At 68.8% G+C, this 56,654-nt stretch carries 54 protein-coding genes and 1 rRNA gene; 32 read left to right on the forward strand and 23 right to left on the reverse strand.

Going from position 1 to position 56,654, the window contains the following annotated elements; genetic code table 11:
• Positions 1–5: 5 nt before the first annotated feature.
• Positions 6–122 (forward strand): 5S ribosomal RNA (gene rrf, locus PUT80_RS37025).
• Positions 123–249: 127 nt separating this feature from the next.
• Here rrf and PUT80_RS37030 read toward each other — a convergent pair.
• Positions 250–687 carry an Lrp/AsnC family transcriptional regulator gene (locus tag PUT80_RS37030; RefSeq protein ID WP_043834514.1) on the reverse strand — a complete coding sequence of 146 codons (438 nt, stop codon included), beginning with the start codon at positions 685–687 and terminating at the stop codon, positions 250–252.
• A gap of 124 nt (positions 688–811) precedes the next feature.
• On the opposite strand from PUT80_RS37030, the gene PUT80_RS37035 reads away from it, so the two are divergent.
• The 5 genes from PUT80_RS37035 (at position 812) to PUT80_RS37055 (ending at position 6,644) form a co-directional block, all read left to right on the forward strand.
• The gene (locus PUT80_RS37035; RefSeq protein WP_275294902.1) at positions 812–1,228 is read left to right on the forward strand and encodes a rhodanese-like domain-containing protein; all 417 of its coding nucleotides are present in this window, start codon (positions 812–814) and stop codon (positions 1,226–1,228) included.
• Positions 1,225–1,974, forward strand: a complete 750-nt coding sequence (locus PUT80_RS37040) for a type 1 glutamine amidotransferase (RefSeq protein WP_134669759.1) — start codon at positions 1,225–1,227, stop codon at positions 1,972–1,974. Before PUT80_RS37035 ends, PUT80_RS37040 begins: the two co-directional genes overlap by 4 nt.
• A 94-nt stretch (positions 1,975–2,068) precedes the next feature.
• A complete protein-coding gene (locus PUT80_RS37045) occupies positions 2,069–3,199 on the forward strand; it encodes an inorganic phosphate transporter (RefSeq protein WP_037818247.1) in 1,131 nt (376 codons plus the stop codon).
• A 30-nt stretch (positions 3,200–3,229) separates the two neighbouring features.
• A complete protein-coding gene (locus PUT80_RS37050) occupies positions 3,230–6,205 on the forward strand; it encodes a bifunctional [glutamine synthetase] adenylyltransferase/[glutamine synthetase]-adenylyl-L-tyrosine phosphorylase (protein WP_275294903.1) in 2,976 nt (991 codons plus the stop codon).
• A gap of 10 nt (positions 6,206–6,215) precedes the next feature.
• Positions 6,216–6,644 carry an acyl-CoA thioesterase gene (locus tag PUT80_RS37055; protein WP_134669755.1) on the forward strand — a complete coding sequence of 143 codons (429 nt, stop codon included), beginning with the start codon at positions 6,216–6,218 and terminating at the stop codon, positions 6,642–6,644.
• A 191-nt stretch (positions 6,645–6,835) separates the two neighbouring features.
• Here the strand turns inward: PUT80_RS37055 and PUT80_RS37060 are convergent, their stop codons facing one another.
• Positions 6,836–7,387 carry a TetR/AcrR family transcriptional regulator gene (locus PUT80_RS37060; protein WP_275294904.1) on the reverse strand — a complete coding sequence of 184 codons (552 nt, stop codon included), beginning with the start codon at positions 7,385–7,387 and terminating at the stop codon, positions 6,836–6,838.
• Positions 7,388–7,619: 232 nt separating this feature from the next.
• Between PUT80_RS37060 and PUT80_RS37065 the strand changes: the two genes are divergently transcribed.
• From PUT80_RS37065 to PUT80_RS37075, 3 genes are read left to right on the forward strand one after another with little or no spacing between them, the layout of a single operon-like run.
• Positions 7,620–8,072, forward strand: a complete 453-nt coding sequence (locus PUT80_RS37065; RefSeq protein ID WP_043834505.1) for a (2Fe-2S)-binding protein — start codon at positions 7,620–7,622, stop codon at positions 8,070–8,072.
• On the forward strand, positions 8,059–9,021 hold the full coding sequence (locus PUT80_RS37070; protein ID WP_134669751.1) for a xanthine dehydrogenase family protein subunit M: 963 nt from the start codon (positions 8,059–8,061) through the stop codon (positions 9,019–9,021). Before PUT80_RS37065 ends, PUT80_RS37070 begins: the two co-directional genes overlap by 14 nt.
• A complete protein-coding gene (locus tag PUT80_RS37075) occupies positions 9,018–11,189 on the forward strand; it encodes a xanthine dehydrogenase family protein molybdopterin-binding subunit (RefSeq protein WP_275294905.1) in 2,172 nt (723 codons plus the stop codon). Before PUT80_RS37070 ends, PUT80_RS37075 begins: the two co-directional genes overlap by 4 nt.
• 143 nt (positions 11,190–11,332) lie before the next feature.
• On the opposite strand, the gene PUT80_RS37080 is transcribed toward PUT80_RS37075, so the two are convergent.
• Positions 11,333–12,184, reverse strand: a complete 852-nt coding sequence (locus tag PUT80_RS37080; RefSeq protein ID WP_037818254.1) for an oxidoreductase — start codon at positions 12,182–12,184, stop codon at positions 11,333–11,335.
• Positions 12,185–12,256: 72 nt separating this feature from the next.
• Here PUT80_RS37080 and PUT80_RS37085 point away from each other — a divergent pair, with 72 nt between their 5' ends.
• Both PUT80_RS37085 and PUT80_RS37090 read left to right on the forward strand, forming a co-directional pair.
• The gene (locus PUT80_RS37085; RefSeq protein ID WP_037818407.1) at positions 12,257–12,853 is read left to right on the forward strand and encodes a TetR/AcrR family transcriptional regulator; all 597 of its coding nucleotides are present in this window, start codon (positions 12,257–12,259) and stop codon (positions 12,851–12,853) included.
• A 197-nt stretch (positions 12,854–13,050) separates the two neighbouring features.
• Complete coding sequence (locus tag PUT80_RS37090; RefSeq protein ID WP_134732840.1) at positions 13,051–13,938, forward strand: hypothetical protein; 888 nt, start codon at positions 13,051–13,053, stop codon at positions 13,936–13,938.
• Between the two features lie 47 nt (positions 13,939–13,985).
• Here the strand turns inward: PUT80_RS37090 and PUT80_RS37095 are convergent, their stop codons facing one another.
• The 8 genes from PUT80_RS37095 to PUT80_RS37130 form a co-directional block, all read right to left on the reverse strand.
• Positions 13,986–14,831 carry a hypothetical protein gene (locus PUT80_RS37095; RefSeq protein WP_275294906.1) on the reverse strand — a complete coding sequence of 282 codons (846 nt, stop codon included), beginning with the start codon at positions 14,829–14,831 and terminating at the stop codon, positions 13,986–13,988.
• Entirely contained in the window at positions 14,831–16,036 is a 1,206-nt protein-coding gene (locus PUT80_RS37100; RefSeq protein WP_275294907.1) for a sigma-70 family RNA polymerase sigma factor, read from the reverse strand. The genes PUT80_RS37095 and PUT80_RS37100 overlap by 1 nt, the downstream gene beginning before the upstream one ends.
• Complete coding sequence (locus PUT80_RS37105; RefSeq protein ID WP_037818257.1) at positions 16,033–16,395, reverse strand: YciI family protein; 363 nt, start codon at positions 16,393–16,395, stop codon at positions 16,033–16,035. Before PUT80_RS37105 ends, PUT80_RS37100 begins: the two co-directional genes overlap by 4 nt.
• Positions 16,396–16,543: 148 nt before the next feature.
• Complete coding sequence (locus PUT80_RS37110; protein ID WP_037818258.1) at positions 16,544–17,371, reverse strand: carbohydrate-binding protein; 828 nt, start codon at positions 17,369–17,371, stop codon at positions 16,544–16,546.
• A 50-nt stretch (positions 17,372–17,421) separates the two neighbouring features.
• Positions 17,422–18,357 (reverse strand): AraC family transcriptional regulator, encoded by a 936-nt coding sequence (locus PUT80_RS37115; RefSeq protein ID WP_037818259.1) that lies wholly within the window; start codon positions 18,355–18,357, stop codon positions 17,422–17,424.
• Between the two features lie 176 nt (positions 18,358–18,533).
• Positions 18,534–19,070: an XRE family transcriptional regulator gene (locus PUT80_RS37120; protein ID WP_037818260.1), complete on the reverse strand. Its 537-nt coding sequence runs from the start codon at positions 19,068–19,070 to the stop codon at positions 18,534–18,536.
• A 13-nt stretch (positions 19,071–19,083) separates the two neighbouring features.
• Positions 19,084–20,589, reverse strand: a complete 1,506-nt coding sequence (locus PUT80_RS37125) for a sodium:solute symporter family protein (RefSeq protein WP_275294908.1) — start codon at positions 20,587–20,589, stop codon at positions 19,084–19,086.
• A 4-nt stretch (positions 20,590–20,593) separates the two neighbouring features.
• Entirely contained in the window at positions 20,594–20,821 is a 228-nt protein-coding gene (locus tag PUT80_RS37130; protein WP_275294909.1) for a DUF3311 domain-containing protein, read from the reverse strand.
• Between the two features lie 173 nt (positions 20,822–20,994).
• Between PUT80_RS37130 and PUT80_RS37135 the strand changes: the two genes are divergently transcribed.
• The 4 genes from PUT80_RS37135 (at position 20,995) to PUT80_RS37150 (ending at position 25,282) form a co-directional block, all read left to right on the forward strand.
• Complete coding sequence (locus PUT80_RS37135) at positions 20,995–22,131, forward strand: aminotransferase class V-fold PLP-dependent enzyme (protein ID WP_275294910.1); 1,137 nt, start codon at positions 20,995–20,997, stop codon at positions 22,129–22,131.
• Entirely contained in the window at positions 22,128–23,366 is a 1,239-nt protein-coding gene (locus PUT80_RS37140) for an amidohydrolase family protein (RefSeq protein WP_275294911.1), read from the forward strand. Before PUT80_RS37135 ends, PUT80_RS37140 begins: the two co-directional genes overlap by 4 nt.
• Before the next feature lie 32 nt (positions 23,367–23,398).
• A complete protein-coding gene (locus tag PUT80_RS37145; RefSeq protein ID WP_275294912.1) occupies positions 23,399–24,049 on the forward strand; it encodes an HAD family phosphatase in 651 nt (216 codons plus the stop codon).
• A 90-nt stretch (positions 24,050–24,139) separates the two neighbouring features.
• Entirely contained in the window at positions 24,140–25,282 is a 1,143-nt protein-coding gene (locus PUT80_RS37150) for a TetR/AcrR family transcriptional regulator (RefSeq protein ID WP_275294913.1), read from the forward strand.
• On the opposite strand, the gene PUT80_RS37155 is transcribed toward PUT80_RS37150, so the two are convergent.
• From PUT80_RS37155 to PUT80_RS37165, 3 genes are all read right to left on the reverse strand, one after another.
• Positions 25,279–26,490, reverse strand: coding sequence for an oxygenase MpaB family protein (locus PUT80_RS37155; RefSeq protein ID WP_275294914.1), 1,212 nt, complete (start codon positions 26,488–26,490; stop codon positions 25,279–25,281). The genes PUT80_RS37150 and PUT80_RS37155 overlap by 4 nt on opposite strands.
• Before the next feature lie 290 nt (positions 26,491–26,780).
• Positions 26,781–28,781: a hypothetical protein gene (locus tag PUT80_RS37160; protein WP_275294915.1), complete on the reverse strand. Its 2,001-nt coding sequence runs from the start codon at positions 28,779–28,781 to the stop codon at positions 26,781–26,783.
• Between the two features lie 101 nt (positions 28,782–28,882).
• Positions 28,883–29,332, reverse strand: coding sequence for an ArsI/CadI family heavy metal resistance metalloenzyme (locus tag PUT80_RS37165; protein ID WP_275294916.1), 450 nt, complete (start codon positions 29,330–29,332; stop codon positions 28,883–28,885).
• Between the two features lie 80 nt (positions 29,333–29,412).
• On the opposite strand from PUT80_RS37165, the gene PUT80_RS37170 reads away from it, so the two are divergent.
• The 5 genes from PUT80_RS37170 to PUT80_RS37190 are packed head-to-tail and all read left to right on the forward strand — an operon-like array spanning position 29,413 to position 32,295.
• Positions 29,413–29,775 carry a metalloregulator ArsR/SmtB family transcription factor gene (locus PUT80_RS37170; RefSeq protein ID WP_037818267.1) on the forward strand — a complete coding sequence of 121 codons (363 nt, stop codon included), beginning with the start codon at positions 29,413–29,415 and terminating at the stop codon, positions 29,773–29,775.
• A complete protein-coding gene (gene arsB, locus PUT80_RS37175) occupies positions 29,772–30,836 on the forward strand; it encodes an ACR3 family arsenite efflux transporter (protein ID WP_037818268.1) in 1,065 nt (354 codons plus the stop codon). The genes PUT80_RS37170 and arsB overlap by 4 nt, the downstream gene beginning before the upstream one ends.
• Complete coding sequence (locus tag PUT80_RS37180) at positions 30,833–31,231, forward strand: arsenate reductase ArsC (RefSeq protein ID WP_238608440.1); 399 nt, start codon at positions 30,833–30,835, stop codon at positions 31,229–31,231. The genes arsB and PUT80_RS37180 overlap by 4 nt, the downstream gene beginning before the upstream one ends.
• Before the next feature lie 42 nt (positions 31,232–31,273).
• Positions 31,274–31,606: a metalloregulator ArsR/SmtB family transcription factor gene (locus PUT80_RS37185; RefSeq protein WP_037818270.1), complete on the forward strand. Its 333-nt coding sequence runs from the start codon at positions 31,274–31,276 to the stop codon at positions 31,604–31,606.
• Positions 31,603–32,295, forward strand: coding sequence for a methyltransferase domain-containing protein (locus PUT80_RS37190; protein WP_275294917.1), 693 nt, complete (start codon positions 31,603–31,605; stop codon positions 32,293–32,295). The genes PUT80_RS37185 and PUT80_RS37190 overlap by 4 nt, the downstream gene beginning before the upstream one ends.
• Here the strand turns inward: PUT80_RS37190 and PUT80_RS37195 are convergent.
• Positions 32,289–33,218: a LysR family transcriptional regulator gene (locus tag PUT80_RS37195; RefSeq protein ID WP_275294918.1), complete on the reverse strand. Its 930-nt coding sequence runs from the start codon at positions 33,216–33,218 to the stop codon at positions 32,289–32,291. The two genes, PUT80_RS37190 and PUT80_RS37195, sit on opposite strands and share 7 nt — an antisense overlap.
• An 87-nt stretch (positions 33,219–33,305) precedes the next feature.
• Between PUT80_RS37195 and PUT80_RS37200 the strand changes: the two genes are divergently transcribed.
• Entirely contained in the window at positions 33,306–34,139 is an 834-nt protein-coding gene (locus PUT80_RS37200; RefSeq protein WP_275294919.1) for a polysaccharide deacetylase family protein, read from the forward strand.
• A complete protein-coding gene (locus PUT80_RS37205; RefSeq protein WP_275294920.1) occupies positions 34,136–35,134 on the forward strand; it encodes an NmrA/HSCARG family protein in 999 nt (332 codons plus the stop codon). Before PUT80_RS37200 ends, PUT80_RS37205 begins: the two co-directional genes overlap by 4 nt.
• Positions 35,135–35,298: 164 nt before the next feature.
• On the opposite strand, the gene PUT80_RS37210 is transcribed toward PUT80_RS37205, so the two are convergent.
• Both PUT80_RS37210 and glnA read right to left on the reverse strand, forming a co-directional pair.
• Positions 35,299–37,152 (reverse strand): plasmid pRiA4b ORF-3 family protein, encoded by a 1,854-nt coding sequence (locus PUT80_RS37210; RefSeq protein ID WP_275294921.1) that lies wholly within the window; start codon positions 37,150–37,152, stop codon positions 35,299–35,301.
• A 173-nt stretch (positions 37,153–37,325) separates the two neighbouring features.
• The gene (gene glnA, locus PUT80_RS37215) at positions 37,326–38,750 is read right to left on the reverse strand and encodes a type I glutamate--ammonia ligase (protein ID WP_037818277.1); all 1,425 of its coding nucleotides are present in this window, start codon (positions 38,748–38,750) and stop codon (positions 37,326–37,328) included.
• Between the two features lie 172 nt (positions 38,751–38,922).
• Here glnA and PUT80_RS37220 point away from each other — a divergent pair, with 172 nt between their 5' ends.
• On the forward strand, positions 38,923–39,411 hold the full coding sequence (locus PUT80_RS37220; RefSeq protein WP_037818278.1) for an RDD family protein: 489 nt from the start codon (positions 38,923–38,925) through the stop codon (positions 39,409–39,411).
• A gap of 58 nt (positions 39,412–39,469) precedes the next feature.
• On the opposite strand, the gene PUT80_RS37225 is transcribed toward PUT80_RS37220, so the two are convergent.
• Entirely contained in the window at positions 39,470–40,198 is a 729-nt protein-coding gene (locus PUT80_RS37225; RefSeq protein WP_037818279.1) for a DUF4191 domain-containing protein, read from the reverse strand.
• Between the two features lie 64 nt (positions 40,199–40,262).
• On the opposite strand from PUT80_RS37225, the gene PUT80_RS37230 reads away from it, so the two are divergent.
• From PUT80_RS37230 to PUT80_RS37255, 6 genes are all read left to right on the forward strand, one after another.
• Entirely contained in the window at positions 40,263–42,362 is a 2,100-nt protein-coding gene (locus PUT80_RS37230) for an ATP-dependent DNA helicase UvrD2 (RefSeq protein WP_037818280.1), read from the forward strand.
• Between the two features lie 210 nt (positions 42,363–42,572).
• The gene (locus PUT80_RS37235) at positions 42,573–42,851 is read left to right on the forward strand and encodes a hypothetical protein (RefSeq protein ID WP_275294922.1); all 279 of its coding nucleotides are present in this window, start codon (positions 42,573–42,575) and stop codon (positions 42,849–42,851) included.
• A 153-nt stretch (positions 42,852–43,004) separates the two neighbouring features.
• Positions 43,005–43,352, forward strand: coding sequence for a WhiB family transcriptional regulator (locus PUT80_RS37240; protein ID WP_037818282.1), 348 nt, complete (start codon positions 43,005–43,007; stop codon positions 43,350–43,352).
• The gene (locus PUT80_RS37245; protein WP_037818283.1) at positions 43,349–43,612 is read left to right on the forward strand and encodes a hypothetical protein; all 264 of its coding nucleotides are present in this window, start codon (positions 43,349–43,351) and stop codon (positions 43,610–43,612) included. Before PUT80_RS37240 ends, PUT80_RS37245 begins: the two co-directional genes overlap by 4 nt.
• Before the next feature lie 579 nt (positions 43,613–44,191).
• A complete protein-coding gene (locus PUT80_RS37250; RefSeq protein WP_275294923.1) occupies positions 44,192–45,166 on the forward strand; it encodes a methyltransferase in 975 nt (324 codons plus the stop codon).
• Positions 45,163–45,345, forward strand: a complete 183-nt coding sequence (locus PUT80_RS37255) for a hypothetical protein (RefSeq protein WP_275294924.1) — start codon at positions 45,163–45,165, stop codon at positions 45,343–45,345. Before PUT80_RS37250 ends, PUT80_RS37255 begins: the two co-directional genes overlap by 4 nt.
• Before the next feature lie 117 nt (positions 45,346–45,462).
• Here the strand turns inward: PUT80_RS37255 and PUT80_RS37260 are convergent, their stop codons facing one another.
• The 3 genes from PUT80_RS37260 to PUT80_RS37270 all read right to left on the reverse strand — a co-directional run bounded on the left by PUT80_RS37260 (position 45,463) and on the right by PUT80_RS37270 (position 48,982).
• Positions 45,463–46,401, reverse strand: coding sequence for a hypothetical protein (locus PUT80_RS37260; RefSeq protein WP_134669701.1), 939 nt, complete (start codon positions 46,399–46,401; stop codon positions 45,463–45,465).
• A 90-nt stretch (positions 46,402–46,491) separates the two neighbouring features.
• Positions 46,492–47,835, reverse strand: coding sequence for an AarF/ABC1/UbiB kinase family protein (locus PUT80_RS37265; protein ID WP_134732809.1), 1,344 nt, complete (start codon positions 47,833–47,835; stop codon positions 46,492–46,494).
• Between the two features lie 61 nt (positions 47,836–47,896).
• The gene (locus tag PUT80_RS37270; RefSeq protein WP_275294925.1) at positions 47,897–48,982 is read right to left on the reverse strand and encodes a ThiF family adenylyltransferase; all 1,086 of its coding nucleotides are present in this window, start codon (positions 48,980–48,982) and stop codon (positions 47,897–47,899) included.
• Between the two features lie 216 nt (positions 48,983–49,198).
• Here PUT80_RS37270 and PUT80_RS37275 point away from each other — a divergent pair, with 216 nt between their 5' ends.
• On the forward strand, positions 49,199–49,708 hold the full coding sequence (locus PUT80_RS37275) for a M48 family metallopeptidase (protein ID WP_037818287.1): 510 nt from the start codon (positions 49,199–49,201) through the stop codon (positions 49,706–49,708).
• 562 nt (positions 49,709–50,270) lie between these two features.
• Here the strand turns inward: PUT80_RS37275 and PUT80_RS37280 are convergent.
• Entirely contained in the window at positions 50,271–51,683 is a 1,413-nt protein-coding gene (locus PUT80_RS37280) for a zinc-dependent metalloprotease (RefSeq protein WP_275294926.1), read from the reverse strand.
• 89 nt (positions 51,684–51,772) lie between these two features.
• Between PUT80_RS37280 and PUT80_RS37285 the strand changes: the two genes are divergently transcribed.
• Positions 51,773–52,894 (forward strand): PDZ domain-containing protein, encoded by a 1,122-nt coding sequence (locus PUT80_RS37285; protein ID WP_043832314.1) that lies wholly within the window; start codon positions 51,773–51,775, stop codon positions 52,892–52,894.
• A 61-nt stretch (positions 52,895–52,955) separates the two neighbouring features.
• Here PUT80_RS37285 and PUT80_RS37290 read toward each other — a convergent pair whose 3' ends face one another.
• Positions 52,956–53,510 carry a PPA1309 family protein gene (locus tag PUT80_RS37290; protein WP_037818414.1) on the reverse strand — a complete coding sequence of 185 codons (555 nt, stop codon included), beginning with the start codon at positions 53,508–53,510 and terminating at the stop codon, positions 52,956–52,958.
• Positions 53,511–53,677: 167 nt separating this feature from the next.
• Between PUT80_RS37290 and PUT80_RS37295 the strand changes: the two genes are divergently transcribed.
• Entirely contained in the window at positions 53,678–56,647 is a 2,970-nt protein-coding gene (locus PUT80_RS37295) for a UPF0182 family protein (protein ID WP_275294927.1), read from the forward strand.
• Positions 56,648–56,654 lie beyond the last annotated feature (7 nt).

The following is a 56,654-nucleotide window of genomic DNA, read 5'->3' on the forward strand; positions in this document are numbered from 1 at the left end:
AGTGTTTCGGTGGTTTTAGCGTCAGGGAAACGCCCGGTCCCATTCCGAACCCGGAAGCTAAGCCTGACTGCGCCGATGGTACTGCAACCGAAGGGTTGTGGGAGAGTAGGACACCGCCGAACTTAACCTGACAGTCTGGGCCCCGGTCGAGAACCCGAAATGGGTTTTCCCGGGGCCCAGACTCATTTTCACGGACAAGTACGAGGCCCGGACCCCCGCATGGGGAACCGGGCCTTCGTCATGTCCGGGTCACAGCGGCAGCCCGCGGCCTCGGACGGGAGACGAGAACACCAGCGAGGTCGTCGTCTCGCCGTAGCGCTGGGCCTGTTCCACAAAACGCTCCAGTTCGGCCGTCGTGCGGCAGTGCACGCGGAGCTGCCAGCACTCGTCACCGGTGACGTGATCGGCGTCCGTGATCTCCGGCAGCGGAAGGATCGTCTCGCGGAAGCGCGGGCCGTCCAGGCTCCGCACACGAACCCGGACGATCGCCTGGATCGGGCGGCCCAGTTTCTCCGGATCGACACGTGCTGCGTAGCCGGTGATCACCCCGCGCTGTTCCAGCCGGCGCACTCGTTCCGTCACGGCGGGGGCGGACAGCGAGACCCGGCGGCCGAGTTCCGAGAACGTCAGGCGGCCGTCGGACTGGAGCAGCTCCAGCAGGTGCCGGTCAACGTCGTCCAGGTCCATCGCGGCACCCTCTCAGAAACTCCAGGCCAACTGCCGTCCAGACCCGGAAAACCCTGGTGAGGACGGCGGAACACCTGGATCTTCCCCTGTCCCGGACCAGGACCGGAACGGGAGGATCACCAGTGTGAAACCGCGCATCCTCTCCCTTCCCCACGAAGCCGCCAACGCCGTCGAGTACTTCGGGCGTGAGCTCGCCTTCGAGGTCGACCCGGTCGACCTCGCCCAGGACCTCGCCGACGGACGCACCGACGGCTACGTCCTCGTCGAAACCCGCAGCCCGGGCGCGTACGCCGAAGCTCACCTGCCGGGCGCGATCTGCTTGCCGTACCGGGAAATGACCGAGGAAAGCACCCGTGACCTCGACCGGAACCTCGTCTACGTCTGCTACTGCGAGAGCATCTACTGCAACGCCGCCACCCAGGGTGCGTACCGGCTCGCGCAGCTCGGCTTCACCGTGAAGCGGCTCTCCGGCGGCATCACGACCTGGCTCGCCCACGGCTATCCGACGGAGGCCGGAGAGCCCGTACCCTGGACGCCGTGACTCGTCTGCTCATCATCCAGCCCGACGCCAGCGATCCCATCGGCCCGCTCGGGGAGTGGCTCACCGAGGCCGGCGCGGAACTCGACGTGCGGCTGCCGCCGGAGCAGGAGTTGCCCTCGAGCCTCGACGGGTACGACGGGTTGATCTGTCTCGGCGGCGGCATGGGCGCGCTCGACGACGCGAAGCACCCCTGGCTCGCCGACGTCCGGAAGCTGCTCGCCACCGCGGCGGGGCATGCCTTGCCGACGCTCGGGATCTGTCTCGGTTCGCAGCTGCTCGCCGTCGCGACCGGCGGGCAGGTCGCGAAGGGCGAGTCCGGTCCCGAGGTCGGGCCGGGGCTCGTGTCCAAGAAGGACGCCGCGTGGGTCGATCCGCTCTTCGCGGACATGCCCTTCCTCCCGGACGTCCTGCAGTTCCACGGCGACGTCGTCACTGTCCTGCCGCAGAGCGCCGAGCTGCTCGCGTCCACTCCGAAGTACCCGCACCAGGCGTACCGGATGAACCGTTGTGTCTACGGTGTCCAGTTCCACATCGAGACCACGCCGGACGTCGTCCGCGCCTGGGCCGAGGCGGCACCGGAAATGGCGGAACTCACCCGTCCGGGCGCGCTGGAGGAGGAGAGCCTGATCTCAGCGCACGCGGACATCGCCGAGACGTGGCGTCCGTTCGCGCACCGGTTCGTCCAGTTGGCCGCCGGTCGGCTGGAGGCGGCTCCGGAAAGTCAACGCCAGTTGCCGCTCGCTTAACGGATGACGTCGGAATCACTTACGGCGAGTTAACGGTTCACCCAAACGGTCAGGTACCTTGCGAGAGGTATTTCCGTAGGGTTCGGAGGTCGGGGTGGACCCCTCGCTGCTCGTTGTCGTCGTGATCTGCACGGCGCTGGTTTTCGATTTCACCAACGGCTTCCACGACACGGCGAACGCGATGGCGACCTCGATCGCCACCGGAGCACTCCGGCCCCGCGTCGCCGTCGCGATCTCCGCGGTGCTGAACCTGGCCGGCGCGTTCCTGTCGGTCGAGGTCGCGAAAACGATTTCCAGCGGTCTCGTCGACGAGACGAGGATCGGGCCCGCCATCGTGTTCGGCGGGCTCATCGGGGCGATCGTCTGGAACCTCTTCACCTGGTACGTCGGCCTGCCGTCGAGTTCGTCGCACGCGCTGTTCGGCGGCTTGATCGGCGCGACCTGGGTGTCCGCGGGCGCGGACTCCGTCCACTTCGGCAAGATCGTGGACAAGGTGCTCGTCCCGGCCGCGGCGTCGCCGATCATCGCGGGCGTGGCGGCGGCCGCGGTCACGTACTTCGTCTACCGGTTCCTGGTGCGCAAGCGCGGCGGCCGGGGTTTCCGGGTCGGACAGATCGTCTCCGCATCGCTGGTTTCGCTCGCGCACGGCACCAACGACGCGCAGAAGACCATGGGTGTCATCACCCTGACCCTCGTAGCGGCCGGCAGTCTCCCGGCCGGGTCCGCGCCGCCCGTCTGGGTGATCATCAGCGCGGCGTCCGCGCTCGCGCTCGGCACCTACCTCGGCGGCTGGCGCATCACCCATACCCTCGGCAAGGGCCTCACCGACATCGAAGGCCCGCAGGGCTTTTCCGCGCAGACCAGCAGCGCTGTCGTGATTCTGCTGTCCTCGCACCTCGGTTTCCCGCTGTCGACCACGCACGTCTGCTCGGGCGGCATCATCGGCTCCGGTGTGGGCCGTCGTGAGGCTCCGGTGCGCTGGCGGATGGCGGGCCGGATGGTGCTCGCGTGGCTGTTCACGCTGCCCGCGGCGGCGATCGTCGGCGCGGCGGCGGGCAAGATCGCCTCGCTCGGCGAGGCCGGGACGATCGCGGTCGGCGTCGCCGGGATTCTCTTCGCGGCCGGGATTTACCTCCTTTCCCGGCGCAAACCCGTCACCGCGCACAGCTTCCAGGTCCCCGAACCCTCCGCTGTCGACACCGAACCGGACCGCCTGGCTGCCTGAACCGCCCCGGGTCCGGCTACGGTGTGAGCAATGGCAGAGCGCGCGCGGACCACAGCTTCGGCGGCCAGGTACGGCTTCACTGACACCCGGGCCGACGGTCAACTGCGCGCCGCGGGCTGGTGGACCGAAGGCGGACCCGCCGACGGTGCCACCGACGTCCTCCTCGCTCTCTCCCGTGCCGCGGATCCGGATCTCGCGCTGGCCGGGCTCGACCGCATTCGCGAGGCCGACGAACCCGGCTGGTCTGAGCTGGACAGCACGCTCCGCGAGAACCGCACGTTCCGAGGTCGGCTACTGGGCGTGCTCGGCACCTCCACCGCGTTGGCGGATTTCCTCGTCGCCAATCCGGGTGAGTGGCGGTGTCTCGCGGACAACCGGTGCACCGACCCGGCGAAGTTCGCGGAGCGGCTGCTCGAGCGGGTCCGGCAGGACGACGGGACGTACCTCACCGGGACCGCCGCCGAATCCGAGCTGCGGGCCGGTTACCGCGGGCTGCTGCTCGGCATCGCCGCGGCTGACCTCGGCCACCTCGTCGAACCCGGGCTGGAACATCCGGAGTTCCGCGATGTAGCCAGCGAGCTGACCACTCTCGCCGAGGCTTCGTTGCAGGCCGGGCTCGTCGTCGCCGAGCAGGAGGTCGGCGCGTCCGCCGAAGGCACGCTCGCGGTGATCGCGATGGGCAAGACCGGCGGCCGCGAGCTGAACTATGTGAGCGACGTCGACGTCATCTTCGTCGGGGCCGGCGACCTCGGCGTCGCGACCCGGCTGGCCAGCACGATGATGCGGCTGGTCGGCAACGCGTGCTTCGAGGTCGACGCGGCGTTGCGGCCGGAAGGCAAGAGCGGAGCGCTGGTGCGCACGCTCGAAGGGCACACCGCGTACTACCAGAAGTGGGCGAAGACCTGGGAGTTCCAGGCTTTGCTGAAGGCGCGTCCGGTGGCGGGCGACGCCGAACTGGGCCGCCAGTACGCGGAGATGGTCGCGCCGATGGTGTGGTCGGCCGCGGACCGAGAGAACTTCGTGACCGAGGTCCAGCAGATGCGCCGGCGGGTGGAGGACCACGTCGCGTCGGAGCATCTCGAACGCGAGCTGAAGCTGGGCCGCGGCGGCCTGCGCGACGTCGAGTTCGCCGTGCAGCTGCTGCAGCTCGTGCACGGCCGGGTCGATCCCGCGCTGCGTTCTTCGTCCACTTTGGACGCATTGGCCGCGCTGGGCGACGGCGGGTACGTCGGCCGCGCGGACGCGGCGGAGATGAGCTCGTCGTACGAGTTCCTGCGCACCGTCGAGCACCGGCTGCAGTTGCGCCGGTTGCGGCGGACGCACCTGTTCCCGGCCGCGTCGGACACCGACGAGCTGCGGATTCTCGCCCGTGCCTGCGGGATTCGGCCGGTGCGCGGACGCAGTCAGGGCGAGGCGTTGCTCGCCGAGTTCCGCCGGCACGCGCAGGGGATTCGGCGGCTGCACGAGAAGGTCTTCTACCGTCCGCTGCTGCAGTCGGTGGCGAATGTGCCGACGGAAGCGTTGCGGCTCACCACGAAACAGGCTGCGAGCCGCCTCGCCGCGCTCGGGTATGCCGCGCCGGAAGGGGCGTTGCAGCACATCAAGGCGTTGACCGCCGGGGTGTCGCGGCGCGCGGCGATTCAGCAGGCGCTGCTTCCGGTGTTGCTCGATTGCCTCGCTGACACGCCGGATCCGGACGGTGGGCTGCTCTCGTATCGCAAGGTTTCCGAGGCGCTTCAGGACACGCCGTGGTACCTGCGGGTGCTGCGTGACGAGGGCACGGTCGTCGAGCGGCTCGCTTTCCTGCTCGGCACGTCGAACCTGGTTCCGGACCTGCTCGTCCGCGCGCCGGAAGTGCTGCAGCTGCTGGGAGATCCGGCTCGGTTGACCGGACGTACGCCAGCCGAAGTGGCGACGTCGCTTCGGGCCGCCGTACGCCGTCAGCCTGGGCTGAGCGCGGCGGTCACCGCTGCTCGGTCGCTGCGTCGGCATGAGTTGCTTCGCGTCGCGTGCGCGGATTTGTTGGGACTGCTGGATGTTCCGTCGGTCTGCGAAGCGCTGTCGAGCGTGTGGGTCGCGGTGCTGCAGGGAGCGCTGTCGGCGGCTTACCGGCAACGGCAGGCTGAGCTGGGGCGCACTCCGGCGACGATCGCGGTCATCGGCATGGGACGGCTCGGCGGGGCGGAACTGGGCTACGGCTCGGACGCCGACGTCCTTTTCGTCTGCGAGCCCGCGGAAGGGGTTCCGGACGCCGAAGCGCTGCGGTTCGCCTCGTCGGTCGCGGAAACGGTGCGGAAGATCCTCGGCGCCCCGAGCGCGGATCCGGCGCTGGTCGTCGACGCGGATCTCCGGCCGGAAGGACGCAGCGGGCCGCTCGTGCGGACGCTGGAGTCGTACCGCGCGTACTACCAGCGCTGGGGCGAGGTGTGGGAATCGCAGGCGTTGCTGCGGGCCCGGTTCGTCGCCGGGGACGAGGAGCTCGGCCAGCGGTTCATCGAGATGATCGACCCGTTGCGCTATCCCGAAGGCGGGCTCGACCCGACGGACGCGCGCGAAATCCGGCGGATCAAGGCGCGGGTGGAGACCGAACGGCTCCCGCGTGGCGCCGACCCGACCCGGCACACCAAACTCGGCCGCGGCGGTCTCGCCGACGTCGAGTGGACCGTCCAGCTTCTGCAGTTGCAGCACGCGCACGAGGTGCCTGGCCTGCGGACGACGTCGACCCTCGACGCGCTGACCGCCTTAGCCGAGGCAGGCCTCGCGTCGGCCGAGGCGGTGGACTCGTTGCGCGAGGCCTGGCTCCTGGCCACGCGCGTGCGCAACGCGACGATGCTGGTGCGCGGCAAGGCAGCGGACGAGGTGCCCGGCACCGGCCGCGACCTGGCCGCGGTGGCGCGCGTGTTCGGCTACTCGGTGGACGACGACCCCGGCGAGTTCCTCGACGCCTACCGCCGTGTGACGCGGCACGCGCACGCCGTGGTCGAGGAACTCTTCTACGACAACTAGCCTGGACCTCGTGACCGACCGCGAACCGTTCCGCACCCGGATCAAGGTGCGCCACTACGAACTCGACACGCTGGGCCACCTGAACCACGCCGTCTACCACTCGTACGGCGAGGTTTCGCGGCTGGAGGTCTTCGAGGCGGCAGGCGGCAACACCCTGCACGAATCGCGGCTCGCGCCGGTGCTGCTCGAATCGAACATCGTGTACCGGCGGGAACTGCGCGCCGGCGACGTGGTGGACGTGACCTGCGACGCCTCGTTCGGCGACGGCAAGGTGTTCTGGATGACCTCGCGCATCGTCAAACTGGACGGGACGCTGTCGGCCGAGATCAAGTGCACGCTGGGGCTGATGGATCTGGAGAAGCGCAAGCTGGTGCCGGATCCGCGGGGGCATTTCGAGCGGGCCGGGGTCGATCTGAAGGTGCTGTCCACTTCGGAGTGAGCGCGCCTGGCCCAGACTTTCGAGGCCGCTGGCGTGGGAGCGGTGCTCGGGCAACTTGCCGCCCTGACCGGCATGAATCCGGCCGACCGCGAGGCCGATGCCCCGGAATTCGCGGTGACGGTCCGACGGCATACCCGAAAGCCAGCGCGAGGACGATCATCGAAACCCTCACCGCGGCTTGACGCCGGGGGTCAGTCCAGCCGCATCCCGTGCCACACCAGGTCCACCACCCCTTCCGTCTCGGCTTTCCAATCTCCTTCCGGGGTAAGGAAAAACAGCCCACCGAGACCGCGCATCAGGGTTTCCGTCTTCAGATCCGGGCGGATCGTGCCCGCCGCCGCGTTCGCCTCGCGCAAGGTGTCGAGCGCGTCGAGCATCCGCGCGTACGCCTGCGTCGGCAGTTCGCTCTGCGACGCGCGCAACGCGTTGGCCAGCCCGCGTTTCGTCATCATGTAGTGCGCCAGGTGGTCCACGATCCAGACGCGCAGCGCCTGATCGGGGGAATACTCGGCGAGCAATTCGGGCACGATCTCGACGAGCTGGTTCACCTCGCGTTCGTAGACGGCCAGCACCAGCGACTCCGGCGTGGGGAAGTGCCGGTACACCGTGCCGACGCCGACGCCCGCCTCCTTGGCGACCGCGTTGAACGACACTTCTCCTGCCCGGCTCACGGTTTCCGCCGCGACCGCGAGGATCCGTTCGTGGTTGCGCCGGGTGTCCGCCCGCCGCGGGCTCACCGGCATCGCGCCTCCCGGGGTGCTTCGCTTGCCTGACCTGGAGCTGCTCCAGCGTCACCTGGAGTAGCTCCACTTCGTTGCGTAGCGGATTCTAATCCGCTAGCCTCGGTCAAAGCGAGCCAAGCGGATGAATATCCGGTTTAACCTCCGGCGGCTCGCGTTCCCGAAGGGCCGTCACCACCACCATCACGCCGCAGGACGTCCGCCGCGGACGGGCTGCGGGAAAGCGAACCCTACTGTGGACATTTCCCTTGAAGTCAATGGAACAACCGAGGAGCTCGGCGTCGAGCCGGGAGTGACCCTCCTGGACGCGCTGCGCGAGCGGCTCGGCATCACCGGCCCGAAGAAGGGCTGCGACCGCGGTCAGTGCGGCGCCTGCACCGTGCACGTCGACGGCAAGCCGGTGCTGTCCTGCCTCACGCTCGCGGCCGCCGTGCGCGGTCCCGTCACCACCGTCGAAGGACTGTCCGCCGAGGACGAACTGCACCCGGTGCAGCAGGCGTTCGTGGACCAGGACGCGCTGCAGTGCGGGTTCTGCACGTCCGGGCAGGTGATGTCGGCGGTCGCCGCGGTGCGCGACGACGTGTCCGACGTCCGCGAGTTCATGTCCGGAAATCTGTGCCGTTGTTCGGCGTACCCGAACATCGTGCGCGCCGTGGAGCAGGCGAGGCAGGCCGATGCGACCGTTTGAGCTCACCGCACCCGCCACCGTCGAGGACGCGCTGGGCAGCGCGGGCACCTATCTCGCGGGCGGCACCACCCTGGTCGACCTGATGAAGCTCGACGTTCTCACCCCGCAGCAGGTGCTGGACATCAACGACCTTCCGCTGCGGGGCATCGACACCGCGGACGGACTGCGCTTCGGCGCGCTGGAGCGGATGGGCGACATCGCCGCGCATCCCGGCGTGTACCCGGCGATCTCGCGCGCGCTGTTGCTCAGCGCGTCACAGCAGTTGCGGAACATGGCCAGCATCGGCGGAAACCTGATGCAGCGCACCCGGTGCTCGTATTTCCGGGACGTCGCGATGCCGTGCAACCGGCGTGCTCCGGGCAGCGGCTGTTCGGCGATTTCCGGCGTCAACCGGATGCACGCGATCTTCGGCACCAGCGATTCCTGCGTGGCCACCCACGCCAGCGATGTCGCGGTCGCGCTGGTCGCGCTCGACGCGGAGGTCGTGCTGGCCGGCGCCGAGGGCACCCGGACGGTCCCGCTGACCGAGTTCTACCGGCAGCCGGGCGAAACCCCGGAGATCGAGCACGACCTGCGTCCGGGCGAGCTGATCACCGAGGTGCGCGTGCCGCGGCTCGACTGGGCGGAGAACTCGACGTACGTCAAGATCCGCGACCGGCAGTCGTACGAGTTCGCGCTGTGCTCGGCGGCGGTCGCGCTCGACGTGCGCGACGGGAAGATCGCCGACGCCCGCGTGGCGGCTGGCGGAGTCGGGACGGTTCCGTGGCGGCTGCCCGCCGTGGAAGAGGCGCTGCGCGGCGCGGAGCTGACCGAGGAAGCCTTCGCCGCTGCCGCCGCGGTGGCCGTCGAGGGGGCAAAGCCGTTGTCCGGCAACGTGTTCAAACCTTCGCTGCTGAAGCGGACGATCGTCCGCGCGCTGCTCGAACTGACCGAAGGGAGCCGGGCATGAGTGCGCGGCTGGACGGTCCGCGGAAAGTCACCGGCCAGGCCGATTACGCGCTGGACCGCACGTTCCCGGGCATGCTGTACGGGTACATCGTGCTCAGCACGATCGCGCACGGCGAGATCACCGCGATGGACGTCACCGCGGCGAAGAGCGCGCCCGGGGTCGTGAGCGTCTACAGCCCGTTCGACCCGCTCGAGCTGCACCCGTTCAAGTCGCAGCTGATGGGCGATTTGTGGCTCCCGCTGCAGGACCGGGACGTGGTGTTCTACGGGCAGCCGATCGGGCTGGTCGTCGCGGAGACGTTCGAACAGGCACGGGACGCGGCGGGGCTGATCGAGGTCTCCTACCAGGAGAAGCCCGCGCTGACGTCGATGGAGGACGGGCTCGCGACCGCGGAGGACGCACCGGAAAGCCGGGGCAGCGCGCCGTCGATCGAGGTGCTCGCCGACGGTGTCGAGTCCATCGCGGACGCACTGGCGGAGAGCGCGGTCGTCGTTTCGGAGACCTACCGCACCGCGACGCAGAACCACGCTGCGATGGAGCCGCATTCGGCGGTCGCGAAGTGGGACGGCGGCGAGCTCACCCTTTACAGCGGAAACCAGGCCAGTTACCTGCAGGCCATGGAAATGGCCGGGGTGCTCGGCATCGAGCCGTCGGCCGTGCACGCGGTGAACCCGTACGTGGGCGGCGCGTTCGGCGGCAAGGCGGGCACCTCGGCTCCGGGGATGCTGGCCGCGGCCGCCGCCAAGGCGCTCGACCGTCCGGTGAAGTGCGCGCTCACCCGCGAGCAGGTGTTCACGACGACGGCGAACCGGCCGGCCACGGTGCAGAAGATCGCACTGGGCGCGGACCGCGACGGCACGCTGATCGCGGTGCAGCACGACTCCTGGTCGGCCACGTCGATGAGCCGGTCCTTCGTGGAGCCGACGTCGCACGGCACCTCGCGCGAGTGGTACTCGACGCAGAACCTGTCGATCAGCCAGAAAATGGTGCCGCTGCACATCCCGCCGGGCACGTTCATGCGCGCACCCGGGGAGGCGTCGGGTTCGTTCGCGCTCGAAAGCGCGATCGACGAACTCGCGATCGCGCTGGAGATGGATCCGATCGAACTGCGGAAGCGCAACAGTTCGCTCGCTCCTCCCGGCGTCGATCTGCAGTGGTCGAGCAAGCACCTCGACGAGTGCTACGAGGTCGGGGCGCAGCGGTTCGGCTGGGCGAACCGGTCGCCGCGCGGGCACGTCGACGGGGACTGGCTCGTCGGCATGGGCACGGCCACCGCGATGTTCCCGGGGCTGCGCTTCCCGGCGACGGTCGAGATCGTGCTGAACGCGGACGGGACCGCGGACGTGTCCACCGGCGGGGCGGACCCGGGCACCGGGCTGCTCACCGTGCTGGCCACGATCGGGGCCGAATCCCTCGACATCGACCCGGAACGCGTCACCCCGCACCTGGGCGATTCCCGGTTCGCGCCGGGCGGCATGTCCGGCGGCTCGACCGCCACGGCGAGCACCGGCACCGCGATCATGCTCGCGGCCACCGAACTGCTCGACGAACTGGTGGCGCTCGCCGCCGAGCCGGGCGCGCCGTTCGAGGGCGAGGTCGTCACGTACGCCGAGGGGCTGCTGCACGGCAACAACGGCACCATGCCGTTCGGTGAACTGCTGCGCGCGATCGGCCGGGAATCCTTGTCCGCCAGGGGTTCCTCGGCTCCGGGCGAGGAGATGACGAAGCATTCGTTCAGCTCCTTCGGCGCACAGTTCTGCGAGGTCCGGGTGCACCGGCTGACCCGCGAGGTCCGGGTGTCGAGGATGCTGGGCGTCTTCGACGGCGGCCGGATCATCAACCCGACGCAGGCGCGGAGCCAGCTGTCCGGCGGCATGATCTGGGGCGTTTCGGCGGCCCTGCACGAGGGGCTGGAAACGGAGCCGAGCGGACGTCCGGCGAACGCGGACTTCGCGAGCTACCTGCTGCCGGTCAACGCCGACATCCCGGAGATCGACGTGCAGTTCGTCGAGTACCCGGACACGCTGCACAACGCGGTCGGAGCCCGTGGTGTCGGCGAGATCGGCGCGGTGGGCATGGCGGCCGCGGTGGCGAACGCGGTGTGCAACGCGACCGGCATCCGGGTGCGGAGCATTCCGATCATGATCGAGGATCTGCTGGTGGAGTGACCGAGGAGGGGGCGTCCGGGTGCGGGCGCCCCCTTCCGGCTTAACCGGCGGTTCGGACTCGGCGGTTTCGCGGCTCGTCGGGGAGTGCGCCGCAGCGCGGTTGCGCCTTTTCCGCGTTTCCCCTCGCGGATGTTCACCGCGGCTCAGCCAGGCAGTTGAGCCCCGTCCGGAAAGTCCGTGGACCGGCTCAGCTCCGCCCATTCCGAGATCTCCTTGTCGACCGCCGCGCGGCCGTTCGCGATGAGGCGGAGGGCGTCGGAGCCGAGGACCAGGTGCGCGGGCGGGTTCGGCACGTCGAGGATGTGCAGCACCGCCTCCGCGGCCTTCTGAGGATTGCCGAGTTGTTTGCCGCTGGCCGCGAGGCGGTGGTCGCGGATCGGGTTCATCACCTGGTCGTAGTCCGGCACCGAACGGTCGGTGCGGACCATCGACCGGCCCGCCCAGTCGGTGCGGAACGATCCCGGCGCGATCGCGGTGACGTGCACGCCGAACGGTGCGACTTCCTTGCCCACCGTTTCGAGAATGCCTTCGACGGCGTACTTGCTGCCTTGGTAGAACGACGTGCCCGGCACGGTGATCAGCCCGGCCATCGACGTCACGCCGAGGATGTGCCCGCGCCGCCGTTGCCGCAGGTACGGCAGCACCGCCTTCACCGTCGCGACGACGCCGAACACGTTCACCTCGAACTGCGCGCGCAGCTCAGCCATCGTCGACTCTTCGAAGACGCCCTCGTGGCCGTACCCGGCGTTGGCGATGGCGACGTCGATCGGCCCTACCTCGGCCTCGATCTCGTCGACGGTTCGGAACACCGCCTCGTCATCGGTGACGTCGAGGATGCGCGCGAGGGATTTCCCCGGCCGGAGCTGCTCGAACTCCTCGGCGTCGGCCTGCTTGCGGACGGTGCCGACGACGGTGTGGCCGGCTTCGAGCGCGGCCTCGGCGAACGCCCGGCCGAGCCCTGAGCTGGCGCCGGTGATCAGGAAGAGCTTGGTCATGCAGCAAACTCTACACCGCGTCGAGAAAAATCTGCACAGCGTCAAAAATAGTCGGCGTGATAGAACGTGCAGGTGGAAGAGCGAAGCACCCGCCGCCGGACGGCTCCGACCAAAGGAGACCTGCGCGAACGCGCGATTCTCGACGCGGCGGAGCAGCAGCTGAACGAGACGGGCGGGGCGTGCATGACCGTCGCCACGATCGCGCAGGAAGCCGGGATCACCCGGGGCGCGCTCTACTTCTACTTCGGGTCCAAGAACGAGGTGCTCGCCGCGCTGGTCGAGCGGACGGTGACCAAGCTGCGCGCCGAGGTCGCCGCGGTGGACGCGGCCGCCGCGGCTCCCGGCGACGCGGTCCGGCAAGGGCTCGAGCAGACCGCGCGGATGTGGCGCGAGCACGGCACGGTGATGCGCACGGCGGTCGAACTCTCCCCGTCAGTGCCGGCGATCGACCAGGCGTGGCGCTCCGCGGTGGTCGCGCTCGCCGACACCATGGCAGGCGTCGCCGAACGCTCCGGACTTCCGTCCGGGACCGCGGCGGAGGTCGCCGCGGCATTGGTCTGGATGACCGAACGCGTCTTCTATCAGGCGTTTATCGCGGACAGTTCGCTGGACGACGCGGCCGCGACGCTGACCCGGGTGTGGCTGGCGGCGCTCGGCATCCCGGCCTAGCGCCTGGCCGCTCGGCGGGCACATCGGAGACCGACGTGTACTAGCGGGTTGCGACGCCCTTCGAGGTCGTGCCCGCACGGACCAGGCGGGCGCGACATTGGGGCAACGATGGCTCTCCGCGGAACTTCGAGGCAACGTCATTCGGTGCTTCACGTCTTTGTGGGCAGAGATTCGCCAAAAGACACGGGGAGCACGAAATGGGATTCACCGCGATGAAGTCGATGAAGCTGGTCATGGTCGGCGGGGCGGTCGCTGCGACCGCGTTGCTTTCCGCGTGCAGCGGAAACAATGTCGACGGAAATGGTTCCGCGGCGAAGAGCGTTTCCGACGCGGCGGCCGTCAAGCAGAGCCCGCAGGGCGGTTCCGCAGGTGCGGCAGGCACCGCGGCCACGTCGAACGGCGATGTCAACTGCAGCAAGCACGGCGGGCAGGTCGGCCCGGCTGGCGGCAAGCAAATGGATCTGATCGCAGTGCAAAGCGCGAACGGAACCATTCCCGGCTGCACCGAAGCATTCAACGTGATGACGAAATACTACGAATTGGCGCCGTCGCAGGGCGAAGGCCCCGGCCACCGGGTCCTCGGCATTGAAGGGCACTGGGACTGCGCCTTGGGCGCGGAAGAGGAATTCGCCCAGGGCGTCGTCAACTGCGGCAAGGACGGCGGCACCGAGTTCATGATCAAGACCGCGCCGACCGGCGGCACCGGCGGCCAGCAGCCCGCCGCCCCGACGCGCCGCTTCCCGAACACGACGCAGACCGTGCAGTTCGCCGGGTTCGACCGTTCGGTGAACATGGCCCAGTTCCAGCTGGTCACCTGGAAGAAGGGCGGCCCGGACAACGGCCAGTTCGTCCCGGCCGACGCCAAGACCTACCGGCTCCCGGTGAGCAAGACCGCGCAGGTCTTCGGCGCGGCCGAACTGTGCCCGGGCGGCGAGGTCGCCCTCGACCCGCAGGGCCGCGGCACGAACCCGTGCACCGAGCAGGCTCTGATGGACGCGCTGACCGGCGCGAAGCCGCTGTACGCCGAGATCCACGTCGACAAGAACGACACCATCGACGTCGTCAAGGAGCTCTACCGCCCCTGAGCGGATCGCGAACCGGCGGCCGGGTGCGTCCTGGCCGCCGGTTCGCATTATGCGGTGAGTTTCCGTTGCCCGGCGTCGAAACTGCGCAACGCGGCGCCGACGGCCGCGGCGACGGTGATCTCGTAGACCTCGTCTTCCTGGTATTTCGTGGTCAGCTCGGCGAAATCGGCGTCGGTGAGCCGGTAAGACGCGTCGCGAACCTTTTCCGTGAACGGTTGCAACGGCGCAGGTAAACCGTCGCCGCTGGCCGCTGCTTTGCGCAATGCCGGGTCGGTTGACGCGGGTGCGGTGAACACGGAATACCGCAGGTTCTCCACCGGATCCTCGTGCTTGCCGCTCGGACCACCGGCGAGCAGAAACCCGGGGAACCGGTACCCGAATTTGTGCAAGGCACGGGTCGCGCTCTCCAGTTGCCCTTCGCGAAGCACGAAGCCGAACGCGTTCGCGAGCCGGTTGACGATGTTCCACACCAGATTCACCCGCAGCGCTTCGCGAATCGCCTCCGGCGGAAGATCCGGCAGCACGATCTGGTCCGGGTTCAGCGTGACGGTCTCCAGGAACGCCCGAACGGTGCGCACCTCGGGCCGCGCCGCTTCCAGTCGCGACGGGTCGATCTCGCCTTGTCCGGCGATCCGGATCAGCTCCGCGTGCGAGTCGATGCAGAACGGGCACTCGTGCAGCAACGCCGTCGACATGGCGAGGAATTCGCGTTCCCCGGCCGTCCAGAACGACGGGCCGCGCATCGCCGGAACGGTGACGTCCAGCAACGGCCGGGCGAAAAAGCCGGGCCGGTACAACAGCATCTTGACTGTGTCCGGCGGCTGTTTCGACGTGGCCGACATGAACATCTTGGCGCGCAAGCGATGCCCGTTGTCGAGAATGGACAGTCTCATCAGGACTCCAAGGTGGTCAAGCGGCTGGCGAGGAATCGCCGGTCGGCTGGATTGAGAGCGAGTTCGTGGGCGCGCCGGTACGCGGCCATCGCCTCGTCGGTACGGCCGAGCCGACACAGCAGATCGGCGCGCGCGGCGTGCATGAGGTGGTACCGGTCAAGGCCGTCGATACCGTCGATCAGCGCCAGGCCTTTTTCCGGGCTGGTGGCCATGGCGACCGCGACGGCGTGGTTCAACGCGATCACCGGAGACGGATTCGTTTCGTACAAACGTTGATAGAGCCCAGCGATCGCCGCCCAGTCGGTGTCCGCGGCGGAACGAGCCTGCGCGTGCTGGACGGCAATGGCGGCCTGCAACTGATACGGCCCGGGATTCTCGAAGCGCAGCGCCCGGTCCAGCAGACCGATCGCTTCGGCGATTTCGCCGTGGTCCCAACGGCTTCGGTTCTGGTCTTCGAGCAACACGACGTCGCCGTCGGGCGTGTAGCGGGCGGCGGTGCGCGAATCGTGCACGAGCAGCAGCGAAACCAGGCCGAGCGCCTCGGGTTCGTCCGGCATGAGCGTCGCGACCAGTTTCGCCAGCCGGATCGCTTCCTGTTGCAGCTCCCGGTGTTCCGGCGCGGTGTAGCCTTGGGTGAAGATCAAGTACAACACCGCCAAGACCCCGGACAACCGCTCCGGCAGCAGATGATCGGCCGGTACGGCGAGGCTGATCCCGGCGTCGCGGATCTTGCGTTTGGCCCGCACCAGCCGCTGCGCCAGCGTCGCCTCGCTGACCAGGAACGTCCGCGCGATCTGCGCCGCGGTCAGCCCGGCCACCGCCTGCAGGGTCAACGCGACGCGGGCCTCCTCGGCGAGCGCGGGGTGGCAGCAGGTGAAGACGAGACTGAGCCGTTCGTCGCCGATCGCGAGCAGGCTGTCCTCGGACCGATCCACCGTGACCTCCGGCTGTCCCCCGAGCTGAGCGAGCTTCTCCAGGCCGCGGCGGGCGCGCCGGAGCCGGTCGATCGCGCTGTTGCGGGCGGCGGTCAGCAGCCACGCCATGGGGTCGTCCGGCGGCTTGTCGCCCCAGCTGCGCAGGGCGAGCGCGCAGGCGTCCTGGAGCGCGTCCTCGGCGAGTTCGAAGTCGCCGAGGACGCGGACCAGCGCCGCGAGCATCCGGGCCCGGTGCTCGCGATAGACCTCCCGCAGCAGCGGCGACGTCATGCGTGGCCGGTCAGCCCGGGCACACTGGCGACCGGGCGCACCTCGACGGTGCCGACCGCGGCCATCGGGCACAGCGCGGCGAGTTCGAGGGCTTCGTCGAGATCGCGGCAGTCGAGGACGTAGACGCCGCCGAGATGCTCGTGGGTCTCCAGGAACGGCCCGTCGGTGATCAGCGTCTTCCCGTCGCGGACGCTGACCGTGGTGGCGGTGTGCTCGCCTTGCAGCGGATGCTCGGACACGAGCGCCCCGCGCCGGCGGCATTCGTCGGCGAACGCGTTCACCCTGGCCAGCGCGTCCGGGAAGGCCGGATCGCCGGGTTCCGGGCGGTCGCAGTTGTAGATCACCAGCAGGTACAGCATGTGTCCTCCGAGGGCCGGTCCGGCGAGTTCGCAATGGAAGACGAACGCGTCGACCGTAACTCGACAGCGCGTGCCGGGCTTCTCGGAAATTCCCGGAGAACGGAGAACGGCGGGCCCGGGGGAGCCCGCCGTTCTCGTGGGGAGGAGATCAGCCCTTCTGCCACAACGCTGGCGCGTTGGGCGGTTCCCAGCCCTGCTGGGCGGTGTGGCCCTGCAGGCACACGTAGCTGACCCCGTTGAACGTGACGCGCGTGCCGGCGGTATACGACTTGCCCGCGGTCCAGGACGTCCCGCCGGGCTGGCCGGTCGGCGACGTCGGACTCGTCGAGGGCCCGCCGGTCGGCGTCTGCTGGACGTTGAGCACGAAGTCGAACGCCGCCTCCTTGGCGTTGTTCGGGGCGTCGCGGACGGTCATGAGCAGCCGCGGGTCGAAGATCGTGTCGGTGTTGTTCCGCGGTTCGCCCGGGAAGTACAGCTGGGTCGTCAGGATCGGCTCCCCGGGGGCCTGCACCTTGACGTGGATGTGCCGCGTCCGGCCGGGGTAGAGGCCGGGCACGATCGTGGTCAGCTTGAACTCGCCGAGGTCGTTCGTGTACTGGTGCCCGCGGAAGGTGTACCCGACGTTGTCGTACGCGCCGTTCACGTCCGCCTGCCAGAAGTCCAGCAGTGCGCGGCTGACGGGCTGGCAGGACAGCCCGAACACGTAGCCGCTCACGGTGAGCCGCTGGCCCGGGGTGTTGGCGTCGACGAGCACGCTGCGCTCGGGGGAGTTCGGCTTGAAGTACGGGCCTTCGGTCTGGTCGATCGTCGGCTCGTCGCCGTCGTGGCAGTACGGGGTGGGCTCGACCTTCTGCCCGCCGGCGAAATTCGTGCGGGCCAAGGCGGGGCCGCCGACGAGTGCCACCGGCGCGGCGACTCCGGCGGCCAGCGCGGCCTTCAGCACTGCCTTGCGGCTGAACTTTCTGTCTTCGTCCATGCCTGCTCCTCGGTGGGGGCTCGGGATTCCCCTCGACGGTAGGGAGGAGATCAGCCCGCAGCGATGGACGGAGTCATGCAGTCGTGGTGAATCTTCGGGGCGGTGTCGCCGGTGCGGCGGAATCCGCCGGGGCTCAACCCCGTTTCGCGCCGAAAGAACCGACAAAAGTAGGCCGGGTCAGCGAATCCGACGCGGCTGGCCACCTGCCGCACGGACAGATTCGTCCGCAGCAGGAACCGTTTCGCCTCCTGGGTCCGCGCCTCGCGCACCAATTCCGCCGCGGTACGCCCGGTTGCCGCCTTGACGGCCTCGGTGAGATAGCCCGGAGTGACGCCGAGCCGTTCGGCGTGCGCGCGCACCGACCACAGTCCCAGCTCGGATTTTTCCGCCTGCTGCGCGAATTCCGCCGCTACCGCGCGGGCGCGGGCGGGTGCCGGCGCGGACGGAATCCCGGGAAGCCGCCCGGCGCGCACGATCAACACGTGCAGCAGCGCGCGCAGCACGGATTCGCCGTCCTCGCCGCCGCGGCGGAATTCCTCCTCGAGTTCGGCGATCAGCCGCGCGGTCCGGTCGTGTTCGGCCCGGTCCAGCCGCAGCCACGGCCGTTCGCGCAGCCTGCGCAGGGTTTCTCGGTCGGCCGGATGGTCGAACAGGAAATCGTCGGTGAACAACACGACCGATCCGGCGAGTTCGCTCGCCTCCCAGTGGTGCACCTGGCCCGGCGTGACGACGCCGAGGTGCGGCGGGCTCAGCTCCCACCGCGTCAGGTCGACCACGTGCGCGCCGGTCCCTCCGGTGACGAGCACGATTTCGTAAAACGTGTGCCGGTGCGGGAATTCCGCCCTCGACAACGGGCCCACCGCGTCGAAGGACCCGACCGCGAACGGCACCGCGTCCGGAGCGGGCACCTCGAGCCGGTGCAGCGGAAGTTCACCGGTTTTGACCGGTCGGCAGCACATTCCCGGAGGCACCGTCGTCCCTCGCATCAGTCCGTCCTTTTCGCCGGTTTCGGAACGAAAAGTCTAGACCAATTTCGGCTCTGATACTTCCGACGGAAGTATCAGTACTGTGCCGGATGGTTACTGATCCGACCACAGCCACGGCCTATGACTTCGCTGCGACGGTTGCGTGCCGCTGCGGGGGCGGCCTGCTTTTGGTCGGATCAGTAACTCGGTGGAGTGACGCTCACGAGGAAGCGCGCGGTGGTCCGGCCGTCGTTGCGGAAGCGGTGCGGGATGGTCGAATCGAAGTGGCAGCTGTCGCCGGTCTTGAGCACGTGCGTCTGCTCGCCGACCTGGACGGTCAGCCGTCCGGCGATCACCACCACGCATTCCTCGGAGGGATGCGAGCGCAGTTCGTCGGACGAGGCGCCGCCGGGTTCGAGCACGCCTTCGAGCACCTCGAGCTTCGCGCCGCCGGGGGAGGCGCGGGTGTAGGTGATCGCGTGGTGCGGCGAAGAGATCCGGTACCGGTCGTCGTGCCGGATCACCGCGACGGTTTCCTCGTCCGGCTCCTGGAACAGGCTGAACAGCGGGATGTCGAGCACCTCGGCGATGCGCCGCATGGTTTCCAGGCTGGGGTCGGTGACGCCCCGCTCGACCTGGCTGATCAACCCGGTCGACACGCCCGCCTGGTCGGCGAGCTGGCGCACGGTCAGCCCGCGCAGGGTGCGGAATTCGCGGATCCTCGTCACGGTCACCCGATCATTATCGTCAAACGGTGCTCCGGCGCAGGTCACTGGCCTCCGCGGGTCCCGCTGGGCGGTCCCCTGTCCCGACTTCGACCGCGGTTCGCGACGGCGGGCGGGTCACCAGGCTGACCGCCACGGTCACGATCAGGTTGACGACGAGCGCGGGCAATCCGACGACGGTGCCGGGCGGCATCGCGTGCGCGACGAGCGAACCGAGCGCGGGCACGCCGACGATCAGCCCGCCGCACAACGCACCCGCCGCCAGTCCGGGCGCGGTGACCCGGCGCCACAGCATCGAAAGGAACAGCGCGGGAGCGAGCTGGCCGACGGCGCTGTACACGTTCGTCATGATGCTCAACAGTTTTTCGTTGCTGTGCGCGACAAGAAGTACGGAAAGCGCAGTGAAAACGAGAACGCCGACGCGCATCGCAGTCAGCGACGAGGCCCATTTCTTCGACCGGGCCCCGAGCACGTTGCGGGTGAACAGGCTGCTGGCCGCGAGCACGAGCACCGCGGTCGGCACGAGCGCGACGAGAATGCCCGCGCCGCCGAGCAACCCGATGACCCATTCCGGATACTTCTCGCGCACGAAAATCAGCAGCGACGCGTTCGCCTGTTTGTCGGTCAGCTTCGGCAGCGCGAGCACCGCGGCGAGCGCGATCATCACGATCAGGACGTAGAACAGCGAATACAGCGGCTGGACGACTTGATTGCGGCGGATCGTCGCGACGTCCTTCGCGCTGTAGGACACCTGGAACATGTGCGGCAGCGCGAACGAGCCCAACGGCGTCAGCAGTAGGAAGCTCATCCACCACCAGGTGTTCGTGGCGGTCGAACCGTGGAGTCCGGGCAGTGTCGCGCCGTTCGGGTGCGCTTGTTTCATCGCGTCGAACACACCGAGCGGACCGCTCACGCCGGCCGCGTCCGCCGCGCCGATCGCGACCACGAGCAGGATCGCGATCAGCAGGACGTCCTTGACGATCGCGGTGAACGCGGCGCTGCGCATCCCGCCGACCAGCACGAACCCGGCGACCAGCACCCCGCCGGCGACGACGTAGACGAGTGACGGGACCTCTCTGCCGAACAGGCTCGCCAGGATCAGGCTGAGCCCGGTCAACTGGACCTGGGCGTACAGCAGCAGCGCGACGATCCCGAAGACCGCGATCAGGCCGCCGAACCAGCGGGCTTCGAAGCGGGTGGTGAAGTAGTCGGCCATGGTGACCAGGCCGTGCTGTTTGCCCGCGCGCCAGATTTTCGGCACCACCCAGTAGCCGACCGCCGCGGTCAGCACGACCGTGCCGAGGACGTAGAACCCGGGCGCGCCGTTGCTGAACACGCCCTGCGACGCGCCGAGCAGCGCGAACGTCGTGAAGGTTTCGCCGACCAGCAGGAACCAGAACAGCCAGGTGCCGAACCGGCGTCCGCCGACGGACCACTCCTGCAGATTCATCGCCCGGCCGCGCGCGGCGGCGACGGTGCCCCAGACGATCGAGCCGACCGCGATCAGGAGAGCGAGTGCCAGTGCCATCGCGCTACACCCGGTCCAGATCGCCGCGGCGGCGGTCGATCGCGTAGACGAGACCGATCGCGCCCGAGCCGATCAGCACGCCCGCGGTCATCCACACCAGCAGGAACGGGATCGAGCCGAAGACGTAGTCGATCCGGTTGACCAGGGGGATCGCCGCGACGCACCACACGAACGGGACGACGAGCAGAAGCCAATGCCAGCGGCGGCGGTTGCCTGGTGCGGTTCGGGTCATGATCGCTCCTCAGCTACCCACGTCGATGTGTTCAGCCTGGATGAATGTGCATCAGTGTGAGCGATGAATTGTGTCGCGTCAATGACGACAATCGTGGCGGCGCGAGAGAGGGTTGCGCAGTGGAAGTGCTCGCTGTTCACTGTGGCTGACGGCAGTTCTCGCGGAGGTGACTCGTGGATCCCGACCGGTTCCGTGCCCAGTTCCCCAGTTTGGCCGACACCACGCACCTGGCTTCGTGCAGCCAGGGCGCGGTTTCCACGCAGGTCACCGCGGCATTGGGGGAGCTGGCGTATTCGCTGCGCGACCAGGGTGCGCCGTGGGGCCCGTGGATGACCGAAGTCGAGCGTTTGCGCACCGCCGCGGCGGGTTTTCTCCACGCGCAGCCGGACGAGATCGCGTTGGTGCCCTCTGCGTCGCACGCCGCTTTTCAGGCGGTCAACGCGGTCGACTTCGACGACGGCGGCGTGATTGTGTCGATGGCGTCGGAGTTTCCCAGCGTCGGGCAGGTGCTGCACGCGCGACGTCCGGCACGCGAGCAGATGCGGTGGGTCAGCCAGGACGCGATGCGTTCGCTCGGAGTGATCGAGGCGTACCGGGCTCAGATCGATTCGTCGACTCGGCTCGTGTCGATCCCGTTCGCCTTGTACACCAACGGTTCCCTGCAACCGGTGAACGAAATCGCCAAACACGCGCGAGCCGTCGGGGCCCGAGTTTTAGTCGATGCCTACCAAGCGGTCGGTGTCGTCCCCGTCGACGTCACACAACTGGACTGCGACTATCTGGTCACCGGCACCCTCAAGTATTTGCTTGGCCTGCCCGGAATCGCGGTGCTGTTCGCCCGCAGCGGCGTCGAAGACCACCAGCCGCCGCGGATGACCGGCTGGTTCGGCCGCGTCGACCCGTTCGACTTCGACCCCGCGCTCCTCGACGTCCCGACCAGCGCCCGCCGTTTCGAATCCGGCACCCCCGGAATCCCCGCCGCCTACGCCGCCCGCGCAGGAATCGAAGTCCTCAGCCACCTCGATCCCGCGGCGGCCTGGGCCCATGTCGAACGCCTGGTCGCGGATACCACCGAACGCCTTACCGCTGCTGGCGAAACCCTGAACGGACCGGCCCCCGACGCTCGCCCCGGTCCGCAAGTCGCTCTGGTCGACGCCGATCCCGTTGCCCTGGCGGATTTCCTCGCCGCGCGCCGCATCGTCACCGCGCCGCGCGGATCGAACCTGCGGATCTCCTTCCACTGCTACAACACCACCGACGACATCGACCGCCTGTGCACGGCGCTCGCGGAATACCGGAGGCAAGCATGATCCTCACCGCCGCGCGGCTCTTGACTGACGCGTCCGCCCCGCTGGTCCACGACGCCGCCGTCGCCGTCTCGGACGGTGTGATCACCTATGCCGGACCCCGGAATTCCGGTCCGGACGGCCCGGTGACCGACCTCGGCGACGTCACCCTGATGCCCGGATTGATCGACTGTCACGTCCACCTCTGCCAGGACCCGGGTTCCGGCGAAGTCAGCCTGGAAATGCCCAGCGATGACGACGTGCTGAGCCGCCGGATGATCGCCAACGCGCAGCGATTGCTCGACGCCGGAGTCACCACCGCCCGCGATCTTGGCGCACCCGGCACCCTGGGCACCCGCGTACGAGACCTGCTTGCCGCCGCCCCGAACGCCACCCCGCGAATCCTCGCCGCGAACGCCCCGATCACCGTCACCAACGGTCATGCCGCGTCCATGGGCGGCATCGCGGACGGCGTCGACCAGGTCCGCGCGAGGGTCAAACAGCACGCGGAGGACGGCGTCGACCTGATCAAAGTCATGACCACCGGCGGCTTCATGACCCCCGGCAGTCATCCGGCGCAAGCGCGCTACACCGTGGATGAGCTGACCGCGTTGGTGTCCGAAGCACACGACCGTTCCCTGCCGGTCACGACGCACGCGCTGGGCGTCGAAGGCATCGAGCGAGCCGTACTCGCCGGGGTCGACTGCATCGAACACTGCGGCTGGGTCACCCGTACCGGTACGGAATTCGATCCGCGTATCGCCGAGATGATCGTTTCCCGCGGAATCGCCGTGAGCCCGACCATGAATACCGCTTGCACCGCAGCGGACTACATGTGCCCTTGGGACGAACGCGACGCCGTGGTCGGCAACCTGCGCGCGCTGATCGCCTTAGGTGCCATCATCGTCGCCGGAACGGACGCCGGGATCCCGCTCGTGCACTTCGAACGCTACGCCGACTGCCTGGACACCTTCGCCGAAGCCGGAATGACTCCGCGCCAAGCGATCGCCAGTGCCACCTCCGTCGCCGCTCGCGTGTGCGGCCTGTCGGACGTGACCGGTCGATTGGCACCCGGCCTCCGCGCGGACGTGATCGCGGTGGACGGCGACCCGACCGAGTCGCTGGCTTCGCTGCATCACCCGCGTTTCGTCCTGGCGGACGGTCTTCGCCACGAAATCCGCAACACCGACCTGGGAACGGGCGATTCGGCCGCGCGGGAGCGCATCCGCCGAAACCTCGAGCAGGGGGCCGGACGATGACAGACTGAAGATCCGCTGACGGAAGGGATCCAATGCTGTTCGACTGGACGCCACAGGCGGTCGTCTTCGACTGCGACGGACTGCTGATGGACACCGAACCCTGCTGGTCGGTCGGCGAAACGGAGCTTTTCGCCCGCCGCGGACTCCCGTTCGGACCGGAGCAGAAGGCGCTGGTCATCGGCAAATCGCTCGCCGCGGCGGCCGACACCATGGCCGAGGTTTTCGGCGAACCGGGCAACGGTCCCGCGATCGCGGACGAGTTGCTGGCCATGGTGACCGACGTGGTGTCCGCGAAAGCCGAAGCGATGCCCGGTGCCCACGAACTGGTCGAACTGGCCGCCGCCGCGGTGCCGGTCGCGGTGGCCAGCAACTCGCCGCGCGCTCTCCTGGAAGCCGCGTTGAAGCGAGGCGGCTTCGAGTTCTCGATCAGCGTGGCTGCCGACGAGGTCGTCGCGCCGAAGCCAGCTCCGGAGATCTACCTGACGTCCTGCGCCCGGCTCGGCGTGGCTCCGGATTCGGCCCTCGCCTTTGAGGACTCGATGACCGGCCTTCGGTCCGCCCGCGCCGCCGGCGTGCCAGTGGTCGGGGTCCCGACGTTGTCCGGCACCGAGTTTCCCGCCGACGTCGTGGTCCCGTCCTTGCGCGACGCGGACCTCCTGGCCTGGATCCGGCGGTGGCGGTAACCACGCGTCCGCCCGCGTGAAGACCCGCCCGTCTCGTGATTGACTGGCCGGCATGGCCGTACTTCCGCATCCGCGTATTCGAGGTCCGCAGTGACCTCCGAACCGGCTGCGGCGACCCGTCCGCGCAATCGCAAGCAGCTCATCGTCGAAGCGGCGGGCCGCGCCTTCAGCGAGCGCGGCTACCACGCGGCGTCGATGGAGGAGATCGCCGCCGCCGTCGGGATCACCGCCGCGGCGCTGTACCGGCATTTCCCGAACAAGTACGCCCTCTTCACCGAGTGCGCCAACGTGATGGCAGACCGCCTCGTCGCCGCCCTCGACGCGGTGCCCGCTGACGCACCAGCCGCGGCCGTCCTTCGTCCGCTGGCCCAGGTCACGGTCGCCCACCGCGAGTCCGGCGGCCTGTACCGCTGGGAAGCCCGCTACCTCGACCGACCGGACCGGCGCGTGCTGAGCGCGAAATTCGCCAAGGTCGTCGCGCGCGTGACCGAGGTAGTGCAGCCGTCCCCGGACGCGGACCTCCGGGCCGTAGCCGCACTCGGCGCGATCGGCTCGATCACCATGCACCGCACGTCGATCGCCCACCATCGCGCCGAGAACTTGCTGACCGAATCCGCCCTCCGCCTCGCCACGTCGACGATCACGCCGACCGCGCCCTCGGTGGAGCTGCCCGCCCAGCCCGTCGCACGGACCCGCCGCGCGCAGATCCTCGCCGCCGCGGTGCCGTTGTTCGAGCGCGACGGATTCGCGACCGTCACGAACGCCCGCATCGCCGAAGCCGTGGGCATAGTGCCTTCCGCGCTGTACCGCCATTTCCCCAACAAAGCCGAAATCCTGGCGGCAGCCTGCCTGCAAGCCGCAGGACTCCTGTCTCAAGCCGTAGAACAAAACCTCCACGGCACCACCGGCGCGCAAGCTCTGCCCGTTCTGGCCGCGACGTACGTGGCGTACAGCTTCGAACACACCGCACTGACCAACGTCGCCGCCGCCGAACTGGGCGGCCTGCCCGCCGCGTTGCAACGCCCGCTGATCCTCGCCCAACGCGAGCACATCGCTGTCTGGGAACAACAACTCCGCCTGGCCCTGCCCGAGTTGGACGCGCACCAAGCCCGCGTGCTGGTGCACGCGGGCTTCGGCGCAGTAGTCGAAACCGGCCGGCGGCTGCGGTGGGAGGACACTCCCGGCCACCGCGCCGCCGCTACCGCTTTCCTGTTGAGCGCACTGGGTCTCTAGGCTCCCGGCCGATTCGCCGTCGGAAGCGTGATCGGCGTCTGCGTCGGCGAGGTCCCGTTGTTGAGGTACAGCATCGAAATGCCGCGCACGAACTGATCGAAGAGATAGAAACTGCCCGGCATGATCTTGGACGCCCCTTCCCGGAACGCCACATAGGCAGGCCATTCGATCCGCACCAACGCCGCCTGCGCGTAGTCGCGGGGGAGTCCGAGCCAATCGCCCATCTGGTCGTTGAGCAGATACCGCACCAGTTCGTTGACGAACCCGGAATCGAGCCCGAGCGTCGGATTCTCGATATACCCGAGCAACGTCTTCGCCAGGCTGACCCCTTCCTCGGTCGGCCCGAGCACCGGCCACAACATTTGCTGCGCCTGCGCTTCCGCGTCCGCCCACGTCTGCGGAATGAACTGCTCCTGGACGCCGAGCAGATGCAGCGCGACCTGCCATGCATGCAGATCAGCGTCCTGCTCCGCCGTCGACAACGCGATGTGCCACTTAAGCATGTTGCTGCGCGCGAAGGTCGCCACGGAATGGAACGTCCGCAGAATGTCCCCGTTGCTGATCGGCTTGGGCTGATCCGCGCCCGCCTGGTACTTCGCCGACGTCGGCAGCAAATTCCGCACCGCCGCGTGCACGAGGCGAGTCTTGTTGGCCGTAACGACAAAATGCCCGTCCGGCGCCCAAGCTTTGGAGTTGTGCAGGTCGTAGCCGAAGGTGAACGTCTTGGCCGCCCGCTGCTTCATGTCCGCGCCGCCGGCCGACCAGTAAACCGCCCGCGCCTCCCGCGGAATGACGGTGCTCATGATCCCGCTGCCGAGCGTCTCCGAGACGAACAGATAACTGCTCAACCGCGTATAAAGCTTCTCCGACGCGGCAAGCTTCGCCGGATCCGCCCACGACGGCAGCTTGTTGACCTGCTGCAGATACGCCACCAGATAGTCCGGCATGCCGGCGGGCAACGGCGCGTCGTTGTCGATCCAGCCCTCCCAGGCCTTGTTGACCGCCGCTACTTTGCCCTCGGCCAGCAACGCCTTGGCGACCGCGTCCGCGCTGTCGTCCCACACCTGGAACGGATCGGCCCCCGTCCCGCTCCCGGCGATGGACCCCTTGCTCGACCAAGCCCACGCGGTGCCGGTGGTGCCCGCCATCCCCGCGATGCCCAACGCCGCGCCGAGGGTCAGCACCTTCCTTCTGCTGAGATTCTCCATGTACTTGTCTGCCTCTCTGGTAGGCGTCGTTGCCATCCCATCACCGGCCAGGGGCTGCTCGCCGACCCCTGTCGACAGTCTCGGAAGAAGTGATTTCTCATTAACATAACGGCGCCGGACAGCTGGTGGCAAGAGGTGTCGCCGCTCCGGATCACCGACCGGTCGGGGACGCTCGCTGGCACCGGCATCAGCGGATGCGGTCCGGATCATGGGCGCGGATCGCGCGGGCAGGAACCCCGGACGTCGGTCCGGGGCCAGTCAGGACAGCCGGGGCGCTCGCCCGCGTGGGCTCAGCGCCGCCGCTTCTTGCGCGATTTGTTCGAAGACCGGGAAACCCCGGCCAGCGGATGCACCGTCGCGCGTCCGGGCCGCGGACGCGCGAACACTTCCCGAAGCTCCGCTAATCCCGTCGCGTCGGGATGGCCGCAGGCGAGCACGTTCGCGGTCAAGCTGCGGGCTTCGTCGGGCGGGAGCGTGGCGAGAGTGTCGGCGACCGCGTCGGGCCCGCCGGTTTCGAGCAGGTGAATGAAGTGCTCGGCCACGCCGCGCAGCGCTTCCTGCTCGCCGAGTTCCTCCATCGAGAACTCGCCGTCGTCGATGAGAAGCTGCTCGGCGATCGGCCCGAGCTGCCAGTCGTGGCACAGTTCCCGCAGCACTGCGGTGCGGTCGGGAAGAGCCTGGACGAGCACGTCGAGCATCGCTCGCGCGCGGGTGCGGAACGGGCTGCGGCGGACGGCGGCCAGCAGGAGCGGCAGCGCGAGTTCCCGCCCTCCGCGGACGGCCATCCATCCGGTCAACTCCGCTTTCGCGGCCTCCGGGGGGGGGTAGTGCTCGGAGAGCAAGCCGAGCAACCCGGCGGGTTCGGCGTCGGACAGCTCCCCGATCAGCGGGGCGTGGCGGCCTTCGGCGACCATGCGGGCGCGGACCGCCCGAGCCGCCAACGGAGTCAGGCTGACCAGGTCGGTGCTTTCACCGGAAAGCGCGGTCCGCAGGCGGGCATCGGTGTCCGGCGGAAACCCGGCGGGCCCGTCCGGGCCGAGATCGGCACGGAAAATCGGATCGGGCGCACCGGTCGTGAGCGTGACCGCGCCGAAGTCCGCGAGCGTGGCGAACACCCGGCGCAGATCGGCGCCGATTCCGTGACGCGTCTCCGGATCGTCCGGGTCCTCAAGCCAGACGGCTTCGAGGAAGGACAGCCAGACGGTTTCCTCGAGCCGGACCACCGGCATCGGTTCGGGAAAGCCGTAAAGAGTGTTGAGCACGTCCGGCAGCACGATGTCGATGATTTCGCCGAACAGCACGGTGTACTGCGGCACCCAGCGTCCTTGCACGACGAGTTCGGGGGAGGGCAGTGCGTCGAACGCCGCGATCCAGAGAGCGAGACTGTCCCGGAGCAGGCGCGCGTTCTTCGCGACGCGCACCAGCTTGCCCTTGACCGCCCGGACGACGCGGATCTCTTTCGCCAGCTCGACCAGTCCGGCCAGCACGGGCAGGTCGGCGCTGCTCTGGGTCCGGAAAACCCGGTCGCCGATCGTCGGATCGATCCGGTCGCCAGTGCCCAGCAGGTCCACCAGTTCGCGCGCATCGGCCAGTTTCAGCTGGCCGGTCGAGGTCAGCGCCCGGCCGTCGCCGACCCATTCGACCAGTGCGCGCAACCGGGCGACGACCGGTGTCCGCTCGGCTGCCTCCGCGAGCTCCGCGTCCGGCGGAAGCGACACCGGCAGCTGCGGCACCGCACGTTCAGGCTGGCCGCCGTCGAGGAGGTGCCGGGCGGCGATCTCTTCGAGAACTGCTTCGTCGAAGTCGACGTTCCCCGCACGAACTTCGTCGAGAAAGCGTTCCATGGCAGCGTTGTCCGTGGGATCGATGCCCTGCCGGAGCGCGTTCATGACCCAGAACTTGGCCACGCCGAAGTTCCGTTCGTCGGCCATCGCGGCGGCGAATCCGTAGCTGGCGTTCACCGCCGCGGCGTCGAGGTCGGTCAGCGGATCACCCGTGGGGTCGGCGAGTTCGTTCGCGTGCAGCCAGCGCAGGAACAGCCGCAGATCTTCCGGGACGCCGGCCGCGTCCTCGGGAGCGGCCGACAGCGTCCGAGGCGTGTAGGACAACAGGAATTCCGCGACCAGACCTGTCGTCCAGTAGCCCAGCCGACCGTCGATGCTGTGGTGCCGGAAGTTCAGCGCCGATTCCACTGTCAGCGGATCGACGTGCTCGTCATCGGCCGCGCAGCGCCGGACCAGCAGGGCCTTGGCCGCCTCGAACGCGTCGGCGTCCTCGGGTTCGAAATACATGCGCACGGTGGTTTACCGTCCTTGCCGGTCCGAAGCGGTCACGTTGGCAGAGTAGGGCGTGCCTGCCCGGGCCCGCGAAGCACCGTGGAACGCGTCTCCGGTCAGGCGCAACAACCCTCTGGTTTGGCCGCCTCGTCGGACGTGCAGCACGTGGCGAGCGCGGCACTGTCGGAGCCGTACGTCTGGGAATCCGCCTTGACGGTGTAGACCTCCCAAGGCTCCTGCCCGGGACCGTGCACCCACATCTTGTCCTGCACGGCGTAGCAGCAGGTCGTGTTGTCCTCGGTCAGTGTCTCCAGGCCTTCCCCGGTGAGCCGCTTGCTGGCCTCGTTGACCTCGTCGGTTGATTCGACCTCGACGCCGAGGTGGTCCAAGACGGTGTTCTGTCCCGGCTCGCCCTCCAGCAGCACGAGCTTGAGCGCGGGCTCCGCGACGGCGAAGTTGGCGTAACCCGGCCGGAGCTTGGCCGGTTCGACGCCGAACAGCTTTGAGTAGAAGTCGATCGAACCAGCCAGGTCACCGACCCGCAGGGCGAGCTGAACTCGAGACATCGGCACTCCTTGAATAGATGGTTGTCGAAACAGGATGGACCTAGATTGCTGTCTATCTAGAGATCTGTCAAGATAGACGTATGTCGAAGCAAATCCTGCTGGCGGCGATCAGCGCGTGCTGTACCCCGTTGGCGCGCGAACCGCTGTCCGAGGATCAGGCCGCGGAGCTGTCGAAGCTGTTCAAGGCGATGTCCGACCCGGTGCGGCTGCGGCTGCTGTCGCTGATCGCGTCCCACGCGGGCGGGGAAGCGTGCGTCTGCGACCTGACCGACGCGTTCGACCTGACCGGTCCCACGATCTCCCATCACCTGAAGGTGCTCCGCGAATCCGGCTTGATCACCGGGGAGCGGCGCGGCACCTGGGTCTACTACCGCGTCCACCCGGAGGTCCTGGCCCGGCTCTCGGCCGTGCTCGTCCCGAGCGACGCGGAGGCGCTGGCATGACGGCGGAAACCGGCGTCGTCGGCAAACTGTCCACTTTGGACCGCTTTCTCCCGGTGTGGATCGCCGCCGCGATGGTGCTCGGGCTGCTGGCCGGCCGGTGGATTCCGGGGTTGAACACCGTGTTGTCCGCGGTGGAGGTCGACGGGATCTCGCTGCCGATCGCGCTCGGGCTGCTCGTGATGATGTACCCGGTGCTGGCGAAAGTCCGCTACGACCGGCTCGGCAGCGTGACCGCGGACCGGCGGCTGCTGTGGCCGTCGCTGGTGCTGAACTGGCTGATCGGCCCGGCGCTGATGTTCGCGCTCGCCTGGCTGCTGCTGCCCGACCTGCCGGAATACCGGACCGGGCTGATCATCGTCGGCCTTGCCCGCTGCATCGCGATGGTGATCATCTGGAACGACCTCGCCTGCGGCGACCGGGAAGCCGCCGCCGTGCTGGTCGCGCTCAACTCGGTGTTCCAGGTCGTCATGTTCGGCGTCCTCGGCTGGTTCTACCTCGCCGTGCTGCCCGGATGGCTCGGCCTGCCGCAAGCCGATCTGAGCGTTTCCGCGTGGCAGATCGCCAAGAGCGTGCTGGTGTTCCTGGGCATCCCGCTGCTCGCCGGCTACCTTTCCCGGCGGCTTGGCGAGCGCGCGAAGGGCCGCACCTGGTACGAATCCCGGTTCCTGCCGAAGGTCGGCCCAGTCGCGTTGTACGGGCTGCTGTTCACCATCGTGGTCCTGTTCGCGTTGCAGGGAGACCAGATCACCAGCCGCCCGCTCGACGTCGCCCGGATCGCGCTGCCGCTGTTGGTCTACTTCGGACTCATGTGGGCGGGCTCCTACGCGCTCGGCAAGGCGGTCGGCCTGTCGTACGAGCGGACCACAACCCTGGCGTTCACCGCGGCGGGCAACAACTTCGAGCTCGCCATCGCGGTCGCGATCGCCACGTTCGGCGCCACGAGCGGGCAGGCGCTCGCCGGAGTGGTCGGGCCGCTCATCGAAGTCCCGGTCCTTGTCGCGCTGGTCTACGTGTCGCTCGCGCTTCGCCGCCGATTCGCGACCGCGGCGGTTGCGTCATGAGCGTCCCCGAAGTGCTCTTCGTGTGCGTCCACAACGCCGGGCGTTCGCAGATGGCGGCCGGGTTGCTGCACCATCACGCGCGCGGCAAGGTCGTCGTCCGGTCCGCCGGCTCCGCGCCGGCCGACACGGTCAACCCCGCCGTCGTCGCGGTCATGGCCGAGCTCGGCATCGACCTGTCCCGCGAATTCCCCAAACCCTTGACCGTCGAGGGCGTCCAGTCGGCGGACGTCGTCATCACCATGGGCTGCGGCGACGCCTGCCCGGTCTTCCCCGGCAAGCGTTACCTGGACTGGCAGCTCGACGACCCGGCAGGCCTCCCGGCCGAGCAGGTCCGCCCCATTCGCGACGAGATCGACCGCCGGGTCCGGGCACTGCTCGCCGAGCTAGCCAACTGAGCCCTTCATCGTCTATCGTCGATGGACGATGAAGGGGGTGCCGTGTTGGACCGAGCCGAGGCGGAGACCTACGCCGGATGGTTCCGCGCGCTCGCGGATCCGACGCGCGTCCAGATCCTGCACCTGATCGCCTCCGCGGATCGCCCGCTGTCGGTCGGCGAAATCGTCGAGCAGGTAAGCGTGAGCCAATCGACCGTCTCAGCGCATCTGAAGATCCTCACCGAAGCTCGGTTCGTCCTCGTGCAGCCGCACGGCACCGCGCGGTTGTACCGGGTGAACGAGCGGTGTTTGTCCTGCTTCCCCAGCGCGGCCGACGTCGTCATGGGCCGCGCCGCCGTCCCCTTCGCCGACATCGCTTGCGAGGTACCGAGATGAGTCCAGATCAGGACGCGGTCCGGGAACGCTACGCCAACGCCGCACGACGAGCGCTGGCCGGCGAAGCCACCGGAGAACTCGGCGCACTGCACTACGCCGGGGAAGACGTCCCCGAAACCGTGGCAGCCACCAGCCTCGGCTGCGGAAACCCCCTCGCCGTCGCCGACCTGCGCCCCGGCGAAACTGTCCTCGACCTCGGCTCCGGTGGTGGCCTGGATGTCCTGCTTTCCGCGCGGCGTGTTGGACCCGCCGGCCGCGCCATCGGCCTCGACATGACCGACGAAATGCTAGCTCTCGCCCGGCGACAGGCCGCGCAGGCGGAGGTCGCGAATGTCGAGTTCGTCAAGGGCACGATCGAAGCCATTCCCTTGCCTGACAACACTGTCGACGTCGTGATCTCCAACTGCGTCATCGCCCTGTCGCCGGACAAACCGGCTGTGTTCGCGGGAGTCGCACGCGTGCTGCGTCCTGGCGGCCGCCTCGGCGTGACCGACCTCCTCGCCGAGGAAACGCTGACCGCGGCGGAGCGCGCAGCCGCCGACGAGGAATGCCTCGGCGGAGCACTGACCGCGGACGATTACCGAGCCTTGCTCCACGCCGCGGGTCTCGTGGACGTGGACATCCGGCGTACGCACGAGGTCGGAAACAAGCTGTACTCGGCGATCATCCGCGCCAGCAAGCCTCACTGACGAAGCAGCGGTCCCACTCCCGGAACCCGCGTGATTTCGTCCGCGAGAAAGTCCCGCAAAAGCCGCACCCGCGTCAGCTCCGCCCGCTCCGGCACGACGAGCAGATTCACCGGCACCGGCGCGCAACCGTACTCAGGCAGCACCGCCCGCAGTGCTCCGTCGCGCAGAAGGTCGTCCACCAGCCACCGCGGCACGGGCGCGATTCCGCGTCCAGCAACGAGCGCTTCCCTAGCCGCGAGACCGTGATCGACTCGAAGCCGAGGCGTGAAGGTCGCGACGTGCTCCGTGCCCTGCTCGTCGATCAGCGTCAACTCGCCGCTCTTGGCGACGCTGGTCCGGCGAATCACGTCGTGCGACGAGAGATCTTCCGGCGACTCAGGCGTTCCGCGCCGCGCGAGATAATCGGGTGACGCGACCAGAATCTGATGCGCCATCCCGAGCGGACGCAGGCGCAGTTCGCTGTCCGGCTGCGGCCCGAGCTGAATCGCGATGTCCACGCCGTCGCGGATCAGGTCCGAGCGTTCGTCGGTGAGGACGAAGTCGACGCGAATGTCCGGATAGCGATCCTGGAAGCCGAAGATCAACCGGCTCAGGTGCATCACTCCGAAGAAGGCCGAACACGAGATCCGCACTTTCCCGGACGCGCCGGTCCTGGCGTCTTCGACCTCCTGTTGAGCCTGTTCGACCAGCCGGAGGATCTCCATGGCACGGGCGTAATAGCGGCGGCCCTCGTCGGTCAGCGAAATGCTCCTGGTGGTGCGGCTGAACACGGAGACCCCGAGCGCCTCCTCCAGGTCGCCGACATGCCGGGTGACGGTGGACTGCCCGACGCCGAGATCCCGGGCCACCGCGGAGAAACTGCCGCTTTCGGCGACCCGGACGAACGTGCGCATGCGGTCGAGCGTGACTTCTGGCTTATGCATCGCGTGGATGAATCCTCTCCGCCGACGAGGCTAAATGAATCGCCCGCCCGCGGCTACCGTCGAAATTCCGACGGAAAGAAGCGGAGAATGCCCATGGGACCCGTACGGGCTTGGCCGGACGGCAAGAAGGTCGCGGTGAAGATCTGCGTCGCGCTCGAGTCGTGGTCCGACGGCCACTGGCCGGTCTACGCGCCGATGGCCGCCGCCTGGCCGCTGCCCGGCGTGGAGTGCCGGCACAGCATGTCGTGGGCCGAATACGGGGCGACGACCGGAGTGTGGCGGCTGCTCGAAATCCTGGACCGGCACGACCTGCCTGCCACCTTCGGCGTCAGCGGCCTTCTCGCCGAGCGGCACCCCGAACCGGTGCTCGCCGCACACGCCGCCGGACACGAGATCGCCGCGCATTCCTACGCCCAGGGCGTCATTCCCGGACAGCTCGGCCCCGACGCCGAAGCGGAAAACATCAACCGCTGCACCGAAATCCTGCGAGACATCACCGCCTCCCGGCCCACCGGCTGGCTCAGCCCGCGCGCCACCGAATCCCGCCGCACTCCGGACCTGCTCGCCGCGTCCGGCTACGTCTGGTCCGGCGACCACAGCGACCAGGATTTGCCGTACGTCACGAACACGTCCGCGGGCCCCTTGGTCTACTTGATGCACAGCGACTTCACCGACGTACGCGGCGTCATGGCGGGCCCGCGCGCATACCGGGACATCCACGTCGACTTTCTCGATTACCTCCTCCGCCAGCCGACCCCAGGAATCCTCAACCTGACCGTCCACGCCCACGTCGGCGGACGCTCCCTGTTCGCCGACCAATTCGACCAGCTGCTCCAGGAAGTCGCCCTCCGCCGAGACGACCTCTGGATCGCCACCCACCACGAACTCGCCGAGCACGTGCTCGAGAAGGCCGCGTCATGACCCACACCCTCGTCATCGGCGGAACCGGAGCCATGGGCAGCCGCGTCGTCACCCGGCTCCTCGCCGATACCGACGACGAAGTCACCGTGCTCACCCGCGACCCAGATTCACGGCGCGCGACAGCCCTTTCCCACGACCGAGTGCGGTTATTCCGAGGCGACGCAAGCGATCCGCGAAGCATCGAGCGCGCGCTGAACGGCGTCTCCCGAGTCTTCTGCAACACCGATTTCTTCTCCACGCAAAGCCCGCTCGCCGAGTTCACGCAAGGCACGAGCATCCTCGAAGCAGCCCGACAACACGGCGTCGACCGATTCGTGTGGTCTTCGCTAGACAGTGCCGCGACGCTCACCGCCGGCCGCGTTCTCGTGCCGCACTACGAAGCCAAAGCCGCCGTCGCCGCACACATCCAGCTGCACCGATCCGAAGAAATGATGCGCCACGAACCGGACGGCTGGTATTCCGAGCACGTCTCGATCCTGGTGACCTCGCCGTACTTCGAGAACCTCCAGTCCCGCCTGTCCCCCGAGGGCGACGAGGCCGTGGTGTTCACCCTCCCGCTCGGCACCGGCCGGTACCCGATGATCGCCCTGTCCGACATCGCCTGGTTCGCAGTACACATGCTGGAACACTGGCAATCCTGGGGCGCACGCGATCTGGCCGTCTCCGCGGACAGCCTCACCGGCACCGAAATCGCCGCGACCTTCGAGCGAGTCACCGGAACCCCTGCCCGCTACCAGGATCTCCCGCTCGACACCCTGCGGATCGAGATCCCCGACGTCGGCCACGACTACGCCGGAATGTTCGGTTTCTTCCAGCAACACGACGTCGCCGCTCACGATCGTGATCTCGCCCTGTTGCGCCGCCTCCACCCCGGCCTGATGACCTTCGAAGACTGGCTGCACCGAACCGGCTGGGACGGCAGCCGCCGCGAGGTCCAGCAGTTCCGGCCTCGCCCTCGTGGCAGGCTCGCTCACTGCCCTGGACCTCGTGACTGACTCCGCCCGCCGTACCGCCCTCCATCGGAACACCGCTCGCTTCCGCGACCAGCTGACGGCTGCTGGCTTTTGCCTCTTGCCCGGCGGAACATCCCATCGTGCCAATGATGTTCGGCGACGCGGCCGAGGCCGTCCGCGTCGCGGAATGCGGGGACGAAGCAGAGTCAGCGCACGATGCGCAGGTGGCGCCCGGTGAGCTGGTCGAGCCGGCGATTGGCGTCCTCGGCGGAAAATGCGTGCGGGTCGAAGTCGCCGGGCGAAGCCAAACCGAGCCATCCGAGCATGTCCTCGTGCCCGTCGTCGCCCGGATCGGCCAGTATCGCCTTCAGCTCCTGGTAGCCGTACGGGCCGCCGCAGTCCTCCGGCGGACACGCCCCTTTGCCGACGGTGCAGATCGCACCGGTCGTTCCGGCTTCGGCAGGCAGGATTTCCTCCAGGGTGAGGTCGTGTTCCCAGCCGTCGCCGAAGTCGTAGGTGTAGCCCAGCCGGTCGCCTGCCTCGGTCAGCAGCTGGGACAGGCGCACCGCCCGCTCGTCCGCGTGGCCGAGATCCGGGTCGGGCATTCCGTACTCGGCATCGCCCGCGGAGAACACGTGCAGATGGCAGTTCTCCCAGCCCATCGCGGTCTGGATCACCTCGTGCACCTGGCCGAGGTCGAGATCGGCCGGCACCTCCAGGCGTCGCCACACCGGCGGGTGCGTCACGTCGCGCAGGGCGAGTTTGATCCGGTAACGGGCGTCAGGGCGCATCGCGGCGGCCGGTGGCGGCGCGCCCGTCCGGACGAGCGCGTCTGGTGGACTGTCGCGCCGTCTGGCCATCGGGGGGACCGGAAGCAACTTGACCAGCCGGTCGGCTGCCGGATGGCCAGTGCCGGCCAGCAGCGGCAGGATTTCCGCCAGTTCCGCTCCCACCTGGTCCTGGAACAGGCCGGACAGCGTGTGCGGGGACAGATCGGGTGCCAGCGTGTCCTGCAGGATGCCGAGTGCGTCCACGGCGGTCCAGGCCAGATCGTTCTCGGCAGGCTCCGTGCCGTCCTGCTCGGCGAGCCAGATCCGCGCGTAGGCGCCGAACCCTTCCCTGCCCGCCCACTCCCGCCAAGCCGGGGCCGCGTCCGGGCCGCATGTGCGAGCCAGCTCCAGCGCGGCGGGCCGCTGCGGCCCCGAGGAGGATTCGCCGGCCGCGATCAGTTCAGCCGCGGCCTCGGCCGGCGAACGGGCGGACAGCCAGGGCCGCGCCAGCAGCGCGGCCATCCGGTCCGGCAGCGCGACGACCGCATTCACCAGCGTGGCGGCATCGGCTCCGGCCGCGGGGGCGTTCCGGCGGAACAGGAAATCGGTGAACCAATGTCCCAGCGGGGTCAGTTCGGCGGTTTCGCCGTGCAGGACAGCGAGACCGAACTCGGCGAGGGCTTCGACGATCTCGCTGCCGTCTTCCGTCGTGCCTGCCAGGTCATCGTGCAGGCCGGCCGCCCGCTCGCAAGACGGGCAAGTACAGCCCGGTGCGACGTCGGCGGCGAGGACCCCCGCGATGTCCTCGCTCAGGTCGTCCAGCGAGATCGCGCCGTCCCGCTCGTACAGCACGGCCAACCCGTCCAGAACCTCCGGATCGGGCTCGCCCGCCTCACCGGCCAGCCCGAAACACTCCATCGTGCACCGGGTCCAGACGGTCAGCACCTCGTCCGCGGTCCCCTTGGCCCAGGTCTCCAGCGCGGCGCCTGCCGTCGCGCGACCACGTTCCACCTCGACGAATCCGGCCGCCGACGCGGCGAACCACGCCATCATCAGTTGCCCGATGTCCAGTGCGCTGCGGGGCTTGCGGGTCGTCAGTTCGATCCCGAGCAGGTCGCACGCCTCGACGGCGGCAGCGGGCCTGAGCACTCCGCGAGCGGTCAGCGGCCGACCGGGCCCGACCCATTCGGCCAGCTTCGCCGCCTCGGCGAGCGCGGGGCAGTTTCGCGCCGCCGACGCGAGCTCTTCGGGCGAGAAAATTGGCTCTCGTCCCTCCGCACGGGATTGCATGGAAGCACCCTAGGGGAGGCGGTCACCAGCGAAACGGCAGGCGCGGTCCCGTGAAACGCAAGCGGCCGGTCCCGCACGGGTGGCGGAACCGGCCGCTTGTTCGCGATGCCGGCCGGCAGACGGCCCGAGGTGGACCGACAGCAGGCGTTTACCAGGTCAAACCCGGTCTTGCATCACACGTCGTAGTACAGCGAGAACTCGTACGGGTGCGGACGAAGCCGCAGCGGGTCGATTTCGTTCTCGCGCTTGTACTGGATCCACGTCTCGATCACGTCGGGCGTGAAGACGCCGCCCTCGAGCAGGTAGTCGTGGTCCTGCTCCAGGGTGTCCAGCACGGTGCCCAGGTCGCCCGGGACCAGCTTGACGTTCTTGGCCTCCTCGGGCGGCAGCTCGTAGAGGTCCTTGTCGATCGGCTCCGGCGGTTCGATCTTGTTCTTGATGCCGTCGAGCCCGGCCATCATCATCGCGGAGAACGCGAGGTACGGGTTGCCCGACGAGTCCGGGCAGCGGAACTCGGCGCGCTTGGCCTTCGCGTTGTTGCCGGTGATCGGGATGCGGACGCACGCGGAGCGGTTGCGCTGCGAGTACACCAGCGAAACCGGGGCCTCGAAGCCCGGCACCAGGCGGTGGTAGGAGTTCACCGTCGGGTTGGTGAACGCCAGCAGGCTCGGCGCGTGCTTGAGCAGGCCGCCGATGTAGTGCCGCGCCGTGTCGGACAGGCCCGCGTAGCCGGACTCGTCGTGGAACAGCGGCTGGCCGTCCTTCCACAGCGACTGGTGGCAGTGCATGCCCGAGCCGTTGTCGCCGGCGAGCGGCTTCGGCATGAACGTCGCGGTCTTGCCCGCGGCGAACACGGTGTTCTTCACGATGTACTTGAACAGCTGCAGGTCATCGGCAGCGTGCAGCAGCGTGTTGAACTTGTAGTTGATCTCCGTCTGGCCGGCGGTGCCCACCTCGTGGTGCGCGCGCTCGATCTCGAAGCCGGAGTTCGTCAGCGTGCGGACGATGTCGTCGCGCAGGTCGGCGAAGTGGTCGACCGGCGGGACGGGGAAGTACCCGCCCTTGAACTTCGTCTTGTAGCCCTGGTTCCCGCCCTCGGTGTCGGCGCCGGTGTTCCACCAGCCCTCGACCGAGTCGATCTCGTGGAACGACAGGTGCTCGGCGTCCTCGAAGCGGACCGAGTCGAAGATGTAGAACTCCGCCTCGGGGCCGAAGAAGACGTTGTCGGCGACGCCGTACTCCGCGATGTACTGCTCGGCCTTGCGCGCGATGTTGCGCGGGTCGCGGCTGTAGGCCTCGCGGGTGAACGGGTCGTGCACGAAGAAGTTCAGCGAGAGCGTCTTCGCCTTGCGGAACGGGTCGATCCGCGCCGTCTCGGGGTCCGGCAGCAGCAGCATGTCGGACTCGTGGATCGACTGGAAGCCGCGCACCGAGGAGCCGTCGAAGGCGAGACCCTCTTCGTACGCCTCCAGGTCGAACGCCTTGGCCGGCACCGTGAAGTGCTGCATGACGCCCGGCAGGTCGCAGAACCTGACGTCGATCGACTCGACCTTCTCGTCGGCGATGAGGCGCTGAATGTCGTCTGGAGTAGTGGGCACCCTCGGTGACTCCTTCTCGTTCGTTACCGGCGGCTGTACTCTCTTCGGCTCACGCTAAGAGGGCGGTGTTGCCCGACCGTCACCCGAATGTTTCGCGGGTGTTAACGGGCCGCCGTCACTGCCCAGTCGACCAGGCCGGATGTGGTCCGCGCCACCGGCATACCCTGGACGGGTGGCGAGATGGACGGGTGAATGGCTGCCGGGCACGGGCGACGGCTCCACCGCGGCGGGCCCGCGCGAGGCCCCGAAATGGCGCGGCGAGTCGATGGGCCTGCCCGAATCGGGCGTCGGCGCGGTCGCGGGCGGCGGCCCGCGCTTCCTCGCGCTCGTGCTCGACCTGGTGCTCGCCTCCCTGATCACGGCCCTGTTCGTGCGCTACGACCTGCAGAACGCCGCCGCGATGCAGACGTTCAACCTCTGGGCGGGCGCGGTCTGGGCGGTCATTACGGTCATCCCGGTCACGTTCTTCGGCTTCACCCCCGGCATGGCGGCCCTCGGCATCCGGGTGGCGCGCCTGGACGGGGCGGCGATGGTCGGCGCGTGGCGCGCGCTGGTGCGGATGGTGCTCACGGTGCTGCTGCTCCCGCCGCTGGTGCGCAACGCCGACGGCCGCAACTGGCTCGACCGCGTCACCAACACCGTCGTCATCCGGATGCGCTGACCCCTGGACGCGAAGAACCCCCGGCCGCGGCGGACCGGGGGTTCTCGACTACCAAGCGTCAGCGACGGCGGATGGTGCGCTGCACGTTCCGCATCTTCGCGCCCGCGGGCATCGGGCCCTTCGGCATCGCGGCGCCGCGCGAGCCGAGCGCGGCCAGCTTCGCCTCGAGGGCGTCGATCTGGGCCGGCTTGAGGTTGCGCGGCAGCTTCGTCAGGTGCGACTGCAGCTTCTTGAGGGGGACCTGCTTCTCCTCGTGCCCGATCGTCACGTCGTAGATCGGGGTGTCGCCGACCAGCCGCGACACGCGCTTCTTCTCCTGCGCGAGCAGGCTCTTCACCCGGTGCGGCGCGCCTTCGGCCACGAGGATCACGCCGGGGTGGCCGAGCACGCGGTGGACGGCGTCGAGCTGGGTCGTCGCGGCGACGGTCGGCGTGACCTTCCACTTGCCGCGCATGTTCTCCAGCGCCCAGGCTCCCGCGCCGGGCTGGCCGTCGGCCTTGCCGTAGACCGTGCGCTGCACGCGCCTGCCGAAGATGATCACGGCGAGCAGGATGCCGAGCACGATGCCCAGCGGCAGCAGCGTCCACTGGATGCCGAAGATGAGCCCGATGCAAAACAGCACACCGGCGACGACCACGATCGAACCGGCCATCCAGGGGATGAGCATCGGGTCTTCGCGGCGCTGCATCTTGAACGCCTCGAACAGCTGCCCGCGCCGGGCCTTGCTCGCAGCGCGCTTTTCCCGCTTGGCCTGCTTGGCCGCTTCCTTGTCCTGCTTGCCCGCCATATGACCAGGATACGGCCGCGTGCCCGGCCGGGAATCCGTCGGCCCCCTCTGCGAGGATCGCGGGGTGGCCATCGCATCGTCTCCCCAGAGCCGGCAGAGCCGCGCGAGCCTGCTCGACGGGCTTGATCCCGAGCAGCGCGCCGCCGCGGCGGCCCCCCGCGGCCCGGTGTGCGTCCTCGCCGGCGCGGGCACCGGAAAGACCCGGACGATCACGCACCGCATCGCCCACCTGGTCCGATCGGGCCATGTCGCGGCCGGACAGGTACTGGCCGTCACCTTCACGACGCGAGCGGCGGGGGAGATGCGCACCCGGCTGCGCGGCCTCGGGGTCGACGCGGCGCAGGCGCTGACGTTCCACGCCGCCGCCCGCCGTCAGCTCCGCTACTTCTGGCCGCGCGTCGTCGGCGACCGGCCGTGGGACCTGATCGACAACAAGTTCCGGCTCGTCGCCCAGGCCGCCCAGCGCGTCCGGCTGAGCACCGAGACCGAGGTGCTGCGCGACCTGGCGAGCGAGATCGAGTGGAGCAAGGCGTCGCTCGTCTCGCCGGACGACTACCCGACGGTCGCCGCGCGGATGCAGCGCGACACCCCCGCGCCGGTCGCGCAGGTCGCCGAGGTCTACCGCTGGTACGAGGAGCTGAAGACGAACGCGCAGGTCCTCGACTTCGACGACCTGCTCCTGCAGACCACCGCGGTGCTGGAACGGCACGAGGCGGTCGCGACCGAGTTCCGCGACCGGTACCGCTGCTTCGTGGTCGACGAGTACCAGGACGTCACGCCGCTGCAGCAGCGGCTGCTCGACGCGTGGCTCGGCGGCCGCGACGACCTCACCGTCGTCGGCGACGCCAACCAGACCATCTACTCCTTCGGCGGCGCCTCGCCGAAGTCGCTGCTGGAGTTCACGCGGCGGTTCCCGGAGGCGACCGTCGTGCGTCTCGAACGCGACTACCGGTCCACGCCGCAGGTCGTCGCGCTCGCGAACCGCGTGATCGGCGCCGCGCGCGGACGTCCGGCCGGGTCGCGGCTGAAGCTCATCGGGCAGCGTCCGGAGGGGCCGGACCCGCGGTTCGCCGAGTACGAGGACGAGGCCGCCGAGGCCAGCGCGGTCGCGCGGCGGGTCCGCGAACTGCTCGACGCGGACGTGCCGGCGAGCGAGATCGCGATCCTGTTCCGGGTGAACGCGCAGTCCGAGGCGTATGAGCAGGCGCTCACCGAAGCCGGGATCCCATACCTGGTCCGCGGCGGCGAGCGGTTCTTCCAGCGCACCGAGGTACGGCAGGCGATGGCGGCGCTGCGCACGGCGTCGATGGAACCGACCTCGTTGGAGCTGGTCACCGCGGTGCGCTCGGTGCTCGCGCGGGTCGGGCTCACCGAGCAGCCGCCGTCGGGCGGAGCGGCGAAGGAGCGATGGGACGCGCTGCTCGCGCTGGTGGAGCTGGCCGAGGAGCTGGCGGCGGCGGTCGAGGACGCGGATTTGCCACGCTTCGTCGCGGAGCTCGAACAGCGCGCGGCGGCGCAGCACCCGCCGACCGTCGAGGGCGTCACGCTCGCCTCGCTACACGCGGCGAAGGGGCTCGAGTGGGACGCGGTGTTCCTCGTCGGGCTGTCCGAGGGCACGATGCCGATCTTGCACGCGGACGGCGACGACGCCGCGATCGAAGAGGAACGACGGCTGTTCTACGTCGGCGTCACGCGGGCTCGGGAGCACCTGTCGCTGTCGTGGTCGCTGTCGCGTGGGCAGGGCAGGGGACGCAACCGGCGCCGCTCGCGGTTCCTGTACGGGCTGATCCCGGAGGACCACCCGGCGGCGCGCATCGCCCGATCGCAGCAGACGGCGAAGCCTGGCTCGAACGTCGCCCGCTGCCGGCTGTGCGGCGGTCCGCTGGTGCAGACCATGGAGGTCAAGCTCGGCCGGTGCGGGAAGTGCCCGTCCACAGTGGATGAGGATCTGCTGGAGAAGCTGAAGACGTGGCGCGGGGAGCGTTCGCGGGAGCTGAAGGTCCCGGCGTTCGTCGTGTTCACTGACGCGACGCTGATGGCGATCGCCGAACAACGGCCGACCGACGACGGCGCGCTGGTGTCGATCTCCGGGATCGGCGCGACGAAGCTCGAGCGGTTCGGCGCCGAGGTGCTCGACGTGGTCCGGTCGTCGATGCGATCTTGACCGCGTCTTCGCGGTGATCGATGCGGCGAACCTGCAGCTCGGAGGCGATCTTCAGCTTTTCGGCAGAGATTTGGGAAAATAAGTTGCCCCGGTTGCGCCGGGGCGCATAACCTGCGTAGGCACCCGGGCGAGAGCCCGGTCTGGGGAAGAACACACGACGGCTGCCGCTTCGAGCGGCGCAGTCCGAGAGAGAAAGGCGGTGCCGGTGAAATGATCAGCAATCTGATGCAGACGAACCCTGGCACCGGTCTGTCTCTCTGCATGACCGTTGACGCCCCGCGCCAGGGCACCGGTGTGTCCACGTTCGCGCACATCGACGGAACGCGTCGTCACATCGACGGATTGCGTCGCATCGAGCGCAACGGGGCCCCGGTCGGCATCACTCTCGCGAGCGCCGCCGTTGTTGCCGCGTACCCGCAGGTTGATGTCGATCTGCCGACCATCAAGCAGTTCCGTGTTCCGTTGTCGATACGGGAGCGAAGTTTCTGACCTGACGTCAGGACTCAAGGCTCACGAAGGCCGCGGAACCGGTAACCGGATCCGCGGCCTTCGTGTTTTTTTGGCTGCACAACAAGAAGGAACAAGTTGTCCAGTTCGATCGCCCACCGCCACACCACCACCGCATCGCAAAGGAGCACGGAAATGTCATCCGCCATCGCCCTCGCCGAGGGCCCCTTAGCCGAAGGGTTCGACATCGGCGACCTGCTCGAAGGGGTCGCCGAGCCGGAACTCCCCTGCCGCTCGCGAGACGCGGACCTCTGGTTCGCCGAATCGCCCGCGGAACTCGAGCGGGCCAAGGCGTTCTGCGCCGCCTGCCCGGTCCGCGAGGCCTGCCTCGCGGGTGCCCTCGCCCGGCGTGAGCCGTGGGGTGTCTGGGGAGGGGAGATCTTCGAGCGCGGCGCGGTGATCGCACGCAAGCGGCCCCGTGGCCGTCCGCGCAAGAACGCCGCCCTCGAACCCGCCGCAGCAGCACGGAGCGCAGCCGCATGACCGTCGACCTCATCACCACGCGCGATTTCGAGGCCCGCACCGGAAAACCGGTCCGCGTTCAGCCGAAACCCAAGCAGAACAAGTCTCAGGAGACCACGAAGATGTTGCTTCACGAAGAACTGTCCCGAGCGCGAATACGCGACCTGATAACCGAACACGAAGCCCAACGCCCGTGGCGCCAAGCGCGAGCTGCGCGCCGCTGGTCGCGGGTAGCCCGCTGGGCGGCCAGCCGAGCGGAGCGTTACCAACCACCCAATTAATACGGACGGCCTGGTCAGGCAAGCCCGAGCTTCGGCCCGGCTCCTTGCCTGACCGGCCGCTTCGTGCCGGAGCCCCGTCTTCATGCGGGTGCCCCGGCGCGCCGCCATGTCCGGGAAGCCTGGTGCCCGCCTCCATTCGCGAGCTCCGGCATCCCGCCTTGTCCGGGAGCTCCGGTGTCCACTTCCGGGAGCCTCGGCGGCCCGCCTTCGTCCGGGTGCCCCGGTGTCCGCTTCCGGGAGCCCCGGTGGTCTGCCTTCGTCCGGGTGCCCGGGTGCCCGCTTCCGGGAGCCTCGGTGGTCTGCCTTCGTCCGGGTGCCCGGTGCCCGCCGCCAGGATTGCCTCCATTCCTGCCCGGCGGGCCCCAGTCGCCCGGACCCCGACCTCGCCGATTTCGGCTGCCCTGCCTCAGGCCGGGCAGCGCAGGTCCTTGTCGCCTGATCACCCAGCAGTTGGGTGATCAGGCGACCCGTGACGTGCGACCGGTTCCGCCGCGATCTCTTCGCTGAAACGAGCCTGGAAGGTCCGTCGGGGGACAGTCCAGGCTCGTTCTCGCGCGCGGACCGGTGTTCAATGACCCCGTGTCCGGACATACGCACGACCACATCGACTGGGCTGACCGGCTGGTTCTCCTCCGCGCAGCCGACACTCTCGACGCTCCCGCCCACGCCGCCATCGCCGCATGTCTGGTGGCAAAACTCCCCGCCAACCCGACGGTAATCGACCTCGGCTGCGGAGCCGGTGGGATGAGCACCCACTTCGCCCAAGCCCTGGCCACCCAAAGCGCCGGCACGATCATCCTGGTCGACGCGACACCTGAATTGCTCCACGAGGCCGAGCGCGCCGTACGTGCCGCCGCGCAGGCCAACCGCAGGGACGGCTCAACGCAGACGCGCAACGGCCGAGTGCCCGACGGCAGCGCTGCGCCCTCGAACGGCCATCTCACAGCAGCCGAGGACACCGCGCCGACCGTCGAGGTTCGCGCGATAGTCGCCGACCTGGCCGACGATGCCCTGCCCGATTTGCTGCCTGCCGCGGATCTCGTATGGGCATCGCGCGTCGTGCATCATCTTCCGGACCAGCAGGCCGCAATCGGCACGCTTACCGCGGTCGCGCGGGCTGGCGGCGTGGTCGCACTGGCTGAGGGTGGGTTGTCTTTTTCTTGCCTCCCTTGGGATCTAGGACTCGGACGGCCCGGCCTGGAGGACCGGTTGCAGGCCGCGCAGGCGGAATGGTTCGTCGGAATGCGCGAGGGCATCGACGGCGCAGTGCCGATGCCCTACGGCTGGCCGCTCGCGCTCGAATGCGCCGGACTCGCTGACGTCAGCTCCTTCAGCGCACTGGTGGACCACCCTGCACCTGGCCCGGACGGTCTCGCTGATTACGTGCACCACCACCTTTCCCGTCTCGCAACGCACGGTGCCGACCATCTCTCTGACGAAGACCGCGCGACGCTGGCGTCTCTGCTCGATCCGGACAGCGCCCACTACCTCGGCCATCGCCGCGACCTCTACCTGCTCGGTGCCCGCACCGTGCATTACGGACGCCGACCGTGACCGCGCCTGACCCCACGTGCTCGCGGTGCGGCCGAGTACGTTCCGCCGAAACCGATCCGCTCGCGACTCTGGCCTGGGTGAGCACCAAGGAAAACGGGCAACAGCGCTGGCTCTGTCCGGACTGCGCGCGCAACCACGTCCGGGACATCGAAGGCAAGCTGCCCGACGAGTACTGGTGACTGGACCGCGTGACGAGCGTTCGTGCCCGAGTCGCGCGTAACCATGTTCGGAGCGTTTAGGCAAGCCTCCTGCCGAGTACCGGTAATCGGCGTACGTGTTCGGGCGTCAGGTTCGGGTCATGCGGCATTTCCTGTCTTGTAGACGGCGCGCACTTTCGGGCGGGGCGTGCGTGCAGCGTGGCGGTAGGCGTTGAGGAGTTCTGTGCTCATCTCCTCTGGGGATTCCCGGAGTTGTCGTGGGGTGCACCGAAACAGCACTGTGCCGGTCGCGGCTAAAGCCAGGTGGCTGAAGTCTTCTGGGCCCGCGGCGGTGCGGTAGCGCCAGGCCAAGCCGATCTCGTCCCACCAAGCGTCTGCGGTGCCGAGGCGGCGGCCGCGGCGGTCGCAGACTGCGACGTTCCATTGCGGGGTAGGCAGCGGGGTTCGTTGGAGGACCCGGAGTGCTTGCCCGTGCGCGAAGGTTTCTTGGTCGTCGAGGTTGCGCAGGACATTGCGTACGGCAGCTGAACCGCGCTGGTTTCCGGTGTTCAGTTCGGTCGTCAACTCGGCGCGGTCGGCCAGGCCCCAATACAGCGGTAGCGACACCAGCCTGGCGATCTCGTCCGGATCGTTCTCTCGCCGGGCCAGGTCGAGGGCGGCGCGGGCGGCGCTTGCGTAGGGCAGGCCGTCGATCTGGATTGCTTTGGGCATTCGTGCGGTGCGGTAGGTGATGACGCTCGGTTCGTTGGCCGGCCTTCGGTTGTGTGGCACCAAAAGATGGATTTCCGGAGTCCGCGGATGGCTGATTCCGTGTGCGCACAACGCATCCGTGCCGGTGATGATGGTTCCACGTCCGTACCGGGCGACGGCTGCGTGCAGGAGTTCCTCGCGGCTCGGAGGTTTGTCGTGCACGAGATATACGCCGGAATACACCTGTCGCCACGGCCCGCCCGGGCCGGAGAGCTGTGCGGCTCTTCGGTCGGAAATTCCGGCGACGCGCAGGTGCCGTCTGTGGAGTACGCCGTGGGAAACCAGATCGCCGAAAGCGAGGGAGTCAGTGCTTGTTGTAGTCGTCATACATCGAGAATGACGCCTTGATCAACTCCGCGAAACCACCCTGCGCAATCTGTGGACAACTCGGTGTTGTCGCCCTGCCTTGTGGATAACTCAGGCGGCGAATCCCGGCTGCCACCGTTCCACGATGCCGCGAGCGGGGATCTCGGCGTCGAGCTGGCAGAGGATGCCCGTCGAGCCGGCGGTGACCCGGTGGATCATCAGGTATTCCGGCGGCAGGTTCAGCGAGCGGCCGACGTGGAAGTCGTTGCCGCGCGAGTCGCCGACGCGGCCCGCCTGTCGCTGCATCCAGCGGCGCGTGAAGTGGAACGTCGGCTCGGCCAGCGGCTCGGTGAACGGCGCGAGATAGGCCAGGACCTCGTCCGCTTCCAGCGACGAATCCGCCCGCACGAAACGGTTCTCGCGCAGCAGCCGCATCAGTTCGTCGGAGTGGCCGTCCAGGGCGAGCCGCGTGATTTCGCCCAGGTGGCGCGGAATTCCGTGCGGCAGTTTCGCGACGCCGCCGAAGTCGATCACGCACAGCCTGCCGTCGCTGGTGAGCATGAAGTTGCCGGGGTGCGGGTCGGAATGCAGCAGATGTGCCCGCGCCGGCGACGAGTAATGGAACTCCGCGAGCAGCCGCCCGGCCAGGTTGCGGGTGGCCGGGTCGCCGTCCGAGATGATCTTGGCCAGCGGCGTGCCGGTGGCCCACTCGCTGACCACGACCTTCGGCGCGCTCGCCACGACGCGCGGGATCAGGAATTCGGGGTCGCCCTCGAACGCCTTCGCGAACGCGCGCTGGTTGTCGGCTTCGGCGAGGTAGTCGAGCTCCTCGTCCATTCGCTCGGCCAGCTCCGTGAGCAGCGGCTTCACGTCGGTGCCTGGGATGAAAGCCTGGAACAGCCTGCTGAAGCGCTGCAGCTGACGCAGGTCGCTACGCAGCGCCTCGTCCGCGCCCGGGTACTGGACCTTGACCGCGACCTCGCGACCGTCGTGCCAGGTCGCGCGGTGCACCTGGCCGATGCTCGCCGCGGCGGCGGGCTCGTCGTCGAAGTGCGAGAACCGGCCGACCCACGACCTGCCCAGCTGCTCGGCGAGCACGCGGTGGGTCTGCCTGGCTGGCATCGGCGGAGCGGCCGACTGCAGCTTCGTGAGCGCTTCCCGGTACGGCTGCGCCATGTCGTCCGGCACCGCGGCCTCGAACACGCTCAGCGCCTGCCCGAACTTCATCGCGCCGCCCTTGAGCGTGCCCAGCACCTCGAACAGCTGCTCAGCGGCCTTGGCCGAGAGCGTCGCGCTAACCTGCTCAGCGCTCTGCCCCGCCAGCCGCTTGCCCCAGCCGCCCACCGCTCGTCCGGCGATGCCGAGCGGAAGGCTCGCCAGCTTCGCGGTACGGGCAGCGCCGCGGCGCGGCATGGCGGAATCGCGGTCTCCGGCGCGGTCGCGAAAGTCGGTCACTCTGCGATTCTGCCTTGGCAAGCACGACGCTCGCAGCCCGCTGACGGCACCCAGGTGTGTCCTACGTCTCTTGCAGCACCTCCTCGGAAGCCTCCTCCGCCGCTTCGAGAGCGTCCTCGACGGGAACTGGCGCACCGCAGCCGCAGTCCGGGTGCGGTTCCCAGATCCGGCGGTGGAGTTTTCCGTCGAAGTTGTCGATCTCGAGCGTGGCGTTCCAGGCCGGCGGCGGGGTTTCGCTCGGCGACAGCAGCCGCATCGCTTGAGCGACGGCGAGCGAGGCGCACGCCTGCACAGCACCGAGATCAGCCCTGGGTATCCGGCCGACCAGTTGCGTCGCGATCCTCGGCCACGACAGATCCGCGTCGGTCCGATGCAGGTCACAGCAGCGGAGGCAGGCGCTGCGGCCAGGAACCACGAGCGGCCCGACGATGCCCGTGCCCTCGCACACCCGGACTGGCAGGTGCGCGGTGCCCGAATCGACCAGCTCGGCTACCTCCTCCGGTGGCGGGACGAGGGTGTCGGTGAGCAGCACGAGGTCGGGGAGGCGGCGCTGGTTGCGAGCGGTGGTGACGTCGGGCGCGACCCGGGCGACGACGTTCCGTATCGCGCGTTGCCTGGGTTGGCCCAGCTCTGCGGGGGTGAACCCGGAACCGAGATCGGCCTCGGAGACCGTGCCGGACGCACGGATGTCGAGGTGCCCGACTCCGGACGTCGCGAGCAGCGCGGCGACTGCCACGGCGATGCGTCCGCTGCCGTGGACCGCGATGAGGCTCTGCCAGCGACGATCCGTGAGAGCTGGCTGGTAGTGCCGGGCACGCAGCGACCACAAGCCCGTCTCGACCCGTTTCGCCTCCTTCTTCGCCGCTTCGGTGACCAACCCGAGCGCGGACAGCTGTTTCAGCAGCAGATGGAACTGGTCCCGGTGTTCGCCTACAGCGAGCAGGACGTCCTCGAGCCCACGCCGTCCGTCGAGCCTGCGGACGCTGTCGACGATCGCCGGGGGCAGGCCGTTGGCGATGATGCCGTGGCGGCGGTCGAGGCCGAACTGGATCTCGTTGTCGTCGCGTTCGAGCACGTGGAGGCCCGGAAGCAACGTCGGGTACGCCGGGAGGAGCACGTCCGGCGGCGGAACACTGGACAGGGTCATGCGGTCAGCTTGGCAGCTCCGGAACGCCACTCGTGGGTGAGAAGCTGAGTTGTCCACAGGGAAATCTAGTTGTGGACAAGTCAGGGCTGTGACCTTTCGGCGCTCCAAGTTGTCGGTGCTGAGCCTTACCGTTGTCGAGTGGTCGAAGCACGGATGTCCTCCCTGAGAGGCAGGGGCGAGAAGGCCCCGTCGGACACTTCTCAACACAAGGTCGAGGTGCGGCGCAGCCAGCGCAGGCACCGGACGGTCACCGCGTACTGGAATGACGACACCCTGGTCGTCCTCATCCCGGCACGGATGACGCGCGAAGAAGAGAAACACTGGGTCGCGGAGATGGAGCGCAGGCTGCTGCGCCCGGGAGGACGGAAGACGGCGCCGCCTAAGACGTCGGACGCGGCGCTGCTGGCGCGCTGCGCGGTGCTCGGGGCGAAGTACCTGGACGGGAAGGCGTTGCCGGCGAGCGTCCGGTGGGTGCCGCCGATGCGCACGAGGTGGGCGTCGTGCACGCCGGTGGACGCCACCATCCGGGTCAGCGAACGGCTCCAGAAGGTGCCGCAATGGGTGCTGGACTACGTGCTGGTCCACGAGCTGGCGCACCTGCGGGAGCCAGGGCATGACCCGGCTTTCTGGGCGCTGGTCAACCGGTATCCGAAGACGGAACGGGCGATGGGGTACCTGGAGGGGCTTTCGGCGGCGGCTGGGTGGGGGATTTCGGAGGAGGACTGAGTCGGTGGCTGGCGTGGCTGGGGCTTGGAGGGGTGGTGCGTGGCTGAGGGCGTCGGCGGAGGGCTTGCCACCAGGTATGGGGGAGTGACCCGCGACCAGGTGTGGGGGGAGTGAGGGGTAGGAGGGCGGCTGGGTGAGTAGTTCGTGGCCGCTGGACTGGCTTGATTGACGGTGGCGGCTGCGTGAGGAGATGGGTCGGCGGAGCAGGTGATGAGGGGGCGGCGGAACGGGCGACGAGATGAGTCGGCGGGACAGGTGACGAACGGCGGGGCAGGTACCGAGGCGGTGCGGCGGGACGGGTGACGAGCCGGGTCGACGAACCGCCACCGCACCCGCCGCGGCGGCGAGGCGGTGCGGCGGAAGCGTCGCGGAGTTCGTCGTGTGGCGGCGTGCCGGGGCTCGTGATCACGCGGTGGGGCGGAACCCGTGGTGAGAGGCGGAGGTCGCGGCAAGAGCGGAGCGCTGGCGGGACAAACGCAGCGCGGACCGTCTCAACTGAGTAAGACGGTCCGCGCTTAACGGCAGTGTGGCCGGGGCGTAAGGCGACCCCAGACGGGAAGCCTTAGGAAGGCGAGTTCCCCTCGTCCTTCTTGCCTTCGTCCTTCGGAGTCTCGCTGCCCTCGTCGGAGGAACCGGCGTCCTTGGCCTCGCCAGCCTCGCGGGCCTCCCGTTCCGCCTTCTCCGTGCGTTCCAGTTCCGCGATCGGGTCCAGGTCAGCGGCGAGAGACGGCGGTTCGGACATCCGGTCGGCGAAGTCCAGGGGCTCGTCCAGGTCGTCGGCGGTCGGCATGAGGTCGGGGTGCGACCAGAGGCCGTCGCGCTTTTCGAGGCCGTGGCGGTCTCCCACGAGCTTCCACAGGGACGACGCGGCGCGCATCCGGCGTGGGCGCAGTTCGAGACCCACCAAGGTGGCGAAGGTCTGCTCGGCCGGGCCGCCGGTCGCGCGGCGGCGGCGCAGGGTTTCGCGCAGGGCCTCGGCTCCCGGGAGACGGTCGCCGATGGCCTCGGCCACCACTACGTCCACCCAGCCTTCCACCAGGGCCAGCAGGGTTTCCAGGCGCTTCAGGGCCGCCTGCTGCTCCGGCGTGGTTTGCGGTTCCAGCAGGCCGGAGGACATCGCTTCTTCGATGCTCGCCGGGTTCGCCGGGTCGATGCTTCCGGCCAGCGACTCGAGTGCGGAGGTGTCGACAGTAATCCCGCGGGCGAACTCCTCGACCGTCGCCAGCAGGCGCTGCCGCAGCCACGGGATGTGCGCGAACAGGCGCTGGTGCGCGGCCTCGCGCGCGGCCAGGAACACCAGTACCTCGCTGGCGGGCAGCTCCAAGCCTTCAGTGAACTTCTCGATGTTCGCCGGGAGCAGCGCCGACGTGGTGGCCTCGCCGAGCGGCAGGCCGACCTCGGTCGAGGTGAGCACTTCCTGCGCGAGCTGCGCCAGCGCGTTGCCGAGCTGGGAGCCGAAGGCCATTCCGCCCATCTGGCCCATCATCGACAGCAGCGGGCCCGCCGCCTGCTTGGCTTCCTCGGGCAGCGCCTGCATCCACGCGCCGGACACCTGCTGCGCCACCGGATCGCACAGTCGCTGCCAGGTCGGCAGCGTCTTCTCGACCCAGGTGCGCGCGGACCACGAGACGGTCGACGTCGCGCCCGCGGGGAGGATCGTCGCCGCGTCGAGCCACAGTTCCGCCAGGTGCGCGGCGTCGCGCACGGCAGTGGCGGAGTCGCCGCCTTCGGACGTGAAGCCGATCTTGGCGTCGTCCCGCCCGCTCAGGTTCTGGAGTGCGATCTGCTTCGCCAGGTCGTAGTTGACCGGCCCGCTCGACGAGCCCGCCTGGCTCAGCATCTGGCCCAGCTGGCTCAGCATCTGCCCGAGCTGGTTGAACGCCTCGGCTCCGCCGGGCTGGCCCGGGTTCGAGGGGTCGTTGTCGCCTCGCTTGTCGGGATCGGGCGGTCCGAAGCCGAACGGGGGATTGCTCATAGCTCCACCGTACGCGGGTGCGACCCGGCTCAGCGCGTCAACCGTGGCCTTCACCGGGAAGCGAACACAGTCACCGTACGCTGTCGCTCGTGACAAAACCGGACGAGGACACCGCGAACCAGTCCCGCCGCGCCGAGCCGTCGCGCGCGCCGGGCCGCAGCGACCGGCGGATGACCCGCCGCGGATGGACGATGCTGGTCAGCGGCGTGCTGTTCCTGGTGTTCGTCGTGGCCGGGTTCCTGGTCCAGGTGCCGTATGTCGCGATCAGCCCCGGGCCCACCTACGACACCCTCGGCCGCGACGCCGCGGGCAACCCGGTGATCCAGGTCAAGGGGCAGCAGACCTACGGCACCAGCGGCGAACTGCGGATGACCACCGTCTCGCTCAACGACGGCATCAACCTCTTCACCGCGCTCGGCCTCTGGGCCAGCGGCCGCTACGCGCTCGCGCCGCGCGAGGAGTACTACAAGCCGGGCGAGACGAACGAGCAGGTCAAGCAGGAGAACATCCAGCAGCTGCAGAACTCGCAGAGCAACGCCCAGGTCGCCGCGCTGCGCCACCTCGGCTACCCGGTGCAGGTCGTCGCGAAGCAGATCGTGTCCGGCAGCCCGGCCGACCACATCCTCGCCCCCGGCGACAAGCTCGTCGCGGTCAACGGCAAGCAGGTGCGCGAGGCGGGCGAGGTCGCCGCCTCCATCGTCAACACCAAGCCGGGGGACACCGTCCAGGTCACCTTCCAGCACCTCGGCCAGCCGGAACGCACCGTGCCGGTCACGCTCGCCCACCGCGACGACCGCACCCAGGGCTTCCTCGGCCTGACCGCCGTCGACCGCGCGGTCGCGCCGTTCTCCGTCGACATCTCGCTGCAGGACGTCGGCGGCCCGTCGGCCGGGCTGATGTTCACCCTCGCGATCATCGACCGGCTCACCCCGCCCGGGAAACCGGGCAGCGACCTCGCGGGCGGCAGGCACATCGCGGGCACCGGCGAGATCAGCGAGACCGGCCAGGTCGGTCCGATCGGCGGCATCTCGTTCAAGGTCGTCGGCGCGAAGGAAGCGGGCGCGACCGATTTCCTCGTCCCCGAGCACAACTGCGCCGAGGCCAAATCGGCCGCGCCGGAAGGCCTCAACCTCATCAAGGTGTCCAACCTCGACGACGCGCTCAAGCAACTGGACAACCTGAAAGCCGGTCGCCCGACCGCGCACTGCTGAACCAAGCGACACGGAAAAGGGCCCGTTGAAGGATCAACGGGCCCTTTGTCGTCGGGAAGGATCAGGGCTGCAGGGTCGTCTTCAGCGCTTCGACCAGGTTCGGCGCGAGGTCCGGGCTTTCCACCAGTTCGTCGACCGCGTTCTCGTCCTCGTTGCCCGGCTGGACGCCGCGAAGCCGCATCACGCAGGCCGCGTCGCCTTCGCGCAGGACCGCGGCCACCAGACGGGCCTCGGTGCGGCGCGGGTGGTCCGCGGCGGCGCGGCGGAGGCTTTCGGCGTCCGCTTCGGCGATGCCTTCGAGTTCCGCCTCCACGTCCGGGGGCAGCACGATGATCTCCTGCGCCAGCGCGCAGCCGACCACGATCTCCGGCCACGCGATGCGGCCGAGCGATTCGGCGAGATCGCCGTCCGGCAGCGCCTCCTGGGCCACCGGCGTCAGCGGGTTCGCCCGGTCGAGCTGACCGGCCAGTTCGGGCTGTTCGTCCAGCAGCGCCGCGGTGGGCACCAGCGCGAACAACTGCGGCGGCTGGTTCCAGCCGGCGGCGGCGACGAACTCTTCGACTTCCCGGGCCAGCCCGGCGACAGGGTGGGCGGCAGACGGCTCACTCGGTGGCATGGCGACCATCGTGTCAGGCGTCCCCGCGACGCGCCGCGCGTGCCCGGTTTGGGCGGTCCCGGGAACTCGCGGCACCATCCGTAGAGTTAGAGGTCACGGGGGACACCGCTGTCCCCGGAGAACGTGTTCACGAAGACAGGAGCATTGCCGTGGCGACTCGGCCCCCGGTGAGCCTGAAGCTGTCCCGGCGCAGCCGGATCCTTCTCATCATCGCCGCGGTGATCGTGCTGGCCCTGCTGGCCGGCGTCCGGTTGCTCGACACTTACGTGGACTGGCTGTGGTTCGGCGAAGTGCAGGCGCGGTCGGTGTTCACCACGCAGGTGGTCACCCGCATCGTGCTCTTCCTCGCGGTAGGGCTGCTGGTCGGCGGCGCGCTGGCGGTCAGCCTGCTCATCGCCTACCGCACGCGCCCGGTGTTCGTGCCGGTGTCCGGTCGCGACGATCCGCTGTCGCGCTACCGCTCGGTGATCGTCAGCCGGATCCGGCTGTTCGGCATCGGCATCCCGGTGCTCACCGGCGTCATCTCGGGAGCCTCGGCGAGCGGGGACTGGCAGACGATCCAGCTGTTCCTCAACGGCACCTCGTTCGGGCAGAAGGACCCCGAGTTCGGCATCGACCTCGGCTTCTACGCCTTCTCCCTGCCGTTCGTGAACTGGCTGCTCGGCTGGCTGTTCGTCACCGTCGTCGTCTCGTTCTTCGGCGCGCTGATCGCGCACTACATCTTCGGCGGCATCCGGCTCGCCGGCCGCGGCGGCCAGCTGGCCGGGCCGACGCGCGCGCAGCTCGCCATCACCGTCGGGCTTTTCGTGCTGCTGAAGGCGGTCGAGTACTTCTTCGACCGGTACAACCTGCTGCTGTCCGACCGGAACATGCCGCTGTTCAACGGCGCCACCTACACCGACCTCAACGCGGTGCTCCCGGCGAAGCTGATCCTGCTGTGCATTTCGGTGATCTGCGCGATCGCCTTCTTCGCGGGCGCGTTCCTGCGGAATCTGCAGCTGCCGGCGATTTCGCTGGTGCTGCTGATCCTGTCCGGCGTGCTGGTCGGCGTCGCCTGGCCGGCGATTCTCGACCAGTTCTCGGTCAAGCCGAACGCGAACGAGAAGGAAGCGACGTCGATCCAGCGCAACATGGACGCGACGCGCGCGGCGTACGGCCTCACCAACGTGAAATACGAGCAGTACCCGGGCAAGACCGAAACCACCGCGGACGCGGTGAAGGCCGACACCGGCACGGTGTCCAACATCCGGCTGCTCGACCCGAACATCCTCAGCGACACCTTCACCCAGCGCGTCGGCCGCGAGAACTTCTACGGCTTCCCGTCCAAGCTGGACATCGACCGGTACACCATCGGCGGCACCACGCAGGACTACATCGTGGCCGCCAAGGAAATGAAGACCGACGGGCTCACCGGGAACCAGAACAACTGGATCAACAAGCACATGGTCTACACGCACGGCAACGGCTTCGTGGCCGCGCCGGCGAACACGATCGACCGTGCGGTGAAGGATTCGAACTCCGACGGCGGCTACCCGATCGCCACCACGAGCGACACGAGCAACCCCACCGGCGCGGGCTCGGTCAACGGCCAGCCGGGCATCAAGGTCGACCAGCCGCGGATCTACTACGGCGAGCTCACCAACCAGTCCGACTACGCGATCGTCGGCGGCACGCCGGGCAAGGCCCCCGGCGAGTACGACACCGACGCCCAGCGCGGCTACCTCTACCAGGGCAAGGGCGGCGTCTCGCTCGACAACTGGTTCAACCGGCTGATGTTCGCCGCCGAGTACCGCGAACCGAAGATCCTCTTCTCCGACGCCATCGGCGACGGCTCGAAGATCATGTACAACCGCGAACCGCGCGACCGCGTCGCGAAGGTGGCCCCGTGGCTCACCCTCGACGGCGATCCGTACCCCGCGGTGGTCAACGGCCGCATCCAGTGGATCGTCGACGGCTACACCACGCTCGACAACTACCCGTACGCCCAGCAGACGCAACTCGGCGAAGCGACCAACGACTCGCTCAACGGCGTCACCAAACAGGCGAACAACTCGATCAACTACATCCGCAACTCAGTGAAGGCGACCGTCGACGCGTTCGACGGCACCGTCAACCTGTACTCGATCGACGACAACGAACCCGTCCTCAAGGCGTGGGAGAAGGTCTTCCCCGGCACGGTCAAGCCGAGCTCCGAGATCTCGCCGGAACTGCGCTCGCACTTCCGCTACCCCGAGGACCTGTTCAAGATCCAGCGCGAACTGCTCGCCCGCTACCACGTCGACAGCCCGCAGGAGTTCTACGCGCAGCAGGCGTTCTGGAGCGTCCCGCAGGACCCGACCGAGGACGGCAGCTCCACCACGGCCGGCGCGAACGTCGCCAACCAGCCCGGGTACTACGTCCTCGCCAACGCGGCGGGCGAAGGCAGGCCGACGTTCCAGCTGACCAGCGCGCTCACCGGTCTGCAACGGCAATACCTTTCCGCCTGGATGTCCATCTCGTCCGATCCGGAGGACTACGGCACCATCCGCGTCCTGCGACTACCCCCGGCCAGCGGTGCCAACCAGGTCGACGGACCCGTCCAGGTGCAAAACCGGTTCCAGAGCGACCCGCGCGTCGCCCAAGACCGGACATTGCTGAACAACCCCAACGTCATTCCCATTTACGGCAACCTGATCACGCTGCCGGTCGCGGACGGATTCCTGTACGTCGAACCCGTCTACATCCGCCAGCGAAACCAGCTGAGCTACCCGCAGCTGGCGCGCGTGCTCGTCTCCTACGGAGCCAAGATCGGCTTCGCGTCCACCCTCAACGAGGCACTCGACCAAGTCTTCGGCAAGGGCACCGGCGCGGCAGCCACCACCCCGAAGGAAGGCGACCCCGGCACCACGACGACCCCGCCGACGTCCAGCACCGCCGCGCCGCCGCCCAGCACCGGCGGCAGCAACCCGGCCATGGACAAGGCCGTCGCCGACATCCAGGCCGCGCTCGCCAAGCTCAAGGCAGCACAGCAATCCGGCAACTTCGCTGACCAAGGCGCGGCACTCTCCGCGCTCGACGCGGCGACCAAGGAGTACAACTCCGCCAAACCGACCACCCCGCCGCCGTCCAACGGGCCGACCTCCCAGCCCGGCGGGTGACCTCGGT

The sequence above is a fragment of the Amycolatopsis sp. La24 genome, assembly GCF_029087445.1.
In the GTDB taxonomy this organism is placed as follows: domain Bacteria; phylum Actinomycetota; class Actinomycetes; order Mycobacteriales; family Pseudonocardiaceae; genus Amycolatopsis; species Amycolatopsis nivea.

Coding starts and splice junctions, on each gene's coding strand:
- PUT80_RS37110 (WP_037818258.1), bottom strand. CDS start 17,371: ATGGACGAAGACAGAAAGTTCAGCCGCAAGGCAGTGCTGAAGGCCGCG.
- PUT80_RS37105 (WP_037818257.1), bottom strand. CDS start 16,395: ATGCTGTACCTGCTGGTGATCTACAACTGCGACCGCCCGGAACCCGGC.
- PUT80_RS37165 (WP_275294916.1), bottom strand. CDS start 29,332: ATGTCTCGAGTTCAGCTCGCCCTGCGGGTCGGTGACCTGGCTGGTTCG.
- PUT80_RS37090 (WP_134732840.1), top strand. CDS start 13,051: ATGGGATTCACCGCGATGAAGTCGATGAAGCTGGTCATGGTCGGCGGG.
- PUT80_RS37195 (WP_275294918.1), bottom strand. CDS start 33,218: ATGCATAAGCCAGAAGTCACGCTCGACCGCATGCGCACGTTCGTCCGG.
- PUT80_RS37190 (WP_275294917.1), top strand. CDS start 31,603: ATGAGTCCAGATCAGGACGCGGTCCGGGAACGCTACGCCAACGCCGCA.
- PUT80_RS37060 (WP_275294904.1), bottom strand. CDS start 7,387: ATGCCGGTGAGCCCGCGGCGGGCGGACACCCGGCGCAACCACGAACGG.
- PUT80_RS37160 (WP_275294915.1), bottom strand. CDS start 28,781: ATGTATTTCGAACCCGAGGACGCCGACGCGTTCGAGGCGGCCAAGGCC.
- PUT80_RS37170 (WP_037818267.1), top strand. CDS start 29,413: ATGTCGAAGCAAATCCTGCTGGCGGCGATCAGCGCGTGCTGTACCCCG.
- PUT80_RS37235 (WP_275294922.1), top strand. CDS start 42,573: ATGATCAGCAATCTGATGCAGACGAACCCTGGCACCGGTCTGTCTCTC.
- PUT80_RS37070 (WP_134669751.1), top strand. CDS start 8,059: ATGCGACCGTTTGAGCTCACCGCACCCGCCACCGTCGAGGACGCGCTG.
- PUT80_RS37115 (WP_037818259.1), bottom strand. CDS start 18,357: ATGCGAGGGACGACGGTGCCTCCGGGAATGTGCTGCCGACCGGTCAAA.
- PUT80_RS37125 (WP_275294908.1), bottom strand. CDS start 20,589: ATGGCACTGGCACTCGCTCTCCTGATCGCGGTCGGCTCGATCGTCTGG.
- PUT80_RS37280 (WP_275294926.1), bottom strand. CDS start 51,683: ATGAGCAATCCCCCGTTCGGCTTCGGACCGCCCGATCCCGACAAGCGA.
- PUT80_RS37260 (WP_134669701.1), bottom strand. CDS start 46,401: ATGACGACTACAACAAGCACTGACTCCCTCGCTTTCGGCGATCTGGTT.
- PUT80_RS37100 (WP_275294907.1), bottom strand. CDS start 16,036: ATGACGTCGCCGCTGCTGCGGGAGGTCTATCGCGAGCACCGGGCCCGG.
- PUT80_RS37270 (WP_275294925.1), bottom strand. CDS start 48,982: ATGACCCTGTCCAGTGTTCCGCCGCCGGACGTGCTCCTCCCGGCGTAC.
- PUT80_RS37030 (WP_043834514.1), bottom strand. CDS start 687: ATGGACCTGGACGACGTTGACCGGCACCTGCTGGAGCTGCTCCAGTCC.
- PUT80_RS37095 (WP_275294906.1), bottom strand. CDS start 14,831: ATGAGACTGTCCATTCTCGACAACGGGCATCGCTTGCGCGCCAAGATG.
- PUT80_RS37200 (WP_275294919.1), top strand. CDS start 33,306: ATGCCCATGGGACCCGTACGGGCTTGGCCGGACGGCAAGAAGGTCGCG.
- PUT80_RS37225 (WP_037818279.1), bottom strand. CDS start 40,198: ATGGCGGGCAAGCAGGACAAGGAAGCGGCCAAGCAGGCCAAGCGGGAA.
- PUT80_RS37240 (WP_037818282.1), top strand. CDS start 43,005: ATGTCATCCGCCATCGCCCTCGCCGAGGGCCCCTTAGCCGAAGGGTTC.
- PUT80_RS37145 (WP_275294912.1), top strand. CDS start 23,399: ATGCTGTTCGACTGGACGCCACAGGCGGTCGTCTTCGACTGCGACGGA.
- PUT80_RS37075 (WP_275294905.1), top strand. CDS start 9,018: ATGAGTGCGCGGCTGGACGGTCCGCGGAAAGTCACCGGCCAGGCCGAT.
- arsB (WP_037818268.1), top strand. CDS start 29,772: ATGACGGCGGAAACCGGCGTCGTCGGCAAACTGTCCACTTTGGACCGC.
- PUT80_RS37290 (WP_037818414.1), bottom strand. CDS start 53,510: ATGCCACCGAGTGAGCCGTCTGCCGCCCACCCTGTCGCCGGGCTGGCC.
- PUT80_RS37130 (WP_275294909.1), bottom strand. CDS start 20,821: ATGACCCGAACCGCACCAGGCAACCGCCGCCGCTGGCATTGGCTTCTG.
- PUT80_RS37210 (WP_275294921.1), bottom strand. CDS start 37,152: ATGCAATCCCGTGCGGAGGGACGAGAGCCAATTTTCTCGCCCGAAGAG.
- PUT80_RS37050 (WP_275294903.1), top strand. CDS start 3,230: ATGGCAGAGCGCGCGCGGACCACAGCTTCGGCGGCCAGGTACGGCTTC.
- PUT80_RS37205 (WP_275294920.1), top strand. CDS start 34,136: ATGACCCACACCCTCGTCATCGGCGGAACCGGAGCCATGGGCAGCCGC.
- PUT80_RS37140 (WP_275294911.1), top strand. CDS start 22,128: ATGATCCTCACCGCCGCGCGGCTCTTGACTGACGCGTCCGCCCCGCTG.
- PUT80_RS37080 (WP_037818254.1), bottom strand. CDS start 12,184: ATGACCAAGCTCTTCCTGATCACCGGCGCCAGCTCAGGGCTCGGCCGG.
- PUT80_RS37180 (WP_238608440.1), top strand. CDS start 30,833: ATGAGCGTCCCCGAAGTGCTCTTCGTGTGCGTCCACAACGCCGGGCGT.
- PUT80_RS37245 (WP_037818283.1), top strand. CDS start 43,349: ATGACCGTCGACCTCATCACCACGCGCGATTTCGAGGCCCGCACCGGA.
- PUT80_RS37155 (WP_275294914.1), bottom strand. CDS start 26,490: ATGGAGAATCTCAGCAGAAGGAAGGTGCTGACCCTCGGCGCGGCGTTG.